Origin of the sequence: Kribbella sp. NPDC049174, from assembly GCF_043197365.1 — a bacterium.
Classification (GTDB): domain Bacteria; phylum Actinomycetota; class Actinomycetes; order Propionibacteriales; family Kribbellaceae; genus Kribbella.
Genome location: NZ_JBICSZ010000011.1, coordinates 1 through 55,434, shown reverse-complemented (window position 1 = coordinate 55,434; position 55,434 = coordinate 1). Strand labels below are relative to the sequence as shown.

The following is a 55,434-nucleotide window of genomic DNA, read 5'->3' as shown; positions in this document are numbered from 1 at the left end:
TGCGCCTCACAGCGGCGGGGCGCATCCCACAGTCGCGTGGCGACGATGCCGCAACTCTGCGCGCGGTGGGGATTGACGTCGGCCAGGTCGAACGGCAACTGAAGGCGGCGTTCGGCCCGGACGCGGTCGGCGAGGCGGTCTGGCGAGCAAGTCGACGGCCGTGGTGGCGTGGCGGTGGTCGACGCCGCAACCCGCTGTGCGGGAAGCCGTTCTTGGCCAAGCCGGCCTTGGCCCTCGCGGTCGAGTACGCAGACAGCCGAGGGCACGACGCAGGTCCGGAGCACCTGTTGTACGGGGTGTTGCAGGACGCGGCTGACCCGTTTGGCGCCGGATTGGGCCGACGCGGCCGCAAACACCTTGCCCAGCTGGGGTGGAGCATCGGGGCGAGCAAACCGGCTGCCGCGCTCCTGGCGGCGCATGGCCTCGACCCCGGCCGGCTGCGTGCCCAACTGTCCGCCGACCTGGGATCCGCCCCCTGACCCTGGCAGCGCATATCGCCACACCTGACGAGTTCAGACAACTAGCCTTTCCTGCACTGGTCGAGGGGTCGGCTCGTGTACCTCGGTCTGTCAGGCCCGGCGTCCGTGTCGCGGATGGTTGGAGCTCACCAGGTCAAGCGGCGGCAGCGCGCTTTCTTTGGAGGCGTTCCTGGTCTGGCCATTTGACGTCGTACGCCCAGCCAAGCCGTTCGAATCCCTTGATGAACCAGGCGTTGACGTCGACCTGTCCCTTGAGAACGCCGTGGCGTGCGCAAGTGGGGTCGGCGTGGTGCAGGTTGTGCCATGACTCGCCCTGACTTAGGACGGCAAGCCACCAGACGTTTCCTGACCGGTCGCGGGCGTCGAAGGGTTTCTCGCCGGTGACATGACAGATCGAGTTGATCGAGAATGTGACGTGGTGCATCAGGGCGATACGGACGAGAGTGCCCCAGAAGAATCCGGTTGCGGCACCGTGCCACGACCTGTCCCACAGTCCACCGATGAGCGCCGGTGCTAGCAGAGAGATCGCCGCCAATCCACGGAAGTGCCTCGTAATCGATGCCATGTCGCGGTCGTTCAGCAGGTCTGGGGCGTAGTGCCTCGGGTCAGCGCGATCTTCACCCCAGAGCACCCACCCGACATGGGCAAAAATGAACCCCTTGGTCACCGCCCAAGCGGTGGTGCCGTAGCGCCAGGGCGAGTGTGGATCTCCATCTCGGTCGGAGAACTTGTGGTGTTTGCGGTGGTCGGCTACCCAGCGGATGACGGGTCCTTCAAGCGCCATACTGCCGGCGATCGCGAGTCCGATCTTCAGGCCACGCTTGCTCTTGAAGGAGCCGTGGGTGAAGCCGCGGTGGTAACCGGCGCCGATGCCGGTGGCGGTGACCACGTAGAACACGACCAGGAGGACGACGTCGTGCCAGCCGATCCACCCGCCCCAGGCAAAGAAGATCCCTGGCAGTAGCGCGAGAGTAGGCACGACGATGAACACCCAGATGAGCCCACGCTCGAGCTTGCCACCAACGGGTTGGAATTCGCCCGGAGGAGAATCATCGGAGCCTGCTGCTGAAGTCATGGTTCACTCCTAGATACTTCTCCTCAGACCGACACCCGAGCACGGGTGGGGCTTCGTGAGCCGCCACTTGCGCGTCCAAGCACGTCGCTGCTGACCCCGAAAGCCTCGACGTCTCGATCGGCCCGGGCGGACCGACGACGAATCCAACAGATGCCCGACGCACGATCATCCGCTCGCGGCTCCACTCGTAACGATGACACCTGACCGCACCGCCTCCCACTCCACATCGCCGACCAAGGCCGACCCGCCGGTCAGCTGGCTCGTCGGAGATCCATCGGCGGCGCCGGGTGGTGTTCTGGTGGGAAGCCGGCGGGTGGTGACCAACTCGTCGGCCACGATGCGGAGCTTGACGTTGTTGTCTTGCGAATAGCGGCGGAGCACCGCGAACGCCTGGTCGGCGTCGATCGCGAAGCGTTCCATCAACAGGCCCTGGGCCTGGCCGATGAGCGTGCGGGCCTCCACCGCGTGTGCCAGCGTCGACGCTTCCCGGACGGTCGCGACGGCGACCGCGGCGTGCCGGGCCAGCAGACGCGCGGTGGCCTCATCGGCGGCGGTGAACTGGCCCGGACGTGTTCGATAGAGGTTGAGCGCGCCGAGGGTCGACCGGGTAGTGAATAGCCAGACGGTGAGGACGCTGCGCAGACCCAGCTCGGCCACCCGTGGACTCCACCGCGGCCACCGCGGGTCGACAGTGGTGTCGCAGACCAAGACGCTGTGGTGCTCCCTGCTCACCGGGACACAGGGCCCCTCGCCGTACTCCAGTTGCAGTCGGTCAGCCTGCTCGACCCGTTGGTCCGTGACACCGGCGGTCTGCAGACCCCTGCCGCGCTGCACCAGAACCACTCCGGCGCAGTCGCACCCGGTGGCGCGCCGCGCGCACTCCAGCACCCGGCCCACCGTCTCGGCCATGCTCGCCGCGCCGTACAGCTCCATCGCCAACTGCGCGAACCCGGCAGCTACCACCACGCCTGTCGCGGGCGAACGTGAACTGGGGCGGTAACTGCCAGCTGCAATGGGCTGATGATCCGCAGTGCGTGTGAGAGACATGGGCCCGACTCCCTGCAATAACACAGCATTGGAGGGCCGTCGAGGTCTAGGGCAGCCGAGCACGCCGTTCCGAAGTCAGAACCGGTGTGATGCTTCGAACGATACCGCCAATCCGCACCCGCAGCGCCACTGAAGTCCATGGCTGGACAGGCAGGTCGAACGCCCCGTTTCCCTGCGTCCTCAGGCCGAGCCCCACGGACGGGACTACCTCGCTGTCCAGGCAGCGTTCCTTGGGGGTTGGTGAGTGCGTCAGTCCTGCCCGGCGAAACGCCGCAGGAGGCGACGACCGGCGGTCCAGCCCCGCCCGAACGCCACCTCGAGGCTGTGTTGGCGCATGAGCCGGCGCACCATCTGGCGGTGCCTCGGGCGCTGTCGCTGCTGCTGTACTGGCTCACCCTGCCCGCCCGCCTGATGGGCCGGGTGATCGTCTTTTGCTTGCGGCATCGGATGTTGTCGATCCTGGCCAAGATCGTCATTGGGTTCTTGCTGCTGGGTGTACTCGGGGTTTGGTTCTTCCTCGGCTTCTCGCACTACGTGGTGTTCATGTTGTCGCCGTTCCTCGCGCCGTTTCGTGGTGCCGTGGGCCAGGAAGGTGCAGGAATTGGGAGACATGAAAGGCGAGCCTGAGGTTGCTCTCGCTCGGCAGATCGACAAGGCGTCGGCCGAGCTGGCCGGGTCGATGTCGGAGCTGGTGCGGCCGGAAGTCGCCTGGTGGTTCTTGCTGCGCTTGTCCTCCGCGGGCGCTGCTCAGATCCACGTGCTCCGCCTGGTTGCGGCCGGGTTGCACCGGATGACTCAGATGCCTCAAGACCGATTCGTCGACCCGAGCGAGGACCCGGACGACGTGATCGACCGGATGGCCGGCCACCTGACCCGGGCAGAAGACCTCATTCAACGTGCCGTCACTGCACTGCACGATGCGCGTACGGAGATCGAGGAACTGCAGACGCTGCCGTGACAGGGCGCGTGAACACGAGGCTCCGCTAGAAAGTGTCCGTGGCCGGTGGGATCGTGTTGTGGTATGGAGCTGATGGGCCGGGATTTCGACCGCATCCGACGGGAACACCTGCGCGGCGTGAAGGTGACGGACTTCGCTCATCTGTGGTGGCAGGCCGAGCAGCGCGGCGATGCGTTGCGTGCTGAAGATCAGGTCGATTGGTACCTGGTCGGGGTGCTCGCGGCGTGCCGGTGGATCGCTAACGCGTGGGTTCCGTACGACGGCCCGATCGACGGTCGCAACGGTGAGATGGCCAAGACGCCGCTGACCCTGAAAAGTGCGTGGGTCATCGAGGAGCTCATCGAGGAAGAGACCCTGTACGCTGAGCGGCTGGTCGGGCGGTGGCAGTGGCCGGGTCGCCCGGGTTACGTCGAGGGAGTCGCCACGACGTTCGCCTGGACGTGGCGACGCTCGGGTGTGCCGCCGATCCAGGTTGAGCAAGCGCACGCGAGCTGACCAAAGCGGGGTTGGCATCGAGAAGGGGCCTCAGGAGAGCCATTGGGTGGGCTTCCTGAGGCCCCTTCTGCGGCCTGAGGCAAGGGCTAGGCGTTGCGTTGGCGGGGGTGTCGTTCGCCGGCGTCGAGTCCTGAGGTGATGGTGCGGTCGGCTTCGTTGGGGGGTAGACCGATGCGGGCGGCGGCTGAGACGAGTTCGCCGCGGCTGCGCCGACAGCGGATGGGTCGGACCTGTGGTCCAACTGTTGCCGGACCAGGTCGGCGAGCCTGGGCGGCAACTGGAAGAACTTCTCACCGATTCTCAGGTGCACTCCGTCGGTTCGCTGGTCGACGTCATCGTCGGTCAGGCTGCGATCGATGGCATCGTCAGGCCGAACAGGAGTGCCAGTGCGCCGCTGAGCCGAACGTCGAGCGGCAGCTCGGTATCGTTGATCAACGGCACCGTCCGCGTCGCATCTCTTCGCGCCGACCTGCTCAACACCCGCGGGCACAACACGCGGCTGCAGCAACACATCCGGGCACTGGAGAACCGGCTGTCGGACAGCCTTGGTGAGGCTGTCTTTCGCGATAGTGGCCTCGGCGCGCCCGACGACATCCGAAGCCTCCAGCAGGCACTCACCGGCCTCGAACAACAACTCCTCGAGCTGGCGCCACCAGCTCGAAGTACGCAGTGATGAGCTGGCCGCGGGCCGAGCGGCCAAGGGCGAACTGATGACTCAGCTCAACACCCGACAGTGAACCGAGGTTCACGGCACCCGCTCGACGTCGCTTGGATCCATATCGACCTCGACTCGCACCATCCGAGACGCCGGCCGGGGAGCCCTCGTCAGCGGGGGTCGGGCGTGACGAGCCTGTTCTGGTAGGCGAGGACTACGAGCTGGGCTCGGTCTCGGGCACCGAGTTTGGTCATGGCGCGCTGGATATGGGTGCGGACGGTGAGGACGCTCAGGTGGAGGGCCGCGGCGATCTCGGCGTTTGCGTGACCTCGGGCTGCCAGTTTCATGACCTCGAGTTCGCGGTTGGTGAGGTCGCGAAGGGCGGGGCTGGCGGGTGTCGGCGGCGAGGTGGCGAGAAATTGGGTGATGAGGGCCTTGGTGGCGCCCGCGGACAGCAGGCTTTCGCCGGTGGCGATCAAGCGGATGGCGTCGAGGAGAGCGTCGGTGGTGACGTACTTGCCGAGGAAGCCGCTGGCGCCGGCGCGGAGTGCGCGGGCGACATGGTCATCGTTCTCGAAAGTGGTGAGGACCAGGACGCGGGTGTCGGCGAGGTCGGGGTCGGCGCAGATTGTTTCGGTGGCGGTGAGCCCGTCGGTTCCCGGCATGCGCAAGTCCATCAGTACGACGTCAGGATGGTGGAGCCGGGTGAGTTCGACGGCCTCGGCGCCGTCGGCTGCCTCGGCGACGACCTCAAGGTCCTGGCAGGAGTCGATGAGGATCCGGAAGGTCCCACGGAGGAGGGCCTGATCATCGGCGAGGAGCACTCGGATCGTCATGACGACGTCGGGATGGTCGGGAGGCGGAGCGGAGCTAGGTGGGTCTGAAGAGGGAGGGTGGTAACGACCTCGAAGGTTCCGGGGTTCACGTCGTTGACGGTCAGGTGGCCGCCAACGGCTTTGGCGCGCTCGTGCATGCCGGTGAGGCCGAAGCCCGGCGTATCCGACTGCGGCGGCACGGTCGGGCTGCTGTTGTTACCGACCGTGATCGTGAGGGCTCCGTTCCTGTAGTGGAGGCTGAGATGAGCGCTGCCGGTCGAGCTGTGCTTGGTGGCGTTTGTCAGAGCCTCTTGAATGATGCGGTAGGCGCTCAGATCGATGCCGGACGGCAGCTCCTGCGGCTCACCTTCCACTTCACAGGTGACCTGTAGCCCTGCCGATCTGCAAGAGGTCAGCAGGTCCGGGAGCTTGGCCAGGCCGGGCGCCGGCTCCAGTGATTCGTCGTCCGCGCCGCCTGTGCGCAAGACGCCGATGGTGTCCCGCAGGTCGAGCATGGCTGTGGTGGTGGTGGCTTGCAGGTCGGCGAGCATTGTCTTGGTGAGTTGGGGGTTGCTGTCGAGCAGGTGCGCTGCGGTGCCGGCCTGAGCGTGCGCGACGGCCATGTGGTGGGCCACGATGTCGTGAAGATCTCGAGCGATCCGCAGGCGTTCCTCACTCACCCGTAATCTGGCCTCCTCCTCGCGGGTCCGTTCGGCGTACTCCGCTCGCGCGTGTACGGCGTCGAGGTACGCGCGCCGCAGTCGCGAACTGCTGCCGAGGGCCAGCGGCAAGAGCAGCCAGAGCGCAGGCCCCAGCGCCCGCAGTGCCACCATCTCGTCGAAGTTGTCGAGGCCGACCGCAGTCGCGACGACAGCAGCGGTCGTGATGCCGCCGAACGTCCAGCTGGTCCGTGGCGTGGTTGTTGCCGCCAGCCAATACAGCGCCACCATCACCGGGGCCAGCAGGAGCGGGGTGAGCAGGTAGCCGAGGCTGCCGGTGACGACTGCGCACAAGGTCGTCACGACCACCGCTGTGCGGGCGTGGCCGCGCGCCTTCAGGAGGGTCAGGCAGGCAAGCCCGGTCAGCAGCGCAGCGCCCCATACGTTGTCCGGGCGGCCCTCGCCCGGACCCACCAGGGTCAGGCCGAGTACCGCGCCCCCGAAGAGCGCGGTCACGATCACGGCGTCGGTCAGCCAGGGGTTGCGTTCGGTGTACTGCTCAAGGTCGATCACGACCATCACCCCGTTCCGAGTCTGGTGCCCTCCACATCAACAGTAGGCAGGAGTTTGTCGAACCGGCGCGGAAGCCACCAGGCGCGCCGTCCGAGCAGCGCCAGGACGGCCGGAACGATCGCCATCCGTACGACGAACGCGTCGAACAGCACCGCAGCGGCCAGGCTGAAGCCGAGCATCTTGATAAAGGAGTCCTGCTCGGTGATGAACCCGCCGAAGACGGCCATCATGATCAGCGCAGCCGCGACCACGACCCGGGAACTCTGCGCCATCCCGGTCTCGATCGCTTGGTTGGCGTCCTGGCCTTGCAGATATGCCTCTCGCATCCGTGAGACCAGGAACACCTCGTAGTCCATCGCCAGCCCGAAGACGACCCCGATCATGAAGATCGGTACGGCGCTCATGATCGGCCCGGTCACCTCCACCCCCAGAAGATCGGCCGCGAACCCCTTCTGGAAGACGAGCACCACCGCTCCGAGCGCGGCGAGGACCGAGAGCAGGAAGCCCAGGGCCGCCTTGATGGGCACGAGGATCGACCTGAACATCACCAGGAGCAGCAACGCGGCCAGGCTCACCACGGTTGCAAGGTAGGGCACCAAAGCGCGTTGGAGCTTGTCGGACAAGTCGATGTTGATCGCCGTGGTACCGGTCACCTTGAACGTCGCCCCGGTCCCACCGGTGATCTGCGTCCGTGCAGCACGCAGCCGCTGCACCAGGTCCGTGGTGGCGGCATCAGTCGGGCTCGTCGTCGGCACGGCCTCGAAGAGCGCCGTGTCACCCGCCTGGTTGAACTGGGCCGGTGACACCGAGGCGATGCCGCGGGTGGCGGCCAGCTTGGTGGAGATCGAGGCTGCTGCGGCTTTTGGATCGGGTGAGCCCTTGCCGTCGACAACGATCATCAGCGGGCCGTTGAAGCCGGGACCGAACGCCCTGGCCAGTTCGTCGTACGCGCGGCGCTGTGTCGTCGAGGTCGGCTTCGCCTCGTCCCCGAGCATCCCCAGCCGTAGTGCCGTGGCCGGCACGGCGAGGGCACCAAGCAGGACCACACCGGCGGTGAGCACGGCGATGGGGTGCCGGAGTACGAACTGCGCCCACCGCCTGCCGCCCGTACGCTCGGACACCGGCTTCCCCTGGCGCTGAGCCCGGGAAAGCACCTTGGCTGGCACGAACCCGAGGATCGCCGGTACGAGCGTCAGCGCAACGAGGACCGCGATCACCACCGCCGCCGCGGCCGCCAAGCCCATTTTGGTCAGCATGGGCATCCCGACCACCGTGAGGCCGGCGAGCGCGATCACCACGGTCAGACCGGCGAACGCCACCGCCGAACCCGCCGTGCCGACCGCCAGGCCGACGGCCTCGATCGGCGACCGCCCGCGGCTGCGCTCCTCCCGGTACCGGGCGACGACGAAGAGGGCGTAGTCGATCCCCACGGCCAGGCCGAGCATCAGCGCCAGCGTGGTGGTCGTCGTCGAGAGGCCGAACACGTCGCCGAGCGCGAGCAGCGAGAGCAGGCTGACCGCAACCCCGAGCAGAGCTGTCAGCAACGGCAGCCCCGCTGCGACCAAGGACCCGAGGGTAATCACCAGGATGATCGCGGCCAGGGAGATGGCGACAATTTCGGCCACGCCTGCCGGACCACCCGACTCCAGCGCGTCGCCTCCCGCGTCGACCGTGAGTCCAGACCGCCTGGCTGTCTCGACCGCCGCCGTGAGCGCAGCGCGACTATCGGCCGTGACCTCGTTGGCGGGCACCTTGTACATGACACTGGCGTACGCCGCCGACCGATCTGCGCTCACCGCATCGGCCTGGAACGGATCGGCGACGTTCGCCACCTGTCCAGCCGTGCCGAGCTGCCGCACAGCCGAACCGATCGCGGACTTGAACGGCGCCGCGGTGACGTCCCCACCGTTGGGCGCCACGAACACGACCGTCGCCCCACCCGCATCCGCGGTCAGGCCGGGGAACCGCTCCTGCATCAGGTCGAACGTCTGCTGCGACTCCGTCCCCGGCATCGAGAAATCGTCGGCGGGCGCCGAGGGTGCCGTCACGCCGGCGAAGACCGCCCCGGCCAAGATTGCGAACCACACAATGAGAACCGGACCTCGGCGCCTGAAGGCGAATCTGCCCAGCCGAGCGAGAAGCGTTGCCACAAGAAGTCTCCCGAACGAAGGAATCGGACGCACCCACGATCCCGGGACCACCCTGGCCGAGTCGTCCTGCAGGAGACGGCAATCGCCTACTGAGTCCGCACCAGATTCGCGCCGTCGAATACTGCAACTGCAGTACTCGACTCGCTCCGAAGCTTCCCGATCCGCTACATCGTGCTCGCTACCAACTGCGGCATCCGTTAAGCCTCGGTGCCAGCGGTCGAGGTCCTCCGCCCAGCACCTCACCAGTTGACAAGGTTCAGTGAGCCGGAACGGGTCGGGTCCGGACCGTGGCGGCCGTGTCGGCCATCCGCTTGTGCAGCACGTCGAAATCCAGACGCTCCCCGGTCCACACGACCAGCTCGCCGTCGAGCACGCGGTCGACGCCCACCTGGCTGCTGAGCGCCTTGTGGATGTCGGGGAACTTGGCGGTGAAGTCTTTGCCGTTGCGCGACCACAGCCGCACCTGGCCATTGCGGCAGACCGCTCCCGCCCTAAAGCCATCCCATTTCAGCTCGAACCTCGAACCGCCCGGCATGCCCTTGGGCCCAGGCAGCTGCTCGTCTGCCCGGGGCAGCTTCAGCGCTACCGGCCCGAGAAGCTCGGGCGCCAGGTTGCCCACACCATCAGTGTTGCCCCAGGCAAGCGCCTGGCACCACAGCTTGCCGACGCCGGATCAGTTACCGGCTGACCTCAGCCGGGAGACCTCGGGCGGTCCTGGGCAGGCAGAGACGCCACCTCTGCTCGGTGGGGCGGCTCCGGGGCTGCTGGTCTGAACTCCCGGAACCTGGGTGCCCCTGACCTCGCGCGCGATCCGGGACCGGGCACCTGCTCCACCGGCTTCGCGAGCTCCAGCCCTACCGGGCCCAGCGGATCAGGCGCCAGTTTCCTAAGTCAAGGTCAGTGGCACGATGGCCTGTTAACAGTGAGCTCGGTGATGGAGGCTGGGTCGGGGTTAGAGCCAGCCAGCGCGAGTGAGTACGTCTGCCGCGATATCGGTCAACGTCCGTCCGTCTGTGACGACCTCGAAATCGTCGACCGCGGACTGGTCGAGGATCCGGTCGAGCTGTCCGGCCCGGTCAAGGTGCCAGCGCATCTCCGGGTCGGCGCCCGCATGTCGGATCCGAAGACGTCGATGCAACTCGGCGAGGTCCGCACGAAGGCGACACACGCACAGTTCGACGCCTAGTGCTGCGCGATAGCGTGCACGCTCTGCTGTGGTTTCGACCACGCCCGACACGACCAGCCGGCAGGCGCCGGCCGACAGATAGTTCCGAGCGAGTGACTCAAGGTTTCGGACCTCCATCGCGAGGTTGAAAGGGTCGTCGGGTGCGGTTGGCCAAGACTGGCTGAGGGCGTCAAGGTCGATCACGGCATGCGGAATACCCGCTTCGGCCAGGATCGATCCGGCGGCGGCCGCAACCGAAGTCTTGCCCGCTCCGACCGTGCCGGTGATCAACAGGGCAGTCGGGTGCTCATTGCTCTCCAGCCGCATCCGAGAAGGCTACGGCTCTGCCGCTAGACCCGTCCTCCCGCCCGGTGAGCCCGAGGACGGCTCCGGCGTCCATGACCAGGGCACATGCCTCCTGGGGGATGTGCCCTGATCTTGGTCTCGGACGGAGTGCGGGATTCGCAGGGATCAGGGTTTCCGCAGGGGGCGGAAGGCGGCGCGTACTTCGGTGGCGAACAGGTCGGGCTCCTCCCAGGCGGCGAAGTGGCCGCCCTTGTCGACCTCGTTGAAGTAGGCGAGGCCGGGGTAGACCGCCTCGGCCCAGCTGCGTGGGGCCGCCCAGAGTTCGCCGGGGAACGTCGTGAAGCCGACCGGAACCTTGACCGGCGGCGGAGCCTGGCCGGATGCCTGGGCCGCGGCCACGAACCGGCCGAATTCCCAGTACCAGCGGGCGGCCGAGGCGCCGGTGCCTGTGAGCCAGTACAGCGTGATGTTGTCGACGATGCTGTCCCGGGAGAGCCCGCCGGTCGGCTGCTTGTCGACGAACGCGTGGGACATCTTGTAATAGCTGTCGGTGTCGTGGTCGAGCATCCAGGCCGCCAGGCCGATGGGTGAATCCAGCAGCGAGTAGCCGATCGTCTGCGGCCGGGTGGTCTGCTCCAGGAAGTAGGCGAAGCCGTCGGTCATGAAGGTGTTGAGCGCGGCGTGCGCCGCGTGTTCCTCCTCGGTCTCCGCCGGCAGGAGGTCCTTGATACCGATCGCCCCGGCGAGCAGGTTGACGTGGATGCCGGCCAGCCCTTCGACTCCGATCCGGCCCATCGCGTCCGTGACGGCGGCGCCGACGTCGCCGCCCTGGGCGACGTACCGGGTGTAGCCGAGGCGCTTCATCAGTTCGCCCCACGCGCCGGCGATGCGGCCGTTCTCCCAGCCGAGCTCGGTCGGCTCACCGGAGAAGCCGTAGCCGGGCAAGGACGGCATCACCAGGTGGAAGGCGTCCTCGGCCTGTCCGCCGTGCGCGGTCGGGTCGGTGAGCGGGCCGACGACTCCGAGCAGTTCGACGACCGAGCCCGGCCAGCCGTGCGTCATGATCAGCGGCAGGGCGTTCTCGTGCTGCGACCGTACGTGGATGAAGTGGATCTCGACGCCGTCGATCTCGGTCGTGTACTGCGGCAGGGCGTTCAGCTTCGCCTCGAACGCGCGCCAGTCGTGATCGGTCGTCCAGTAGCGCGCCAGCTCCTGCACCGTCGCCAGCTGGACGCCCTGGGAGCGATCGGTGACCAGCTCCCGGGAGGGCCAGCGCGTGGCCGCGATCCGGCGATGCAGGTCGGCGATCGCTTCGTCCGGCGTGTCGAGCCGGAAAGGACGGATTTCGTTCTCGTTGGACATGTTCTCCACCTGCCGGGTAGGTCGACCGGCGCCGGGGCGCCGGCGGAGGGATCGGTTGACCCTCACGCTCGCGCGTCGGCCGCCGCTTCGCGCCCGTCAGACCCCCTGGCCCGTGCCCGTGCCCGTACCAGTGACCGCGCCCGTGCCCGCGCCGGCCCGCGGCGTGCGAGCATTCGAGGCGACCGGCAGCACCTGACCGGACGCCGGGTGAAGTGACAGCAGATCAGGAGACGGCATGCCCGAGCCCATCACGCAGCACGGCATCAAGATCGCCGGCGAGAATCCGATGATCATTCTGTATCGCCCCGGCAGCGACGACATCGTCGTCCTGGTGAGCATGTGGACAGCGCGGTACTCACCCGTCGGCTCGGGTCGCGCACTGCTGATCTGGGCCGATCCGACCGAGTCAGGGCTCGGTTCCGACGCGCCGGTCGGGATGTACACCGACAACCCGGAGCTGGCCGAGTACGTCTGGGAGCACTTCTATCGCGACTACGACACGATCCGTGGACGCGGTATCGAGACCGGCCCGCCGGTTCCGGCCCGGTTCGTCGAGGTCCCCGGGGGCGACCGGTTCCACCGGATCACCTGCGTCGCGGCCACCACCACGATCGAGCTCGAGTGGCGCGACGTACTCGACACCTTCCAGGTGATCACACACCTCACCGGCTTCGAGACCTCGGCCGTCGCCTGCCCGTGCGCCGCGGCCGAGGTGCGCGTGAACGGTGTCGCGGCGCGCGGCGAGATCCACCAGCCGGAGGGATGGTTCGGCAGTTCCGCGGCACTGGCGTTCGCCGAGACCTGGCGCGAGATCTGACCCAACGGCTCTCAGGGTTTTCCTACTGAGTTCTTAGCCTGCTTTGTGGGCGATGCGGGAACGTCGACCGTCTAAGTGGTTGTTGACACCACTAAGGACGAGTCGATGGGAGTTGCTGTGGCAGGTTTGGGGATCGCCGACGCGCCGGGGACCCTCCTGGCGGAGGACAAGGCTGAGTTGCGGTACCCCGCGGACTCAGTGGTGGTGCTGGCCGGGATTCCGGGAGCCGGGAAGAGTACGCTGCTTCGCCGCCTGTTCCCGGAGGGCGACGACCACCAGGGCGTGCGGGTATTCGACTCCGAGCGACTGCGGGCCGGCTGGATGCCGGTGCTCGGCTCCATCCCATACGCGTGGTGGCGGCCGCTGCTGCACCTTTCGTACTACGTGAAGATCCTCAGCGCGATGCGCACGGGCCCGATGATCCTCCACGACTGCGCCACTCGGCCGTGGGTACGGCGACTGATCGGCTGGCGCGCCAAGCGGTCCGGACTGGCGGTGCACCTGGTCCTTCTCGACGTACCCGGTGACGTCGCCCGCTCCGGCCAGTGGGCCCGCGGCCGCGTCGTACGGTCGGGCAGCATGGAGACCCACTGCCGTCGCTGGCCCGATCTGCTGGCCCAAGCCGCCGCCGACCCCAGCCAGGTCGTACCCGGTGCCGCCTCCGCAGTAGTCCTCAGCAGGGGCCAAGCAAGTCGACTGCAGCGAATCGCCTTCGACTAGCCAACTGTTGCCCGTACGGCGAGGCGGGCCAATACTCCAGAGTGTCAGCCGGTGGTGTCGCGGCTACGTGCTGCAGCCGGCCGACGCTTCGAGGGACCCCGCCCAGCAGGTCCCGTGCTCTCCCTCTGGAGGCCCAAGTGAGGATCGAACGCACGTCAGCCCGCCGCCGGATCGCCCAACTGGCAGCCGCCGTCAGTGCGGTCGCGGCTTGCCTGTACGCCGTACCGCCCGCAGCCGCCGTACCGTCGCCGGCCGCACAACTGTCCGCTGCCACTGCCACGGTCGACCAGTCAGGAGTGAAGGGCATCGCCTGGTACGCCGATGCCGCTTCCGGCAAGGTGGTTGTCACAGCAGACAGCTCCGTCTCGGCCAAAGACCTCGCGGCTCTGAAGCACGACGGTGTCCAGGTCAACCGGACGACCGGCGTGTTCCGGCCGCTGCTGTCGGCCGGCGACGCCATCTACGGAGGTCAGTACCGCTGCTCGCTCGGCTTCAACGTCGTGAAGGGTGGTACCTACTACTTCCTCACTGCGGGCCACTGCGGCAAGGTGGCGAAGACCTGGTACACCAACTCCGGTCACACCACCCTGATCGGCCCGACGGTCGGCTACAGCTTCCCTGGCAACGACTACGCGCTCGTGCAGTACAGCAACACGTCGCTCAGCCACCCGGGCGGCTTCACCGCGGCCAACGCGTCCGTCGGTGAGAGGGTGACCCGCAAAGGCTCGACGACAGGCACCCACAGCGGCACGGTCACCGCGCTCAACGTCACCGTCCGGTACTCCGGCGGCGGCCGCGTCAGCGGCATGATCCAGACCAACGTCTGCGCAGAGCCGGGTGACTCCGGTGGTCCGCTGTACGACGGCACGAAGGCCCTCGGCATCACCTCAGGCGGCAGCGGCAACTGCCAGACCGGCGGTACGACGTTCTACCAGCCGGTCACCGAGGCCGCGAGCACCTACGGCGTCACCGTCTACTGACCACCAGCACAGGCCTGGCCGCGAGAGAGCGGCCAGGCCGTCCCACCTGAGCTACTGGCTCTCGTCCGCGTCCAGCGGGCAGGTGTAGTCAGGTGGCTGGTTGGTCGAGGCGGATCTCGGGAGCGGTACGGCGTCGGTTGCGCAGCCAGTGGCCAAGGGTCACCAGCGCGAAGCCGACGGCGTAGATCATCGAGGTGAAGGCGAAGTAGCCCAGGGTGCCGTCGAGAAGCTCGCCCGACTGACTGGCCGGGAACGCGCGCGTCGAGCCGTTGACCCACTCCATCACCAGGTTCGCGGTCTGGAACGTGTACACGTGGCTGAACGCGATGGCGAAGACGAGGTACGCCGCGAGCCGGTTGCGCACCAGCAGGCCGAGCGGCAGGGCGGCGAGAACGGTCAGGATGGCGATCATGGTGGTCCTCCAGGACTCAGGTTGCTGACGAGACCACAGTCCTCGGGGAAGGCGGTCCGAGGCATCGAGGCCATCGCTGGACCTCGCCCCAGTGCTGGCACTGAGTCCCGCCGGCCGCGACTCGGTGGACAATCTGGCCATGAGGCGTGGGCTGATGCTGGGGGCGACGGCGGTCTGCGTCGTGTCCTGGGCCGTCCTCGCGGTGGCTGCCTTCGGTCCAGCCGACGCACGTGACGCCACTGCCGCTGTCGCGGACCTGCTGGTGCTGGTACCACTCGGGCTCGCCTGGCTGATCGCCGTACGCGTGCCAACCAGCCCAGTCGGACCGGCGCTGGCCTGGCTAGCGGCGTTCCTGGTGGGCACGCCGGCCGTCGAGACCTGGGGTCAGACCACGTGGTGGGGCTCCGACGTGGTCGCTGTGATCGGTGCGGGTGCCTGGCCGTGGCAGCTGGTCGGGTTCCTGATCCTGCTGCTGGTGTTTCCGACAGGCCCGCTCCCCGGTCGGCGGTGGACGGCCCTCTGCTGGCTGGTGCCCGGCTCGGCCGCGCTCGTGAACGTCGTGTTCGTCCTGACGATGAACTACCACGACGTACCTCCGGCGCACTCGCCGATCGCCGTACCGGAGCCGCTGTGGATGCCGCTGATGTTTGCAGCCCTGGGCGTCGTGCTCGCGGTGACGGTGGCATGTCTCGCGAGTGTCGTCGTCCGCTACCGGTCCGGCGATGAGCGGACACGGCAACAGTTGCGCTGGCTGATCCTTGCCGCCGGCGCGGTCGTGGTGCTGATGGTGGCGAGCTGGGTCGTGACCTCGCTCGGCTGGATGGGTCAGGGCGCGTACGCCGGCTTCCTGCTGGGCATCGTCGTACTCGTCCCGGCCGCGGTCACCATCGCGATCCTGCGCTACGACCTGTTCGAGATCGACCGCGTCCTCAGCGACTCGGTGGCGTGGGCCCTGACCACCGCTGTAGCCGCTGTGTTGACGGCCGCCCTCGTGATGGGCACCGGCTACCTGGTCGGACGCGACTCGGCGGTCGGACTGAGTGCGTCGGTGTTCCTGGTCGCCCTGGTCGTCCTCCCACTGCACCGGTGGTTCCACAACGCTGTCGGGCGAGTCATCGACCGGGACCGCGTCGTACTGCTGGAACGGATCAGGCGGTTCGTCGACCAGGTGCGTGAGGGCTCCGCCGAGCCGGAAGCCGTCGAGCAAGTACTCCGGGACGCTGTAGGCGATCCTGCTCTGTCCCTGCTGCTGACGAGCGTGGACGATGGCCGGTACGTCGATCTGTCCGGTGTACCGGTGGACGTGCCGCAGGACGCCGTACGCGTGCCGCTCCGGACGACCGACACCGAGATCGGGCTCCTGCTCGTCCGTGACGTGTCGGCCCGGCACCTGCGGCGAGTCCAGCTCGCCGCCTCAGCGGCACGCCTGCCGATCGAGGTCAGCCGGCTGAGGCTTGGGCTGCGCCGGGCACTGCAGGAAGTGGACGACAGCCGCAACCGGATCGTCGCCGCCACTGTGGCCGAACGGCGTCGTCTGGAGCGTGACCTGCACGATGGCGCGCAGCAACAGTTACTGGCGATCGGAATGCAACTGCAGGCCGCACAGCGCCAGCTGCCACCAGGCCATCCAGTGCTCGGTGAGCTCGACCAAGCAGTCGAGCGACTCGAGCTGACTGTCCGCGAGCTCCGCCGGCTCGCCCACGGAGTACGTCCGGCGAGTCTCGACGACGGTCTGGCCGCTGCCCTGCGGAGGCTGGCGCCTGACTGCCCGATCCCCATTCACTTCACCGTGCCCGAGGTGATGCCGCCCGAGATCATCGCCACGACGGCGTACTTCGTCGTCGCCGAGGCGGTCGCCAACGCGCTGAAGCACGCGCAGGCCACCCGGATCGAGGTCATCGTCCGTGAGGCGGATGAGCACCTGCATGTGTCGGTCACCGACGACGGTGTCGGCGGAGCACACGGCCTGGTGACGTAGCTGGACCGCGTCAACTCTGTCGGCGGCCGACTGACCATCTCCAGCCCGCCAGAGTCCGGTACGGCGATCGCGGTGGTGCTGCCATGCGCGTCCTGATCGCCGAGGACTCCGTGCTGTTTCGCGAGGGCCTGGTCCGCCTCCTGACCGAGTCAGGCCACGACGTGGTCGCCACGACGGCCACTGCGGACGGCCTGCCTGAGCGGGTCCAGGAACTCCGGCCCGACATCGCCGTGATCGACGTACGCATGCCACCGACGATGACCGACGACGGGGCGCGGGCCGCACACCTCATCCGCCAGGCCGAACCAGCTCAGCCCATGCTGCTGTTGTCCCAGCATGTCGAGACCAGGCACTCGGTCCATCTGGTGTCGACCGGCGCATTCGGCTACCTGCTGAAGGACCGCGTGCTCCGGGTCGGCGACTTCCTCGACGCCGTCGAGCGCGTGGCGGCCGGCGGCTCCGCGCTCGACCCTGACGTGGTGGCCGCGTTGCTCTCGTCGGGCGACTCCGGGCTCGGAAAGCTGTCCGCAAGGGAACGTGACGTCCTGGGACTGGCCGCTGAGGGTCACTCGAACGCGGCCATCGCCGCACGCCTGGTGATCACCGAGCGAACCGTCGAGACCCACATCCGGTCCGTCTTCCAGAAACTCGACATCCACGAGTCGCCGCTCAGCCACCGCCGCGTCCTCGCGGTCCTCGCCTACCTGCGCTCCGCCTAGCGCCGAGCGTCCACGGTGCCGACGAGAACTGTCGGTGGCAGGTGATTGGCTCGAACTTCTTGATGGGGAGGAGTCCGAGTGAAGGTTCGGGTTGCGCATGAGGTGCTGGCCGACGCGGTCGGGTGGGTGGCCAAGGGGCTGCCGAGCCGGCCGACTGTGCCGATCCTGGCCGGGATGCTGGTCGAGGCCGGGGACGGGCAGGTGACGTTGTCCGGGTTCGACTACGAGAGTTCGGCACAGGTGAGCGTGCCGGCCGAGGTGGCGGACGGAGGGCGGTATCTGGTGTCGGGCCGGTTGCTGGCCGACATCTGCCGCAGCCTGCCGGGCGACTCGGTGGACCTGAGTGGTGAGGCGGCTCGGGTGCGGGTGAGCAGCGGGAGTTCACGCTTCGTGCTGCAGACCTTGCCGCTCGACGAGTATCCGGCGCTGCCCGAGGTGCCCACGGCGACCGGTGTGGTGAGCGGTGAAGTGTTCGCGCGAGCCGTCAGTCAGGTGGTCAGTGCGTCCGGTCGGGACGACACTTTGCCGGTGTTCACCGGAATCAAGGTGGAGATCCGCGGGTCGACCGTTTCCTTGCTGGCCACGGATCGGTACCGGCTCGCGGTCCGGACCTTCGAGTGGGAGCCTATCGATCCCGCTGTCGAGGCGAATGCGCTGGTGCCGGCCCGGATGCTCGCCGACGTGGCCAAGGCGATGGCCGGCGGCGAGCTCACTCTCGCGCTCGGCTCAACCCGCACAGGGGACGGGTTGATCGGGTTCGAGGGAGCCGGCCGGCGGGCGACGAGCCGGCTGATCGACGGCGACTTCCCGAGGGTCCGCAGCCTGATCCCGGCGACGTCCGCGATCACCAGCACTGTGCGGGTCGACACGGCGGTCCTGGTCGAGGCGGTGAAGCGGGTCGGGCTGGTGGCGGAGCGAACGACACCGATCCGGCTGACCTTCGCGGACGGTACGGCGACCTTGGACGCCGGCAGCGGGGACGAGGCGCAGGCGTCCGAGTCGGTGGACGTCGTGCTGACCGGAGATCCGGTGGTGACCGGGTTCAACGCGGGCTACCTGCTGGACGCTCTGGCGTCGATCGGTGCCCCGGTCGCGCACTTCGCGTTCACCCAGCCGACCAAGCCGGCCAACCTCACCGGCCTCCGCTCCCCCGACGACAGTCCGACCGACGAGTCGGCGTACATCCTGATGCCCATGCGCCTGCCAAGCTGATGTCACGGCGCCCGGCTGGGGCCTGAGGCAACCACTTGTCATCCGCAGGTCGCAGGCCGGTCTGTTGCCGCACGCAACCGACCTGGTCCTGAACATCCAGTTCTCCCACTACTTCATCGCCGGTATGGTGCTCTACCTGATCCACGCGCACATCGGCTTCATCGTCTTCGAGCGCCTCGGCGACCAGGTGAACCACGTCCTCCTGGTCGCCGCCACGATGATCGCGATGGTCGCCGCGGCCGCCGCGCTGCACCGCTGGGTCGAGCGACCACTCGCCCCACTCCTCAAGCAGGTCCTGTCCGGTAAGCGTCAGCTCGCCCCGACGAAGTGAGCGGTCAGGACCGCAGCCAGTGTCTCGGGCGGGAGCGTGTGGAACGTCCCGTCATGCCCCTCCACCTTTCCGTGCGGCAGCGCGGCCGCGGTCTCTCTCACGGCCCGCTGCATCCACTCCGGACTGGCGTTGCTGTACAGCGCCAACACCGGAGCCGAGACAGACGACAGCAACTCCACGGGTACGGCGCTGTCCCGCATCTGCAGGCCGTCGTACACGAGGGTGGGAGCCATCGCCTCCAGTCCGGCCCACATCGGCGTCTCCCGGATCTGGTCGACCATCTCCTTGGGCTGCCCGACCGCCTCCACCATGAACAACTCGGCCGCACCGCCCGGGTTGCCGGCGTCGACGTACTCCTGCAGCCGCTCGAGGTAGCGCTCCGGCGCCGGCGGCGAGCCCTCGACCCGGAACGGCGGCTCCATGATCGCCAGCTTCTCGAGCGGCAGCCCGGCCTGCAGCAGCACCATCACCCCGGACGAGAACGCACAGGCGAACCGCGCACCGGTCGCCGAACGCACCGCGTCCAGGTCCTCCCACTCACGCTCGACCGCGTACAGCGTGGTGTCGCCGGAGTCGCCGCGGCCGCGCCGGTCGTAGTTGACCACGGTGAACGTGGCGGACAACGCCTCGGCGTACGACGCGTAGAACGACCGATCGGTGAATGCCCCGGCGATCAGCACCAGCCCCGGCCCGCTGCCGTAGGTGTCGTACGCGATCTCGGTGCCGTCCTTCGAGACAACCTTCTCCATCACGAGCTCCTTTACTCGACGGGTTCCCTGCCCAACCGTCGAACAGGAGGAGCGTAGATAGACCACTTGCAGATGTGATCCACGTCACACGACACGACCAGGGCGCACGAAACCTACCCGCACCCGGCGCCGGTCACTACAGTTGGATTATGTATACAGACGACTGGTATGCGGTCCACAGCAGAGCCGGGTTCTGATGCTGCTCCGCCAGCTGGAGTACCTCGTCGCCCTGGCCCGGGAGAAGCACTTCGCCCGGGCCGCCGACGCGTGCTACGTGTCCCAGCCGTCGCTGTCCGCCGCGATCCGCAAGCTCGAGCAGGAGCTGGACGTACCGATCGTCCGTCGCGGCCGCCGGTTCGAGGGGCTCACCCCCGAGGGCGAGCGGGTGCTGCTCTGGGCCCAGCGGATCCTGGCCGAGCAGGATGCGCTGCGGCACGAGCTGTCGGTGATGCGCGGCGGTCTGACCGGCACGCTCCGGCTCGGCGCGATCCCGACCGCGATGCCCGTCGTCTCACTGCTCACCACCCCGTTCTGCGAACGGCACACGAGCGCGAAGGTGACGATCGAGTCGCTGTCGTCGCGCGACATCACCCAGAAGCTCGCCGAGTTCGATCTGGACGTCGCGATGACCTACCTCGACGACGACACCCTCGGCCAGGTCCGCAAGACCCCGCTCTACGAGGAGCGCTATCTGCTGCTCACCCCGCAACACAGCGAGCTCGCCGAGTTGCCGGTGGCAACGTGGGCGCAGGTCGCCGAGCTGCCGCTCTGCCTCCTCTCCCCCGATATGCGCAACCGCCGGATCATGAACGGCTACTTCACCGACGACGGCGTCACCGCCTCACCGGCGATCGAGAGCGACACGGTCTCCGGCCTCTACAGCCACCTGCACGGCAACCACTGGTCGACGGTGATCTCGCATGCTTGGCTGCACATGTTCGGAGTGCCCGAGGGGATGCGCGTCGTACCGCTGAAGAGTCCGGCCCACGGCCCGCGGGTCGGCCTGGTGATCGCGGCGCGCAGCCCCGAACCGGTGCTCGCTCGCGCCCTGCTCGACGTGGCCCGGCAGGCCGGCGTCCACAACGCGCTGGACGCACTGCTCGACGTCCACTTGATGGGTTCGGGCTATCTCGACATAGCGAGCAAGTCTTTGACCGTCGGACCGTGACGCCGCGACTGTGGAAGTCCCTTCACTTCAAGGAGATTCCACACCATGGCCAAGATCCTGTGCGTCCTGTACGACGACCCCACCGACGGCTACCCGACGTCGTACGCGCGGGACGCGTCGACCGCGACGCCATCGACCGGGCGCACATCTCCGGGTCGTCGCTGTCCGCTCAGGCCCGGTACGCGGCCGGCACCCGGGAGATCCTGGAGTCGTGGTTCGCGGGCACGCCGATCCGCGACGAGTACCTGATCGTCGACGGCGGGCGGCTGGCAGGCGCCGGCGCCCATTCGTACTCAACCTAGACACCCGTGTAACCGGGATCACGCCCGGGGTAACCGGGATCACGTGAGACAAGGGCATAACCGGTGAGTACAGCTGGTTGAATGTATACAGAAGCCAGTATTTCCCGGATCGACCGATCTGGGAACGGAGAGTCTCCGGACGGTTCCGGAGCGGAAAGGCAATGATGATCTTCACCCGTAGGTTCGGTGCTCTGGCGGCTCGCCCGCAGTTCCCGGATGCCCCGGAGCTGCAGCAGGAACTCGCCATCGACCTGGACGTCGAGCTGGCCAGGCTCACCGACGATGCCCAGCTGACCGACAACAAGGATCGCCGGGCCGACGAGACTGCCGCCTGACCGACCATCTCCGGTCATGGGGCCTCCCGGCCTGGACTGAGGAGCGCAGGGAGCCCGGTCATGGGGCCTCCCGGCCTGGACTGAGGAGCGCAGGGAGCGAAGCGACTGGAGCGACGAGGGAAGGCCAGGAGCCAAGGCCCCATGACCACGCCGGCGCCGAAGGCCCGGCCAAGAGCACAGCACTTGGTAGACTGTCTACCAAGTGCCACTTGATCTCTTCAGCGCTTGTTCTGGGAAGGACCTCATGACGACCATCAGCGCGGGTACCACCGACCCCGTCTCCCCTGGCGTCCGGCACGTCAAGCGGCCGACGCCACTGCGGGAATCCGTCTACGAGGCCCTGACCGAGATGATCATCGACGGCACCCTCGAGCGCGGCCGGCACCTGGTCGAGGTCGAGCTGGCCGGCATGCTGGGCGTGTCCCGGCAGCCGGTCCGCGAGGCCCTCCAGCGGCTCAACAACGAGGGCTGGGTGGATCTCCGGCCGGGCTTCGGCGCGATGGTGCACGTGCCCGCCGAGGACGAGGTCGACCAGTTGCTGGCGGCCCGTGCGGCACTTGAATCGGAGTCCGCGCGGCTCGCGGCCCGGCACGCGACCAAGGAAGACGTGGCCCGGCTCAAAGAGCTGTGCAAGGTCGGTACGACGTACCACGAGGCCGGAGACATCGACGGCGCGGTCCGCACGAACGGCGAGCTGCACAGCCTGATCACGCAGATGTCCGGCAACAGGTTCCTGGTTGACTTCGCCGCCCAGGTGGATCGCCGGGTCCGCTGGTACTACACGCCGGTCGCGCCGGTCCGTGGTGCCGCCTCCTGGCGGGAGCACAATCGGCTGGTCAAGGCGATCGAGGTGGGCGACGAGGACAAGGCCGCGCAGACCATGCGCGAGCACACCGAGCACACCCGCAAGGCCTACCACGACCTCCAGGCCGGCACCACGCCGGAGCCGGCCGCCGACGCTGAACCGGCCCCGCGCACCCGTCGCCGCCGTACGACGAACTGACACCAAGCGGTCGCCCGCAACCAGAAGGCTGCGGGCGACCGGCAGGGAATCAGGCAACACGTTTCTTGCGGCCGCGGCCGGTGGCGGCCTTGCGGGCCTCCAGGGCGGCGGCGAGGTGGACGTACTGCTGGACCGTCCGTTGTGCGTACTCGTTGCGATCCAGGATGCGCGGCCACCAGTGGCGGCCGACCTGCTCGTGCATCCAGAGGAAGCCGATCGCGAATCCCATGCTGACCAGCGCACGGAAGGCGAGGAACTTCCACGGCTCGGCCGGCAGCCCCAGGCTCCCGGTGACGGCCCACTCGGTCGCCACCGCGTGCACCAGGAGTGCCAGCGGGAAGCCGATCACCCAGTAGACCGCGGCCGGTGCGAACACCCCGGCCGGGATCTTGCCCAGTGCCAGCAGGATCGCGTACCCGGCGCCGAACAGCACCAGTGGTACGCCGAGCGCCAGACCGCTGACGATCGCCCAGCCGGCCGGCTGACCGACCGCCGCACCCAGGGCACCGGCGACCAGGCCGCCGGCCACCCCGACCGAGGCGGCCGGGACCGAGAACTCCGCGAGCTGCTTCAGATCGGTCATGTCAACCCACGACCACACCGAAGCGAACCAGGCTGTAGAACAGCAGGCCGAGGTAGAACACCGCACCGAACCCGATGATCGCGTTGCGCACCGGCCCGGGCCTGATCGGCTTGGGCAGGAGCTTGTTGTTCACCAGGAGCAACACGACGCAGTACGCGCCCATCGCGAACGTGGACAGGAAGGCGAGGATGTCCAGGATGCCGGCCGGACCGTCAGCCGGCCCGAACAGCAGGATCAGGATGCCGAAGGTGATCACACCCCAGAGGAATCCGGCGTACAGCCTCGACATCGAGAACCGCTTGGCTCCCGGCACGAAGTAGTACGTCATGTCCGCCTGACCGCGGGAGAACGAGTCGAACAGACCGAGGGTCGCGTTCAGCCCGATCAGTGCGATGAAGCCGAAGAACAGCGAGCCGAGGATCGGACCGCCGGCCGAGGCGAAGGCATCCGACATGGCGCTCAGCGCGGCCTCCCGGTCACCACCCTCGATCAGCCCGGCCACGTCCGGGTTCGTCCGGGCCGCCGACATGGCCAGCACCGTGAACGAGACCGTGACCAGCATGGTGATACCCCAGAAGAGCAGCAGCGCGTCGAACGTCACCCACTTGCGCCAGCCCTTCCACTTCGCCATCTCGGCCGGGTCGTCGGTGTCGAACATGAAGCCCCGCGACGGCATCGACTCGGCCTCGTTGGCCGCCCGGAGACCGCGGACCTTCGGGATGTGCGCACCCATGCCGGCTCCGCTGTCGCGCAACTGCAGGGTGTACCACATCTGCTGCATCCCGGACGGCCCGGCGAACGCGATCGAGCCGACCACGATCGGGAACCAGGCCTCGGACAGTGCCTTGTCCGGGAAGTACCCGAACGCGAACATGCCCGACAGGGTGTTGGCCAGGTCGTCCCAGCTGCCCACGATCGCGGCGATCACCGACGTACCGACGACCAGCAGGCCGATCAGCAGGCCGAGGAGTTTCTCGAGGAAGTTGTAGATCACCGAGAGCATGCTGAACAGCACACCCACGAAGATCAGCGCGACACAGGCAGACACCTGCCACGGTATGCCGCTGACCTCCTCGAACGCGGCGGCCCCGGCCGACAGGTGGCCGGGCCACATATAGATCAGGATCGCCGCGACGTAGAAGAACCACATCAGCGGTTTGAAGATCCGGGCCGCACCGAAGAAGATGCTCTCTCCGGTCGCCATCGCATACCGGGCCATCTCCAGCAGCACGAACGCCTGCAGGGTGACACCGACCATGAACAGCCAGCGGATGTCCGGCCCGAACACCAGGACGAGCCGGGGCCACATGTAGGACTCACCCATACCGACGCCCAGCGCGACCAGGAAGACGGTCGGACCGAGGATGTGGATCGAGGGCGGTGCGTCCGGAAGCTTCCGGATCGGCATCGGTTCGAGCCGGCCCGCGCGCCAGACCCGCTCGGTCACTGCCGCGGCGGTGGGCTCTTCGGGTACTTCTGAGGTCTTGCTTGTGACGTCCAAGGCGGACTCCTTAGATCGACGCCAGCTGACTTAACGCTCCCCCGTGCACTCCCCCCTGACCAACAGCATCACCGGCTTCCTCCGAACAGATGGGCGGACTTCATGAACCGAGCGGCCCGGCGTTCCGGGCCCAGCGGTACTTGGCACCGAGCACCTGGACCGGCGTCTCGGTGGTGTACGGGTACGCGACCACACCGTGGTCGAACAGGTACTGACTGGCTTCCTCGACCTCGACGTCACCGGACAGCGAGGCGACCACCGGCTTGTCGATGCCCTTGGCCCGGTACTCCTCGACCACCTCGGCGACCAGCTTCGCGAACACCATCGGCGGTGTCACGATCGTGTGCCAGTAGCCCAGGATCAAGGCGTGGATCCGGTCGTCGGACAGGCCGAGCGCGATGGTGTTGCGGTACGTCGACGGCGGCTCGCCACCGGTGATGTCGACCGGGTTGCCGGAGGCACCGAACGGCGGGATGAACTTCTTGAACGCCTCGTCCAGGTCGGCCGGCATCGACATCAGCTGCAGGCCGTTGTCCACACACGCGTCCGACAGCAGCACGCCGGAACCGCCGGCGCCGGTGATGATGACGACGTTCTCGCCCTTCGGCGTCGGCAGCAGCGGGATGCCGCGGGCGTACTGGAGCATCTCGTTCAGCCCCGGTGCCCGGACCACACCGCTCTGCCGGAGGATGTCGTCGTACACCTTGTCGTTGCCGGCCAGGGCGCCGGTGTGCGAGCTGGCCGCCCGCGCACCCATGTCGGTACGGCCGGCCTTCAGGACGACGACCGGCTTCTTCTTCGACACCCGGGACGCCGTCTCGGCGAACGCCCGGCCGTCCTTCAAGTCCTCCAGGTGCATGGCGATCAGGTTGGTGTTGTCGTCGCTCTCGAAGAACGTCAGGAGGTCATCCTCGTCGATGTCAGCCTTGTTGCCTACCCCAACGATCGCGGAGACGCCCATCCGGCTGGACCGGCTGAAGCCGAGGATCGCCATCCCGATGCCTCCGCTCTGTGACGACAGCGCGACACTGCCGCGGACGTCGTACGGCGTGCAGAACGTCGCGCACAGGCTCTCCGGCAGGTAGTAGTAGCCGTAGATGTTCGGCCCGAGAATCCTCACGTTGTGTTTCTTCGCGATCGCGACGACCTCGTCCTGCAGTTCCTGCTCACCGGTCTCGGCGAACCCGGACGGGATCAGGATCGCCCCGGCCACGCCCTTCTCACCGCACTGCTCGAGCGCACCGCCGACGAACTTGGCCGGCACGGCGAACACCGCGACGTCCACGTCACCCGGTACCTCGGTGATACTCGGGAACGCCTTCAGCCCGAGGACCTCACCGCCCTTGGGGTTGATCGGGTAGATGTCACCCTGGTAACCGCCGTTGACCAGGTTCTTCATCACCGAGTTGCCGATCTTGCCGGTCTCGTTCGAGGCCCCGATCACCGCGACCGCGCGCGGTTTCATGATCCGGGTCATCGCGGTCAGGATCTCTTCCTGGCTGTACCGGTCGACCGGCTTGCCGGCCTCGGCGTCGACGATGATCCGGAAGTCCACCGCGGTGGCGCCGTCCGGCCCGGCCAGCACCGGGTTCAGGTCGACCTCGGCGAACTGCGGGAAGTCGGTGACCAGGTCGGACAGCCGCATGACCAGGTCGGCCACGGCGTCCTTGTCCACCGGCTTGGCACCACGGACGCCGTTCAGCATCTCGCGCGCGCCGATCCCGTCGATCATCGAGCGGGCCTCGTCGGCCGCCAGCGGAGCGAGCCGGAAGGTGACGTCCTTGAGCACCTCGACCAGGACGCCACCCAGCCCGAACGCGACCACCTTGCCGAACGTCTGGTCGGTGACCGCGCCGACGATGACCTCCTGCACGTCACCGCCGGTGACCAGCATCTTCTGCACCTGGACGCCGGTGATGTCCGCGTCAGCTTTGTACGCCGTGGCGTTGGCGACGACCTGCTCGAACGCCTGCACCGCCGCCTCGGCGGAGTCGACACCGACGACCACGCCGCCGGCGTCGGTCTTGTGCAGGATGTCCGGCGAGACGATCTTCAGCACGACGGGGAAGCCGATCTCGGCCGCGAGACCGGCCGCTCCCTCGGCAGTCGTGGCCAGCCCCTCACCCGGCGTCGGGATGCCGTACGCGTCCGCGACCTGCTTGGCCTCGGGTGCGCTCAGTGAGGTGCGGCCGTCCGCCAGAGCCTGGTCGAGGATGGTCTGGACTGCTGCCTTGTCATAGGTCATGCCATGAGCTCCGTTTCAGGTGTGGAGGATGGTGTCAGACGACACCGGCGGCCTTGAGTTCCTCGAGTTCGGCCGTGTCGATGCCGAGCGAGCCGTAGATGACGGAGTTGTGCTCGCCGAGACCGGGTGAGGTCTCGACCTGGACCGGGGAGTCGGACAGCTTGATCGGGCAGCCGACGGTCTTGAAGCTGCCGCGCTGCGGGTGCTTCACCTCGACCACGGCGCCGAGCTCGGCCAGCGTCTCGTCCTCGATCAGCTCACGCGTGGACATGATCGGCCCGCAGGGCACGTTCAGCGCGTTGAGTTTGTCCATCACCTCGAACTTGGTGTGCTGCTCGGTCCACTGCTCGATCAGCGCGAACATCTTGTCCAGCTTGTCGAGCCGGGCGGCCGGCGTGGACCAGTCCGGGTCGTCGGCCAGCTCGGGCTTGCCGATCAGGTTCGCGATCGGGGCCCAGCCGGGCGGCTGGACGATCACGTAGATGTAGTCGTTCGGACCGCCCGGTGCGCAGCGCAGCGCCCAGCCGGGCTGGCCGCCGCCGGAGGCGTTCCCGGACCGCGGCACCTCGTCGCCGAAGTGCTCGTTCGGGTACTCGGGCAGCGGGCCGTGGGTGAGGCGCTGCTGGTCGCGCAGCTTGACCCGGCTCAGGTTGAGGACGGCCTCCTGCATCGCCACCGTGACCCGCTGGCCCTTGCCGGTGTTGGTCCGCTGGTAGAGCGCGGCCAGGATGCCGGCGACCAGGTGGATCCCGGTGCCGGAGTCACCGATCTGGGCGCCGGTGGCGGTCGGCGGACCGTCCTCGAATCCCGTCGTACTCATCGCGCCGCCCATCGCCTGGGCGACCACCTCGTAGGCCTTGAAGTCCTCGTACCGGCCGGGGCCGAAGCCCTTGATCGAGGCAAAGATCAGCTTCGGGTTGATCAGCTGCAGCCGATCCCAGGTGAAACCCATCCGGTCGATCGCACCGGGGGCGAAGTTCTCCACCAGGATGTCGGCGTCCTTGACCAGGTCGGTGAAGATCTCCTTGCCCCGGTCGGACTTCATGTTCAGGGTGATGCTGCGCTTGTTGCAGTTCAGCATGGTGAAGTAGAGGCTGTCGACGTCCGGTACGTCGCGCAGCTGCTGGCGGGTGATGTCACCGGCGGGCGCTTCGAGCTTCACCACGTCGGCGCCGAGCCAGGCGAGGATCTGGGTGCAGGACGGTCCGGACTGCACGTGGGTCATGTCGAGAACGCGGACACCTTCGAGGGCCTTGGTCATGCGGGTCCTCCAGCTACTTGTACATGGTCTGGTTCATGGTTCCGGGGGCGTACGCGTCCGGGTCGACCCAGACGTTGATCAGCGACGGCAGCCCGGACTCGCGGGCGCGCTGCATGGCCGGCCCGATGTCCTTGGGGTCGCGGACCTCTTCGCCGTACCCACCGAGCATCTTGGCGAACTCGTCGTACTTGACGTCACCGAGCGTGTTGCCGACGCGGCCGCGGGCCTGGCCGTACTTGACCTCCTGGCCGTAGCGGATCTGGTTCATCGAGGAGTTGTTGCCGACCACTCCGACGAACGGGAGGTTGAAGCGGACCAGCGTCTCGAAGTCCCAGCCGGTGAGCGAGAAGGCGCCGTCACCGAACAGCGCGACCACTTCCTTGTCCGGCCGGGCGTACTTGGCCGCCATCACGAACGGGATCCCGACGCCGATGGTGCCGAGCGGGCCCGGGTCCATCCAGTGGCCGGGCGACTTCGGCTGGACCACACCGCCGGAGAAGGTGACGATGTCGCCGCCGTCGCCGATGTAGATCGAGTCCTCGGTGAGGAACTCGTTGATCTCGTGCGCCAGCCGCAGCGGGTGGATCGGGTTCGCGTCGGACAGCTGCTTCGGCAGCCGCTTCTGGTACGCCGCGTCCTCCTCGGCGCGCAGCTCGGCGAACCAGGCCTTCCGGTCACCCGCCTTCTGGACCCGGCCCGACGAGGCCTGGGTGACCGCGGCCAGGATCGCGCCCGGGTCGCCGACCAGGCCGAGGTCGACGTCGCGGTTCTTGCCGACGGTGCGGTAGTCCATGTCGATCTGGACCACGGTCGCGCCCTGCGGCAGCCGGCGGCCGTAGCCCATCCGGAAGTCGAACGGGGTGCCGACGATCAGGATCAGGTCGGCGTTGTTGAACCCGTACCGCCGGGACAGGTGGAAGTGGTGCGGGTCGCCGGGCGGCAGGGTGCCACGGGCCGAGCCGTTCATGTAGGCCGGCACATTCAGCTTGCGGACGAAGTCGATCGCCGCGTCGCTGCCGCGCGAGGTCCACACCTGCGTGCCGAGCAGGACGACGGGCTTCTCGGCCCGGGCCAGCAGATCGGCCAGCGCCTCGACATTGGCCGGGTCGCCGATGCTCTTGGTGGACGCGCGGTAGCGACCCGGCTCGGGGACCGTGGCCTGCTCGACCGGGACCGAGTTGTCCAGGATGTCGCGCGGGATCTCCAGGAAGGACGGGCCGGGGGCGCCGTTGTAGCACTCGCGGAAGGCCATCGACACCATGTCGGCGACCCGGGCGGTGTGCGGCACGGTCGCGGCGAACTTGGTGATCGGCGTCATCATGTCGACGTGCGGCAGGTCCTGCAGGGACCCCATCTTGTGCTGGTTCAGCGCGCCCTGGCCGCCGATCAGCAACATCGGGCTCTCGGCCCGGAACGCGTTCGCGACCCCGGTGACGGCATCCGTCGTACCAGGGCCGGCGGTGACGACGGCACAACCGGGCTTGCCGGTCATCCGGGCGTAGCCGTCGGCCGCGTGCGCGGCGACCTGCTCGTGCCGGACGTCGACCACCGCGATGCCTTCGTCCACACAGCCGTCGTAGATGTCGATGATGTGACCGCCACAGAGGGTGAAGATCACGTCGATCCCCTCAGCCTTCAGAGCCTTGGCGACCAGGTGACCACCTGAGATCGTCGCCGGCTGTGAACCCTCGGACTCCTTCACCTCTGCGACTGGTTGGGTCTCCGACACTGTCTGCGCCATCTGCAGTCATCTCCTCGGAAGGGCTGGGGTGCGCCCCTGTCGTGTCAACACAGAATGTAGATTGCATACCGTATGGTGTAGTCGTAGTCTTATCGCACGCTGTGGTGGTTGTCCAGAGTTCGACGCCAGGGAGCTGCGATGACGATTCACGACGATCTCGACCGGACCCGCCAGGCCGTGCAGGCGCTGGAGAAATCCCTGCTGGCATTGAGGAATCAGCTCGGTCCGCATCTCGACGTACTGCGGCTGCTGGACGATCTCGAGCGGTGCGCGACGGACCTGCGCCGCCTCGAGCAGCAGGTCCGTGCACCGCGCCGGCACGAACTGGTAGCGATCCCGGAGGACGACTACGACCACGGTTTCTGGGCCGATGCCGAGCATGAGGGCCTGGGAGCACCCGGCCGCCGGGCACCATGACGGTCATGGGGCCTCCCGGCCTGGACTGAGGAGCGCAGGGAGCGCAGCGACTGGAGTGACGAGGGAAGGCCGGGAGTCAAGGCCCCATGACCCGCTGCGCCGGAGGCGCAGCATTGAGCACCGCGAGGCATTGTTTGAGCAATTGCCGGAGGCGTACGTCGCGGTCACCGTTCGAACATCGGGCGGTGACCGCGACTGCTTCCGAGGCGTGTTCGGTCGCGACGAAGGTCCGGTAGAACGGCTCACTCCAGCCGAACCGGTCGAGCATCGGCAACCACCAGCGTGCCGCTCCGCCAGGCTCCTCGCGACCGGTCATCAAGTGGATCGCGGTCTGATGAGCTTTCGCCAGACGGGTGCGCTCGTCCTTCGTCATCTCGCCGCCGGCCAGCGCGGTCGAGACACACAGCGCGACCACGCGGGCGGACGGTTCGAAGCCCGGCTGGGCGGTGCCGAGGAAGCTCGATGCCAACGGCAGCAGGGCCCGGCGGCCGGCCGAGCCGCTGTGGTCGTGCACCGCCCTGGCCACCGCACTCAACGTCGGATGCACGCTGGTCGGCCGATCCGTCCATGGTTCACGGGCCAGCTTCGACACCAGCTCCATCACACAGGGATCGGCCCGGACGGCCCGGCCGTAGCCGCTCATTCGCCTGACCCTGCGACCGGCGTACCCAGTTGCGGCCGGACGGGCAGGGCAGGCCTACCAGGCTGTTTCAGGAACCGCACGGTCAAAGCAGTCAGTACGCCGAGCAACCCTGCACCGAGGAACAACGGCCGATAGCCGACAACGGCCACCAGCGATGCCGCGACGCCAATGCCAATGAGTCCGCCGGCAGCCTTGGCGGAGTACAGGATCGCCTGGTTCTGCAACAGGCTGTTCTCACCGAAGAACTCCAGCACGAGGTTCGCCATGATCGCGTAGAACGCGCCACCGCCGAGCCCGGCGAACATCGCGCACAACACGAACGCCCAGCCCGCTCCGGCCTCGCCGGCGATGACCAGCCCGACGTGCGTGAACCCCTCGACCATCAGTACGGCGGCCAGCACCCGACGCCGGCCGAAGCGATCCGACAGATGCCCGGCCAGTGACCGGCCAAGACCGTTGACCGCGGCAAGCATTCCGGCCGCGAACCCGGCCACCGCGACACCCAGCTCCGCAGTCACCGCGTAGCTCACGACGAACGCGATACCGAACAAGGACAACGCCGTACTCAACGCCAACGTCAGCCACATCAACGGAAGTGCGCCGGTCCGCATCGCCTCGGCTGGGCGGTAGTGCCGAACCGCGGGTGCGTTGTGCGGGATGCTCCGGTTCAGCTTCCGGTCGATCGCCCACGCCTGTGCATCGATGTCGGCCGGCCACCAGTGCCGCGGTGGATCCTTCAGCAGTCCGCCTGCTGTCAGTACGACGAGGACGGCGACGAGCGCGGTCAGGTCGAACACCAGCCGACGCCCACCAGGCGAGTCGACGATGGTCAGCATCGCGATACTCGGTACGGCGCCGACCGCGAAGCCACCGGTGACGAACCCGATCGTCGCGGTCCGCCGATCCGGGAACCACCGGGCCGACGTGGTGATGCACGCGGCGTACACGAGCCCGGCACCGGTCCCGCCGATCAGGGCGTAGCCAAGAACAACAGCGAAGTAGCTGTCCGCGTGCGCGAGGGTGGTGAGACCGATGGCGGCCAGCACACCACCGAGGACGACGAGCTGCGTCGGGGTTGCACGTCGTACCCGATGGACCCAGGCGGCCGGGATCGCCACCAGGGCTTGGCAAGCGACGAAGATGGCCAGCAGCCACATCGTCTGAGCCGCACCCCAACCGCGATCCGCATCGAGGCCGAGCGCGGCTGTGCCGAAGGAGTACTGCAGTGGGCTGATGGCGACCATGCAGGCCCAGGCGGCCCACAGTTGCCAGCGTCGGGGGTGCCCGGTCAGCTCCCGGGCATCTTCGCCGATCCGGTAGTGGCGACCGTAGACATCGCGCACGTCCCGGGGCGTTGGAGTCGCGTGGTTCATCGTCGCCTCCTGACTACTGCATACCGTATGGAACCTTGGTACTCCTCCGGCGTACCGCTGTCCAGACCCGGCGTGTTGCGGTTGGGGCCTTGTGACGTGATGTGCATACAGCATACAGTCGCCGATAACCCCGAAACAGGAGGCTGCTGCCGTGGATCTGATGGAGTACCAAGCCAAAGAGTTGTTCGCCCGGCACGGCGTCCCGGTGACACTCGGCCGGGTGATCGAGGACCCGGCCGACGCCGCCGCGGCCGCCGCGGAACTGGGTGGCCGAGTGGTGGTGAAGGCGCAGGTGAAGACCGGCGGCCGGGGGAAGGCCGGCGGCGTGAAGCTGGCCGCCTCCCCCGAGGACGCGGTGGTCAAGGCGGGCGAGATCCTCGGCATGGACATCAAGGGCCACACGGTCCGCCGGGTGCTGCTCACGCCGGCCGCCGACATCGCCGAGGAGTACTACTTCTCCTTCCTGGTCGACCGGGCCAACCGCGACTACCTCTGTATCGCCAGCACCGAGGGCGGTGTCGAGATCGAGGAGGTCGCGCACACCAACCCGGACGCGATCGCCAAGATCGCGATCGATCCGGCCGTCGGCGTGGACGAGGCCAAGGCCGCCGAGATCGTCGCGGCCGCGGGCTTCCCGGCCGGCGCGGAGGAGGTCGTCCGGAAACTGTGGGACGTGTTCATCGCCGAGGACGCGTCACTGGTAGAGGTGAACCCGCTGGTCAAGCTGGGCGACGGATCGCTCGAGGCCCTCGACGGCAAGGTCACGCTCGACGAGAACGCGGCGTACCGGCACTCCGACCACGCCGGCTTCGAGGACAAGGCGGCCGCGGATCCGCTCGAGGCCGCGGCCCAGGACAAGGGCCTGAACTACGTGAAGCTGGACGGCTCGGTCGGCATCATCGGCAACGGCGCCGGCCTGGTCATGTCCACCCTCGACGTCGTCGCGTACGCCGGCGCGTCGTACGGCGTGAAGCCGGCCAACTTCCTCGACATCGGCGGCGGTGCATCGGCCGAGGTGATGGCCAACGGACTGGGCATCATCCTGAGCGACGCCCAGGTGCGCAGTGTCTTCGTGAACGTGTTCGGCGGCATCACCGCCTGTGACGCGGTGTCGAACGGGATCGTCCAGGCACTCGCCGTCCTCGGCGACAAGGCCGACAAGCCGCTGGTGGTCCGGCTGGACGGCAACAACGTCGACGAGGGCCGCCGGATCCTTGCCCAGGCCAACCATCCGCTGGTGACCGTGGTGGACACGATGGACGGCGCCGCCGCCCGGGCCGCCGAACTGGCCGCACAGAACTGAACTGAGAGGCGTGACATGGCGATCTTCCTGACCGAGCAGAGCCGGGTCATCGTGCAAGGGATGACCGGGTCCGAAGGACAGAAGCACACCAGCCGGATGCTTGCCGCAGGCACCAATATCGTCGGCGGCGTGACGCCGGGCAAAGGCGGCCAGTCGGTCGACTTCGCCAAGCGGTCGATCCCGGTCTACGGCTCGTGCGCCGACGCGGTGAAGTCGGCCGGCGCCGATGTGTCGGTGGTGTTCGTGCCGCCGCGCTTCACCAAGGGCGCGGTGATCGAGGCCGTCGACGCGGGCGTTCCGCTGGTGGTGGTGATCACCGAGGGTGTGCCGGTCCACGACACAGCCGCGTTCTTCGCGCACGCACAGGCCGCCGGCACGACCCGGATCATCGGCCCGAACTGCCCCGGCATCATCAGCCCGGGTCGCGCCAATGCCGGCATCATTCCCGCCGACATCGCCGGCCAGGGCCGGATCGGGCTGGTGTCGAAGTCGGGCACGCTGACCTACCAGATGATGTACGAGCTGCGTGACTTCGGGTTCTCCACCGCGATCGGTATCGGCGGCGACCCGATCATCGGCACCACCCACATCGACGCGCTGCGGGCGTTCCAGGACGACCCGGACACCGACGCGATCGTGATGATCGGTGAGATCGGTGGTGACGCCGAGGAGCGGGCGGCCGCGTTCATCAAGGAGAACGTGACCAAGCCGGTCGTCGGGTACGTGGCCGGGTTCACCGCGCCGGAGGGCAAGACGATGGGTCACGCCGGCGCGATCGTGTCCGGCTCGTCCGGTACGGCGGCCGCGAAGCAGGAGGCCCTCGAGGCCGTCGGTGTCAAGGTCGGCAAGACGCCGTCCGAGACCGCGCAGCTGATGCGGGCCGTGATGGCGGTCGAGGAGGTGGCCGTATGACGAGCATCGGGTTCATCGGGCTCGGCATCATGGGGTCGCACATGGCGGCCAACCTGATCCGCGCCGGACACACGGTGACCGGGTACGACGTCGTACCGGCGGCCGTCGATCGGTTGGCGCAAGCCGGTGGCAAGCCTGCCGCCGACATCGCGGGTGCCGTGAACGGTACCGAGGTGGTGATCACGATGTTGCCGGACTCGCCGCAGGTCGCGGAGGTCGTGCTCGGACCGGGTGGTGTGCTGGCCGCTGTTCAGCCCGGCGTACTGCTGATCGACATGAGCTCGATCGCACCGGAGACGTCGCGGGAGGTCGCCTCGGCCGGTGCAGACCGCGGTGTGCGCGTGCTGGATGCGCCGGTGAGCGGTGGCGAGCAGGGCGCGATCAAGGCATCGCTGTCGATCATGGTGGGTGGTGACGCGGAGGACTTCGAGACGGCCCGGCCGATCTTCGAGGATCTCGGGCGGACCATCGTCCACGTCGGCGGCCACGGCGCCGGCCAGACCGTGAAGGCGGCGAACCAGTTGATGGTCGCCGGCATCATCAGCCTGGTCAGCGAGGCCATCGTCCTGCTCGAGGCCTCCGGTGTCGACGGCGAACGCGGCCTCGAGGTCCTGGCCGGTGGGCTGGCCGGGAACCGCATCCTCGACCTCAAGGCGGCCACGATGCTGGCCCGCCAGTTCGAGCCGGGTTTCCGGATCGACCTGCACCACAAGGACATGGGCATCGCCCTCGCCTCCGCCCGCTCGGCAGGCGTCGCGCTCCCGGTCACCGGTGTAGTCGCCCAACTCGTTGCCGCGGCCCGCGCCCAGGGCCACGGCTCCCTCGACCACTCCGCCTTGCTGAAGGTCGTCGATCAGCTCTCAGCTCGATGACGTGCGCGGCGGCGCCGTACTGCTCCTGACCACCAGTCGGGTCGGTACGGCGACCGGGTCGTGGTGGTGTTCGCCGGCCTGGATCTCGTTGATGAGGGCGTCGACACTGCGCCGGCCGACCTCGGCGAAGGACTGGTGGATCGTGGTCAGCGGCGGCCAGAAATGCGCTGCCTCCTCGGTGTTGTCGAAGCCGACCACGCTGACGTCGCCCGGCACCGGCCGGCCCGCCTCGTGCAGCGCTCGCAGCAGCCCGAGCGCCATCTGGTCGTTGGCGGCAAAGACCGCGGTGACGTCAGGGTTCGCGGCCAACTGCTTGCCCGCCTCGTACCCGGAGCCGGCCGACCAGTCGCCGTCCAGCACCGGCGGCACGTCGCAACCGCGTTTGGTCAGCGTCGACTCCCAGGAACGCCGGCGCCGGTCCGCGGCGAACGAGGTCGGTGGACCACCGAGATGCCAGACGGTCGAATGCCCGAGATCCAGCAGATGCTCGGTCGCCAACCGGGCTCCCTGCGCCTGGTCGGTGTCGACGATCGGGTAGTCGTAGTGCGCGCTGGAGTCGACCACCACGACCGGTAGGCCATCGGGCAGCAGCACTCCGGCCTCGTCGAGCGTGTGTGCCTCGATCAGGATGATCACGCCGTCCACCGCCTGCTCCCCCAGCCGGCTGAAGGCGTTCGTGACGGCGCTCTGATTGACGTCGAGCACGGGCAGCAGGTTGACGCCGTAGCCACTGCTGGTGGCCGCCGCGGCGACCGCGTCGAGCGTCCGCGTCGTACCGAAGCTGGACAGCTCGAAGACGATCACGCCAATGCTCCGGAACTGCCCGTTGCGCAGCGCCCGGGCGGCGCTGTTCGGCCGGTAGCCGAGCTCGCGCATGGCGGCCTGCACCCGGTCCCGGGTGACCGAGTCGACGTTGTGCCGTTCGTTCGCGACGCGTGACACCGTCTGCCCGGACACCCCGGCCAGCCTGGCCACGTCCGCCATCGACGGGCCGCGCCGCCGCCGTACCGGAGACTCCTCCGCTGACATCGGCACCCTCCTCGCTTGTGCCCGCAGTGTAGACATGTTGACGTAAACACGCTACCGTCTCGGCGACCGATGTTGACGTCAACATCGCGTGTCGGCGACGAGTTTCGAAGGAGGCCGGCGGAGGGATGAGCCAGTCCGTAGCACTGCGCCGAAGGCGCCGGAGGTTCAGCCAGGACGGGAAGGGATGGGTCTTCGTCGGTCCGTTCCTGGCCGTGTTCGCGCTCACCTTCCTGGCGCCGATCGGGTACGCGATCTACCTCAGCCTGTTCCGGGACCAGGCGTTCTTCGGCGGGACTGTGTTCGTCGGCCTCGACAACTACACCGAGGCGCTGCAGGACCCGAAGTTCTGGGAGGCGTTCGGCCGGGTCGCGGTGTTCCTGGTCGTCCAGGTGCCGATCATGCTGATCCTGGCCCTGCTGGCCGCGCTGGCCATCGACAGCGCCCGGTTGCACGCGGCCGGGTTCTTCCGGATCGTGATCTTCTTGCCGTACGCCGTACCGGGTGTGGTCGCGGTGCTGATGTGGGGCTACATCTACGGCAACAACTTCGGCCTGGCCGCCGACCTGAACGAGCTGTTCGGGACGACCGCGATCCAGCCGCTGAGCGGCAGCTGGATGCTGCCGTCGATCGCCAACATCGTCACCTGGGAGTTCGTCGGCTACAACATGCTGATCTTCTACTCGGCGCTGCGCACGGTCCCCGGTGAGCTGTACGAGGCGGCCGCGATCGACGGGGCCGGGACGTTCCGGACCATCCGCGCGGTGAAGCTGCCGGCGCTGCGCGGCGCGATCGTGATCGCCACCATCTTCTCGATCATCGGCAGTTTCCAGCTGTTCAACGAGCCGAACATCCTGCGCACGCTGGCGCCGAACGTGATCACCACGTACTACACGCCGAACATGTACGCCTACAACCTGTCCTTCGCCGGCCAGCAGTTCAACTACTCCGCCACCGTCGCGATCGTGATGGGCGTCATCACCGCGATCATCGCGTACGTCGTCCAACTGCGCGGATCCCGGGAGGCACTGTGACTGTGCTTTTGGCCGGGCCTCCGGCGCCGGCAGGGTCATGGGGCCTTGGCTCCCGGCCTTCCCTCGTCACTCCAGTCGCTGTGCATATTGGCACGCCTCCGGCGCGCCGGGTCATGGGGCTTCAACTCCCGGCCTTCCCTCGTCGCTCCAGTCGCTTCGCTCCCTGCGCTCCTCAGTCCAGGCCGGGAGGCCCCATGACCGGGCTCCCTCCGCTCCTCAGTCCAGGCCGGGAGGCCCCATGACCACGACTGTGCGGGTACCTCGCATCACCAGTACGACACGGACCGCGAAGAAGAGGGCGACGTCGCCGTTGCGGCCGAAGCGGTCGCCGTTGCTGACCGGCCTGATGGTGCTCTACCTGATCTACACGCTGGTCCCGCTGGTCTGGTTGTTCATCAGCTCGACCAAGACGCAGAACGATCTGCTGTCCAGCCCGGGGCTGTGGTTCGGCAAGAGCTTCGCGTTCTTCACCAACATCAGGGACACGCTGACCTACAACGACGGCATCTTCCTGCGCTGGCTCGGCAACACCGTGCTCTACGTGGTCGTCGGTGCGGGCGGAGCGACTCTTCTTGCCACGGCGGCCGGCTACGGCCTGGCGAAGTACAAGTTCGCCGGCCGCCGCGCGGTCTTCGCGATCCTGCTGGGTGCGGTCGCCGTACCGGGGACGGCGCTGGCGGTGCCGACGTTCCTGATGTTCTCGAACCTCGGTCTGACCAACACCGTCTGGGCGATCATCATCCCGTCGCTGGTCAGCCCGTTCGGCCTGTATCTGATGTGGGTCTACTCGACCGACGCCGTACCGGTGGAACTGCTCGAGGCGGCCCGGATCGACGGGGCCGGCGAGGTCCGGATCTTCTTCACCGTCGCGTTGCGACTGCTTGCCCCCGGCATCGTCACCACCCTGCTGTTCGCGGTGGTGTCGACCTGGAACAACTACTTCCTCCCGCTGATCATGCTCAGCAAACCCAACCTCTACCCACTCACGGTCGGGCTCACCCAGTGGAGCAACCAGGCGACCGGCGTGGGTGCCCGCCCCATCTACAACCTGGTGATCACCGGATCGTTGCTGACGATCGTCCCCTTGGTGGTCGCCTTCCTCCTGCTCCAGCGGTTCTGGCAGTCGGGCCTGAGCGCAGGCTCCGTCAAATAGCTCTGGGTCAAATGAAAGGGAACACCATGAAGGTACATCGGCGCATCCGGCAACTGGTGGTTGCCGGAGCCGCTCTCACGGCCCTCGCGGTCGTGGCCGCATGCGGCGGCGGCTCGGACAACTCCGGCAGCAGCGGCAGCCAGACCACGGGCTCGGCCGAAGCGGTCGACGCCGCACTCAAGGCGGGCGGCACCATCACGTACTGGACCTGGACACCATCGGCCGAGGCTCAGGTCGCGGCGTTCCAGAAGCAGTACCCGAACGTCAAGGTGAACCTGGTCAACGCCGGCACCGGCAACGACCACTACACCAAGCTGCAGAACGCGATCAAGGCCGGCTCGGGTGCGCCGGACGTGGCGCAGATCGAGTACCAGGCGCTGCCGCAGTTCGCGCTGCCCGGCTCGCTGGTCGACCTGAACCAGTACGGCTTCAACCAGTACGAGTCCGCCTACACGGCCTCGACCTGGGCCGCCGTCCACGCCGGTGACGGTCTCTACGGTCTGCCGCAGGACTCCGGTCCGATGGCGCTGTTCTACAACAAGGAGGTCTTCGACAAGTACGGGATCGCCGTACCGAAGAGCTGGGACGAGTACGTCGCCGCGGCGAAGAAGCTGCACGCGGCCAACCCGAAGTCCTACATCACCAACGACTCCGGTGACGCCGGCTTCACCACCAGCATGATCTGGCAGGCCGGCGGTCAGCCGTTCAAGACCGACGGCAAGAACATCACCATCAATCTGCAGGACGACGGCTCCAAGAAGTGGACCTCGACCTGGAACCAGCTGGTCGAGGGCGGTCTGGTCTCGCAGATCCCCGGCTGGACCGACGAGTGGTTCAAGGCCCTCGGCGACGGCACCATCGCCACCCTGCCGACCGGCGCCTGGATGCCGGGTGTGATGGAGGCGTCGGTCAAGGCCGGCGCGGGCAAGTGGCGGGTCGCCCCGATGCCGACGTACGACGGCCAGCCGGCGACCGCCGAGAACGGCGGCAGCACCGAGTCCGTGCTGAAGCAGAGCGCCAACCCGGCGCTGGCCGCGGCCTTCGTGCGGTGGCTGAACCACGACGAGGGCGTCAAGCCGTTCCTGGCCAGTGGCGGCTTCCCGGCCACCACGGCGGACCTGAAGGACCCGGCGTTCGTCGACAAGCCGAGCGCGTACTTCGGCGGCCAGCAGATCAACCAGGTGCTCACCGGCGCGGCCGGCTCGGTCGTCAAGGGCTGGAGCTACCTGCCGTACGAGCTGTACGCCAACAGCATCTACGGCGACACTGTCGGCAAGTCGTACCAGTCCAAGTCCGACCTGAACACCGGCCTGCAGTCCTGGCAGGACGCTCTGGTTGCGTACGGCAATCAGCAGGGTTTCCAGGTCAACGGCTGACACCCCAACCGCCCGCCCAGAAAGACAACGATGACCGACTTCGCGATCGGTGAGTCCGACTTCCTCCTCGACGGCAAGCCCTTCCGGATCCTGTCCGGTGCGCTGCACTACTTCCGCGTGCACCCGCAGCACTGGGCCGACCGGATCGAGAAGGCTCGGCTGATGGGACTCAACACCATCGAGACCTACGTGCCGTGGAACCTGCACAGCCCGGCCCGTGGCGTCTTCGGCACCGAGGGAATGCTCGATCTCGAGCGCTTCCTCCGCCAGGTCGCGGAGGCCGGTCTGTACGCGATCGTCCGTCCCGGTCCGTACATCTGTGCGGAGTGGGACAACGGCGGACTCCCGGCCTGGCTCTTCCGCGAGCCAGGTATGGGCGTCCGCCGGAACGAGCCACAGTTCATGGCGGCGGTCCGCGAGTACCTGGAGCAGGTACTGCGGATCGTCCGGCCGCTGCAGGTGGACCAGGGCGGACCGGTCCTGCTGGTCCAGGTCGAGAACGAGTACGGCGCGTTCGGCGACGACCAGACCTACCTGAAGTCGGTGGCCGAGATCATCCGGACCGCCGGGATCACGGTGCCGCTGGTGACGGTCGACCAGCCGGTCGACGCGATGCTGGCGGCCGGCGGCCTGGACGGCGTACTGCGGACCGGATCGTTCGGGTCGCGGGCCGACGAACGGCTGGCGACGCTGCGGAAGCACCAGCCGACCGGGCCGTTGATGTGTATGGAGTTCTGGGACGGGTGGTTCGACTACTGGGGCGGACAACACCACACGACCAGTGTCGAGGAGGCGGCCGGCGAACTGGACGCACTGCTCGCGGCGGGTGCATCGGTGAACATCTACATGGTCCACGGCGGCACGAACTTCGGGTTGACCAGCGGGGCCAACGACAAGGGCGTCTACCGGCCGACCATCACGTCGTACGACTATGACGCCCCCTTGGACGAGGCGGGGAACCCGACGGCGAAGTTCCACGCCTTCCGGGAGGTCATCTCCCGGTACGCGCCGGTCCCCGACGTTGTCCCGGCGTCGGGGGCGGCGGCGCCGGAAACCTCCGCGGCGCTGGGTGCGCCGATCCGGCTGCTCGCTGACCCCACGGCCTGGGGTCAGTGGAGTGAGCACCCGGTCATGCCGACGCTCGACGCCTTGGACGCGCGGCTGGTCCTCTTCCGGACCGACATCGACGTGGACCGGCCGGCACTGCTGAGTTTCGACGAAGTGCGGGACCGGGCGTACGTGTTCCTGGACGGCGTCCCGATCGGCGTACTCGATCGGGAACGACACGACCGGGCGCTGATGGTGCCGCAGGGACGCGGCCGGCTCGAGATCGTGGTCGAGGACCAGGGCCGGGTGAACTACGGACAGCGGATCGGGGAGCCCAAGGGCTTGATCGGTCCGGTCCAGCTCGGCTCATCGGAGCTGACCGACTGGTCTGCCTGCGTGATCGACCTCGACGGCGTGCCGCAGTTGTGGGACTCCGTGGGCCTGACGCCGGATGCCCCCGGTGTCGGTCCCACGGCGTGGCGGGCCGGCTTCGACGTCGCCGAGCCGGTCGACCACTTCCTGTCTACTGTTGCCTGGGGCAAGGGGATTGCCTGGGTCAACGGCTTCTGCCTCGGCCGCTACTGGCGCCGGGGTCCGCAGGAGACGCTGTATGTTCCGGGTCCGGTACTGCGGCCGGGGCGCAACGAACTCGTCGTACTGGAGCTCGAGGTGATCGCCGAGCCCGTTGCACACTTCGTCTCCGGAATGTCGCTGGGACCTACCGAGCTGTAAGTGGAACAGGTGGGTCCGACGTCGCTGTAGCCGGACCCACCTGGCTCTACTATTGGCCGGGCCTTCGGCGCCGGCGTGGTCATGGGGCCTCCCGGCCTTCCCTCGTCGCTCCAGTCGCTTCGCTCCCTGCGCTCCTCAGTCCAGGCCGGGAGGCCCCATGACCTTCAGGTGACGCCGACCTTGGTGGCCAGCAGGTCGGCAACGGCGTGGACAGCACGCAGGGTCGGGGCCTGGGTGCCGGTGAGGTCGGCCAGCTCGACGACGGCGGCGAGGATGACGTCGAGCTCGAGCGGCTTGTCCTTCTCCAGATCCTGGAGCATGGACGTCTTGTGCTCGCCGACGCGCTCGGCGCCGTTGATCCGCTTGTCCACCGAGATGTCCGGATGGCAGCCGACCGCGGCCGCGATTTCCAGCGACTCCTCCATCATCAATCGGACCATCGCCCGGGTGCCCTCGTGGGTGGCGATCTCCACCATCGTCGCCCGGGCCAGCGCGCTGATCGGGTTGAACGCCGCGTTGCCGAGCAGCTTGATCCAGATGTCCTTGCGGATGTCCTCCTCCACCGGGCACTTCAGCCCGCCGGCGATCATCGCCTCACTGAAGGCGACACACCGGTCGGAGATGCCACCGGCCGGTTCCCCGATCGAGAACCGGGTGCCTTCCAGATGGCGTACGACGCCCGGTCCCTCGAGCTCGGTCGAGCAGTACACGACACAGCCGACGGCCCGGTCCAGCGCCAGCACGTCGGTCACCGACCCGCCGGGGTCGACCGACTCGATCCGGCGACCTTCGTACGGGCCTTTGAGACCGTGGAAGTACCACCACGGGATGCCGTTCTGCGCGGCGACGACGACGGTCTTGTCGTGCAGCAACGGCTCGATCAACGGGCCCGCGGTGGCGTAGGAGTTGGCCTTCAGTCCCAGGAAGACGTAGTCGACCGGGCCGACCTCGGCCGGGTCGTCGGTGGCCGGCGTACGGGCCTCGAAGTCGCCGCGTGGGCTGAGTACCTTCACGCCGCCGGACCGGATCGCCTCCAGGTGGGCGCCGCGAGCGATCAGGTGCACCTCGGTCCCGCCGCGGTGCAGGGCCGCGCCGACATAGGCACCGATCGCTCCGGCGCCGAGAACAGCTACCTTCATCAGTCCCTCCTCGGTCCGGACGGCGTAGGAACCGGGTGCTCGATGCCGGCCAGTTCCTCGAACTCCACGACGTTGTCGATCTCGGTGCCCATCGACACGTTGGTGATCCGTTCCAGGATCACCTCGACGACGACCGGTACCCGGTGCTCGACGAGCAGCTTCTTGGCGTCGTCGAGAGCAGGCAGGATGTCGTCGGGTTCGAACACCCGCAACGCCTTGCAGCCAAGGCCTTCCGCGACCTTCACATGGTCGACGCCGTACCCGGCCAGCTCCGGAGTGTTGATGTTGTCGAAGGCAAGCTGGACGCAGTAGTCCATGTCCAGGCTGCGCTGCGCCTGCCGGATCAGACCGAGGTAGGCGTTGTTCACCACCACGTGGATGTAGGGGATGTTGAACTGCGCCCCGACCGCGAGCTCCTCGATCAGGAACTGGAAGTCGTAGTCACCCGACAGGGCCACGACGGTTGCGTCCGGGTCCGCGACCGCGACACCGAGCGCTGCCGGTCCGGTCCAGCCGAGCGGTCCGGCCTGGCCGGCGTTGATCCAGTGCCGGGGCCGGTAGACGTGCAGCATCTGGGCGGCCTGTATCTGCGACAACCCGATCGTGGAGACGTACCGGGTCTCGGGTCCGAAGGCATTGTTCATCTCCTGGTAGACCCGCTGCGGCTTCACCGGCACGTTGTCGAAGTCCGTACGGCGATGCAGCGTCTCCTTCCGGTCGCGGCATGCCGCCGTCCACTCGGACCGATCGGCAAGCGGAGCCTGCTGCCGGGCGACCTGGAGCAGGACTTCGAGGGCCGCGCGAGCGTCCGAGACGATCCCGAGGTCCGGTGCGAACACGCGGCCGATCTGGGTCGGCTCGATGTCGATGTGCACGAACTTCCGGTCCTTGGTGTACGTCGACACCGACCCGGTGTGCCGGTTGGCCCAGCGGTTGCCGATGCCGATCACCAGGTCCGATGCGAGCAGGGTCTCGTTGCCGTAGCGGTGTGACGTCTGCAGCCCGACCATGCCGGCCATCAACCGGTGGTCGTCCGGGATGCTCCCCCAGCCCATCAGGGTCGGGACGACCGGGACTCCGGTCAGCTCGGCGAACTCGACCAGCAGGTCGGAGGCATCCGAGTTGATGATGCCGCCGCCGGCCACGATCAACGGGCGTTCCGATGCGGCGAGCATCCGCAGTACCGATTCGGCCTGGGCGACGGTGGCCCGCGGGGTGGCGATCGGGAGCGGCGCGTAGAGGTCGGGATCGAAGTCGATCTCGGCGAACTGGACGTCCAGCGGCAGGTCGATCAGCACCGGGCCCGGCCGGCCTTCGCGCATCAGCTTGAACGCCTTCTGGAACGTGCCGGGGACCTGGGCCGGCTCCATCACCGTGACGGCCCACTTGGCGACCGGCTTGGCGATCTCGGCGATGTCGACCGCCTGGAAGTCCTCCTTGTGCAGCTTGGCGACCGGGGCCTGGCCGGTGATGCACAGGATCGGGATCGAGTCGGCGCTCGCGGAGTACAGGCCGGTGATCATGTCGGTTCCGGCCGGTCCCGACGTACCGACGCAGACGCCGATGTTGCCGGGTGCGGCCCGGGTGTAGCCCTCGGCCATGTGCGAGGCGCCCTCGACGTGCCGGGCCAGCACGTGCTGGAGCTCGCCTTGGGCACGCACGGCGGAGTAGAACGGGTTGATGGCCGCTCCGGGCAGGCCGAACAAATGGGTGATGCCTTCGCGGCGAAGGATCTCCACGGCGGCGCGGGCGGCGGTCATTCGGGGCATGCCAGCTGCCTTTCAGTCGGTGTGCGCGATCCAGTCGAAGCTCTCGGCCGTCGTACTGGACGGCCTGTACTCCAGCCCGATCCAGCCGTCGTACCCGGCGGTTCGCAGCTCGGCGAGATGCTGGTCGATCGGGATCTTCCCGGTGCCGGGTTCGTTCCGGCCGGGTGCGTCGGCGAGCTGGACGTGCGCGATCCGGTCCGCGTACGTCGAGATCGCCGTCGTCACGTCGTCCCCGTTGACGGTCAGGTGGTAGAGGTCGGCGAGCAGTCCGATGCCGGTGACGCCGGCCTCGTCCTGGACCCGGTCGATGACTGCGACGGCGTCGGCCGCCGTACGGAGTGGATAGCGGTCTGCACCACTGACCGGTTCGACCAGTACGACGCCGCCGAAGGAGCCGGCCGCGGTGGCGGCGAGGGCCAGGTTCTCGGCGGCCAGGTCGTCCTGGACCTCGGGCCGGACGCCGTCGACGCGGTTGCCGTACAACGCGTTGAAGGCGCGGCAACCGAGTCGCTCGCCGATGCCGAGGGTGACCGCGATGTTGTCGCGGAACTCCAGTGATCGCTGCGGCCAGGAGACCAGACCGCGGTCGCCGCCGGGCATGTCGCCGGCCGCGAAGTTCAGTCCGACGAGCCGCACACCGGCGTCGCGGATGGCGCGTTCGAACGCGTCCACCTCGGCGTCACCGGGCAGCGGGGTGTCGAAGGGCCACCAGAACTCGACCGCGCCGAAGCCGGCCTGCCGCGCGGCCGCGGGTCTCTCCAGCAGCCGGAGTTCGGTGAACAGGATCGAGCAGTTGACCGCATAACGCGCAGAGTGCATGAGTGTCCCACCTTCCGGAGGGGCTTGGTATACGGGATACAGTAGGCGGGAGCCCGAATGCGGTCAAGATCACACTCCCGGCAAGCGCTCGCCAGTTTCCCGAGCGCCCTGGCCGTCTTTTGAGAGGATGGCTGGATGACGTGGCCGCGGATGTGGTTGCTGCCGGATGCTGAGCAAGACCTGACGGGCGCGCGGGTGCGGTCACTCAGAGTGTGCGTCTTGGCGGGCACACCGGACGAGTACGACGTACTGCGGGCTGACGGATGGTTGGCGGTCTGCTAGGGTTTCTGATGGTTGCAGTTTTTGCAGTTCCACGTTCGTTGCGAAGCGCCCGCGGATTGTGATCCGCCGGGCGTTTTCTCATTCCAGACCCAGGTCTGTTGTGGGAGGGCTCGTTGCGGCAACCCGGGCGCCGGCACCCGTCGGGCCCGACCCGTGCCCATCATGGGCCCACAAAGGAGTACAGCATGGCCAGCGGAACAGTGAAGTGGTTCAACGGTGAGAAGGGCTTCGGCTTCATCACCCAGGACAGCGGCGGCGCCGACGTCTTCGTGCACTACTCGGCGATCGCGACCGACGGTTTCCGGTCGCTCGAGGAGAACCAGAAGGTCGAGTTCGACGTAGCCCAGGGCCCGAAGGGCCTGCAGGCGGAGAACGTCCGCCCGGTCTGAGCCTCACTTCGACAGACCCGGTCCCCTCAGGGGGCCGGGTCTGTTGTCATGTGGTCCAGAGATACTCGCCGTCGTCCAACTGGTCGGTACGGATGAGACCAGCGGCCGCGGTGATCGCCGCTGAGGCGGCGTGGTCGGGGTGGACGTGGGCGATGATCCGCTCGACACCCTGCTCGTCCAGCCAGGCGACCAGCCCCTGGGCGGCCTCCTTCGCGTAGCCGCGTCCCTGCCAATCGGTGCCGACGACCCAGGCGATCTCCGCCGTACTGCCGGTGACTGTCGTCTGCACGTAGCCGACGAGTTGGTCGTCGTACTGGATCACCCAGTTGAGCCAGTGCTCGTCGTCACGACCCGGTCCGGCGAGCTGACGGCGGTAGCGGTTCTCCAAGCTCTCCACGGAGGGCGGCTCGCCACCGGTGAACGTGTAGAGGGCCGGGTCAGCGAGGACTTTGGCCATCTCCGGCGCGTACTCGACCTGCAACGGGAGCATGGCGAGCCGGGCGGTGCGGAATGTGGTGGCGATCACGCCTCAACGGTAGCGCCGGACGGCTCGGTCGCTCCCTCCTCGACCGACCCGCCCTGCGCCACCATCCGCATCTGGGCATTCGTCCGCAGATCGAACTGCGGACTCCGCTGGTCCCCCACCCCGTACGGCGCCACCCGCTCCTCGTAGTGCAGTTGCGGACCGGCAGCGACCCCCAGCTGATCTCCCGTCTCCACGGTCTCCCCCTGGTTGACCGTGAGTTCGGACAAATGGTCGTAGACGTGCCAGATCGCGTTCGACTCGATCACGACCCGGTCGACCACGACCTGGACCACCACACCGGCCAGGGTCGCCCTGACCGGAGTGCCTGGTTCGGTGCCGTAGTCGCGACCGGGGTGACCCGCCCCGTCGTACTCGCGGACCACCACTGGGTTGTGTACCGGCGCTGCCATGGTCAGATGGTGCGGTCGGACCTTCAGAAAGTCTTAAAGCCGGGCCGGCACCGCCGGATAGGGCGCTGGCTCGACCTCGAGCTCGGCCATCCGCTGCACGTAGGTGCGGTACGCCCGACGTGCTTCACCATGCGCACCACTCGCCTGGAACGCCGATACCAGGCCCAGATGAGCGCGTTCGTCGTACTGATCCCGCTGCAGGATCCGGAGCAGGTACCCAGCCGCCGCGTCGGGGTCACGCCGGCCCCGCTCGGCCAGCACCCGCGCCACCCGGACGTACAGGGCCCGGGCCTCCTCACGCATTCCGGCAGCCCAGTCGGCGTACACGTCCTCCTCCAGGAAGTCCCCGCTGTACGCCGCCTCTGCCGCTCGGAGCAACCGCAAATCGCTCGTGTTGAGGCCCTCCCGCGCGTCATGCAGGAAGAGCTCCACGTCCACGCCCGTCTGCTCGCCGTCGAGCCAGATGGTGGCCCGGTCCGCGCCGACGAAGTGGTCCGCGGAGTACCTCTTCTCGGGGTCGAGTACGGACCGCACGGTCGACAGAGCCACGGACAGCCTGGGTGAGGCGACCGACTCGTCCTGCTCCGGCCAGAGCAGGTCCAGCAGTTGCACGCGGGCAACCGGGCGGCAGCGACGTGCCACCAGGATCTTCAGCAGGTCACGGGCCTTCTTCGACGGCCACTCCCCCAGCTGGACCGCCTTGCCGTGCCGGAGCACGCGGAAGCCGCCTAGGCACTCGACCCGGACGGGAACGGGGCCGGTCTCGTCGCTGGCTGCCAGCGCTGCTGCCGCGTACCTAGTCGCTCCCGCGGCCAGGAACTGCTGGTGGGCGCGCAGTGCGAGCTCACGGCTTTCCGGACCGTTGGTGCGCTTGGCAAGCATCAGCTCCGCCCGTGCCTGACCTAACTGGTCGCCCAACTCGCTGCGGATGTTCAGGACCTCGTGCAGCACCTCGCCACCGCCTGCAGCGGCGAGCAACTCCAGGGCGTCGGCCAGGCCGGCGCGGTCGCGTCGCTTGCGGCACAGCGCGGCTGCTTCCTCTGCAGTGGCCGCAGCCTCGGTCTGGTTGCCGGCGTGCAGGGTGACCCAGCCCAGTGCGACCAGTGCACCGGAGAGGCCGAGGACAGGGCCATAGGCAACTGCCTGGCGAGCCAGTGCGGCCAGCTCGGCGGCGCGCTGCGGCTCCTCGACGGCGAGCACCCGGGCGAGACCGGCCAGCGAAGGCACCAGAGCCTGCATGTCCTTGGTCTCTTCGGCGATCGCGTTGGCCTCCTCGAAGCAGGCTCTGGCCATCGCACGGTCACCGCGCTCGCGGTAGACCTCGCCGAGGACGGACAGCGGCTGAGCGACCCGCTTGGAGTCCAGCTTCTGGTAGAGCGCTCGCGACGCCTCCAGCTCGCCGATGGCCTCGTCCAACCGGCCCAGCCTGAGCAGAGCCTCGCCACGGTTGTTCAGCGCCAGTGCCCGGAACACCGCGAAGCCTGCACGGTCCGCTAGCTCCAGGGCGATCTCCAACTCCTTCAGACCGAGTGCGTAGTCGCCCTCCGCGATGTGGTGCGAAGAACGGTTCACCCGGATCCGGATCGACTGCAGGAGGTCGCCGGCCCGCTCGGCGTGCTCCAGCGCTCGTACGTAGTGGATGAAGTTGCTGTGCGGGTCGCTGTCGACCGCTGCCAGCATGGCGAGGACGGTGTGGGCGATGGCCAGGGCCCCGTCGTCTCCGGAGATCTTGGCCGTCTTATGTGCGGCGGTGATCAGCGCCCGGCACTCCTCGAACTCGCCGCGCAGCCAGTGCGCACCCGCCCACCACGCCTGCAGCAGAGCCTCGTCCGTCGGGTGCTGCCCGTCGATGCGGCCGCGCTGGTACGTCGCGATCGCCACATCCGTCTGACCGCGCAGGTGGTGGATCAGTCCGAGACGCCAGGCGATGCCGACCGGGATCTCCCCCTCGGGCTCGATGATCCGGTCGAAGCACTCCACCGCGCCCTGCCAGTCACCGAGCACCTGCCGGGCTTCACCTTCCAACTGGTCCAAGGCGGCGTCACGCAGCTCGGCGGGCAGTGCGGCGACGGCAGCGACCACGATCTCGGCCAGACCACCGCTGACCATCACATGGCCCCGCTCCGCCAGCATGCGGGCGGCCGCTGCCGGGGCAACGGCTTGGTAGCAGGCCAGCGCGTCCCGGTACTCTCCTGTCGACTCGAACCACTTGCCGGCTTCCAGCGAGAGCTCAGTCAGCTCCTGCTCGTCCACGGCGAGCCTGTCCTTGGCGAAGTTCCTCACCAGTGGGTTGAGCTCGTAGCCGTCCGCCTCACCGGCCGAGACGAGTAGCCCCCTGGTGCGGAGCTGTTGGAGGGTCTCTGCGCTGTCCGTGAGGCCTATCGCCTTACACAGCTCGGATCCGAACCGGGGCAATACAGCCACGCCCGCGACCAAGCGTCGTACCGCTGGAGGCTCCGCTGCGAAGACCTCCTCGGCCAGGTAGTCGTACAGCGGGCCGTCCGACCGCAGGGCCCGTCGCAACCGGCTGGCACGCTCCTCGGCCGGCGCAGTCCGGAGCGCTTCCACAGCCAGGCGTACGGCGGCCGGCCAGCCCTGAACTGCGGTCTGCAACGACTCGGCGAGGTCGTCGGTGCCTTCGCCGAGCACCTTCTGCAGTACGGCGAGGGTCTCGGGGACTGTGAACGCGAGGGCGGTGGCGTCGATCTCCAGCACCTGACCACGACCCCGGAGGCGGTCGATGCCGAAGGGCATCTGGGTGCGCGAGGCAACGACCAGATGGAGGTACGCCGGTGCGGTGCGAACCAGGCCGTCGATCAGTCGGGCGGCGGGAGCCGCCGGATCGATCTCGTGCAGGTCGTCGAGGACGAGGACGAGGTCACCGCTGAGGTTCTGCTCCAGGGCGTCGGCGAGGAGAGTGGCGTACGCGAGCGCACGGGTCTCCTGCTCGGCATCGGCATCCGGACCGCGAGGACTCTGCAACTCGGCCGGGATGGCTTCCAGAGCAGGCACCTGGCGACGCAGGGCTGCGACCAGACCGGACACCATCGCGGCGAGCGATGCGTCCTCCGTACGGACCGTGTGCCAGGCGCACGGACGCCCGGCCGCCCAGGAGCTCAGCAAGGTCGACTTACCGAACCCGGCATCCGCCACCACGGTCAGCAGCCGCCGCTGTGCGCCCTCGTCCAGCAACGTCGCCAACCGGGGCCGCCCCACCGTCCCCGCCACGGATTCCACCGGCCGCCCACCTCCTCCCCAGACCCGAACAGGACAGCACCCCAGCCGACCCACCGCAACCGTGCCAGCCCTGATCTCCCGGTTGAACGTCACAATCTCCCGGCCGGCCCGGGCAACCTCCCGGATGCCTGGGACAACAACCCGTTTTCGGAACGGCCTGTTGCCGGAATGGCAACGAGATATGGGGTTGGCGCCGGCTCGGCGGAGACTGGACCCATGGTGGAGATCGAGTGGAGTGAAGAGGCCGGGCGGCTGCGGGCGTCCGCGGCGAACGAGGCCGAGTGGAACGCGACCGTTGCCACGAGCCTGGTCCGGGACAGCGACAAGGTGGCCGTGGACGTCGGCTGCGGTGGCGGTGGGATGGCGAAAGCGCTGGCCGAGGCCATGCCGGCGGGTACGACGGTGGTCGCGATCGACGCGGATCCCGACGTACTGGAGCAGGCGCGCGAGCACACGGCCGGAGCGGTCCGGTGTGAGCTGGCCTCGATGGACGACGGTGCCGAATCGTTGCGCAAGGCAATCGACGCGCCGGCCGACCTGATCTGGGCGTCGGCCTCGGTCCACCATGCGGCGGACCAGCAGGCGGCCGTCGACGCGCTGGCGTCGTTGCTGGCGCCGGGTGGGCGGCTGGCGCTCGCGGAGGGCGGTCTGCCGACGCGGAGCCTGCCGTGGGACCTGGGAGTGGGCGAGCCCGGACTGGAGCTGCGGCTGGACCTGGCGCAGGACAAGTGGTTCGCGGCGATGCGGGACGCGCTGCCGGGCACTGTGCCGATGCCGTACGGCTGGACCGATGCGCTGACCCGGGCCGGACTCACCGACGTGACCACTCGAAGCATCCTGAGCGAGTCACCGGCGCCGCTGTCCGATGAGCAGCGTGATCGGCTCATCGCCCAGTTCCAGCACCGGGTGGACTGGCTGGACCCGGACGCCTCGTCGCGGCACGGCCATGGGCATGGCCACGGTCATGGTCATGGTCATGGTCATGGTCATGGTCATGATGATGGGCATGGGGAGACCCAGGAGTGGCTGTCGCCGGAGGATCTGGCGCTGTGGAAGCAGTTGCTGGATCCGGAGAGCGAGCACTACCTGGGGCGGCGGACCGACCTCGCCGTACTGTCCGTGCGGAGCATCCATATCGGCCACGCACCACGCTGACGGCGTACGGGAGAGAAACGCCACGCGCCGCTCGGGGCCGGTCGGCGCGACGCTGTCGGCCCGTCACCGTAAGGTGGGTGCCCATGAACGACCGGCTGGTGTGGATCGACTGCGAGATGACCGGCCTCGATCTGGCGGCAGATGCCCTGATCGAGGTCGCGGTGCTCGTCACCGATTACGAACTGAACGTGCTCGGTGACGGGATCGACCTGGTGATCGCGCCACCCCCGGCCGCGCTCGAGCAGATGGGCGACTTCGTCCGCGACATGCACACCGAATCCGGTCTGCTCGCCGAGCTCCCGCACGGGATCCCGCTCGCCGACGCCGAACAGCAGGTGCTCGACTTCATCTCCGGGTACGTCAAGGAGCCGCGCAAGGCCGCGCTGGCCGGCAACTCCGTCGGCACCGACCGGACCTTCCTGGTCCGCGACATGCCCCGGGTCGAGGCCCACCTGCACTACCGCAACGTCGACGTCAGCTCGATCAAGGAACTCGTCCGGCGCTGGTACCCGCGGGTCTACTACGCGACCCCGGCCAAGACCGGCAACCACCGCGCCCTGGCCGACATCACCGAGAGCATCGCCGAGCTCAGGTACTACCGCCAGACCGTCTTCGTCCCCCAGCCCGGCCCCGACTCCGACACCGCCCGCGCCGCCGCCAGCCTGGTGTCCGACACCGGCAACGGGGCGACCCCAGACCCGATTTCTGGTAATCGGCCATCATCGCTATGATTGCTCAGCCGTCGCAGTAAGGCGGCAATGGTGGGTGTAGCTCAGCTGGTAGAGCACCTGGTTGTGGTCCAGGTGGTCGCGGGTTCAAGTCCCGTCACTCACCCGAAGGCGATGGGCGATCTGTGTCCGCGGAGAGCGCGGACCGGGTCGCCTTCGGCATTTTGTGCGCGGTCGCTTCGCTCCGCGCGAGCGGGGGCTCCGCCACCCGCACCCCCTGCGCCTTCGCTTCGCTCGGCGGCTACGGTTGCTCGCCGCCGTCGGGCTTGAGCCTTCGCTTCGCTCGGCTGCGGTGGCTGCTCACCGTTGTCGGGGTTGGCCTTCGCTTCGCTCGGCGGCTGTGGGTACTCGCGCGGTCGGGGTTGGCCTTCGCTTCGCTCGGCGGCTGTGGGTACTCACCGACGTCGGGTTGGCCTTCGCTTCGCTCGGCTGCTGGCAGGATGGCACGGTGAAGTCTTCTGGGAGTTTGTGGTTGGGGTACGGGGCTGTGCTGGTGGTCACGTTTGTGGTGGGGTTTCTGGCGTTTGCGGTGTGGGTGTTGTCGAAGGTCTTCTGAGCTGGGTGTGATCTGCCGGGCCGGTCGATGCGTCTTGTAGGCAGGAGCGTCGATCGAAGGGCTGCGATGAGGGCTACGGCGGAGGATTTCGAGGAGTTCGCGCGGGCGCGGATTCCGCAGTTGTACCGGACTGCCTGGTTGCTGACGGGGGATCGGCATCATGCCGAGGATCTGGTGCAGGACACGCTCGCGAACATGTTGAAGACCTGGCAGCGGATTGACAACCCGACCGCGTATGCGCGGGCCGCGTTGGCCCGGACGTTCATCTCGCAGCGTCGGCGGCGGAGTTGGTCGGAGCGGCCGACGGCGGAGGTGCCGGAGCGGGCCGAGCGGGTTGGTGACCCTGAGTTGCGGTTGTCACTGCAGAGTGCGTTGGCGGAGCTGGCGCCACTGGATCGGGCGGTGCTGGTGCTGCGGTTCTTCGAAGATCGCAGCGTTGAGCAGGTCGCGCTCGATCTCGGCAAGAACGCCAGCGCGATCACCACCCGGACGTCCCGCGCCCTCGACCGCCTGCGTGCGGTCCTCGGCGACGGCGCCGCCCAGCTGATCGCCCACTGACCTCACCGGGAGAACTCATGAACAACCTGAACGACACCCTGCCCGGTCTGATGCACCGGGCCACCGAGAACCTCGAGCCGGCCTCCACCGACCTGCTCGAACGCACCGTCCAGCAGGGCCTGCGCCTACGCCGCCGCCGTACGACGCTCCTCACGGTCACCGGGGCAGGCGCCGTACTGGCGACCGCAGGCCTCGTGGTCGGCGCGACCCAGGTGCTCGGCCGCCCATCCGACGCCGCGGTCGCGGGTACGACGCCGACACCGTCAGCCAGCGCGCACACGACACCCAGCGCGAAGCCGGCCACCTCGAAGGAGGCGCTGACCACGTTGAAGGCGCTCCTCCAGGCACCGGGCCTCACACTGTCGAAGCCGCAGACCTGGGGTGACAAGAGCGCACTCGGAGCGGCGTACCTGGTCGACGACGGCAAGGGAGTGTCGCGCGTCGAGGTCCTGCTGACCGGTGGCGGTGAGGAGAACCGCTGTGCCACCCCGAGTGCCGCGTGTACGACGCTCCCGGACGGCTCAACGCTGTTCAGCCTGGCCACCCAGCCGGAGTACCCGGGTAACCGCAACAAGGACGGCGTACTGAGCAACTACGTCGTGCGACGCCTACCCGACGGCCGCATCATCAGCCTGACCAGCTACAACGCCCCAGCCGAGAAGGGCTCCCCCCACACCCGCCCCAAGCCCCTCTTCACCGTCGCCCAGCTCTCCACACTCGCCCAAAGCAAGTCCTGGAAGCTCCCCGCGACAAGCACCGTAGTGAAGCCGACGAAGGGTGCCACTCCCCCCACCAAGACCAAGTAACCCCAGAGGCCCGGCTGCACCCACAGCCGGGCCCCTGGCTTGCCTGTGCCGACCCGGGTGGGGCGGCCGACCGGCGTGCTCAGGGCATACAGGTGAGCGTGTCGCTCAAGGTGTCATCCGAGAACAACAGATAGTGCTGCCAGGTCGACCGCGTGGTCGACGCGATCCAGTCATCCCCGGCCATCTTCGCCGTACGGCAGCGCCACGACCCTCTCCGAGGTCGTTGCAAGGATTCAACGGAGAGTTTGACTCGAGCAAACCAGTAATCCTTGGGCCGATCGGTCGTGAAATCCAGGCCCGGCGACGACGGCCAGGATTAGGCCGACCTTGTCCGGGTCGATTGCCAGATTGTTTGACATAAACGATTGTTTTCGATGGAGCTTGCGCGACCCTCCCCTTCCCGAACTCTTGCGCTGAATCAAAACAAGGAGTATGAGGGGAAGTGGGGCAGCGCCGCACAGTCCATCTCGGCGACGGCGGCCAGGTTGCAGGGGGCAACATCATGAACAGGAACATCATCACGCGCGCCGACGCCAGCGTGCTTGCTGGCGAGCCGCAAGAAGTTCAGTGACAATTACCAGTCGGCTGCGGACGCAATCGGCGACGACCAGGCTTGGTTCGTCGTATTTTTTGGCGTCCGCCACAACTGGTGGAAACGAATAACTCTCAACGGGGTTTTGCTCGACCCATCCAGGAAATTCTCAGCGGCAACAACATCAAGAGCATGGGCGCAAGGGGGGCAACATGAACGTGCAAGTGGGAGGTCGCATTGCCGGCTCGGCCGGCACGCGGAACGGAGGTGGCAACACATGACACCGCCACGCTCCAAGAAGACGGCGAAGAAGGATGCGTCGTCGAAGAAGGATGCGTCGAAGAAGACTGCCTCGCGGAAGCAATCCGAGCCGGCCGAATCGCCAGATGTCCAGGCGGCGCTCGAGCTCAGTGGAGATGGTCAGGTCGGGACCGCACTGATCAGTGGCACCACGTTTGACGCTCGCGCCGTCGAGTACACGGACCTCGACGGCGTCGCCTACTTCGAGGGCGACATCATCCTGGGCACGGTCGAGGCACTCACGGCTGCCGCCGAGGCGCTGCGCGAAGGCGCCCGTGACGCCAGTGTCGGCCTCCATCGTGGAGTCCGGCCCGGTTCGATCGTCTCTGATGTCGACGTGCCACCGGAACTCCCTGAGGGGGCGGTGATCATTCCGGGCGCCGGTTTTCGATGGCCAGGTGGGCGTGTCCCGTTCGAGATCGACGCTTCTCTGACCCAGACCGCACGGATGAAGCGCCCCAGGTTTGATGCCGCATCTTTCTGAGTTTGGAAGGATGCAGGACGTGCGCAAGAGGATCGATCCCGAGGTCAAGGCTCGCGCGGT

General features: G+C 67.9%; 56 protein-coding genes and 1 tRNA gene (1 of these 57 only partly in view). 33 read left to right on the top strand and 24 right to left on the bottom strand.

Features of this window, described 5'->3' with window-relative positions:
* Positions 1 to 479 carry the 3' portion of a Clp protease N-terminal domain-containing protein gene (locus tag ACGFIF_RS38120; protein ID WP_393161551.1) on the top strand. Its footprint begins 190 nt before the window's first position, so the window shows 479 of its 669 coding nt (coding positions 191-669); its start codon lies beyond the left edge, outside the window; it ends in the stop codon at positions 477 to 479.
* Between the two features lie 133 nt (positions 480 to 612).
* On the opposite strand, the gene ACGFIF_RS38115 is transcribed toward ACGFIF_RS38120, so the two are convergent.
* Positions 613 to 1,554 carry an acyl-CoA desaturase gene (locus tag ACGFIF_RS38115; RefSeq protein WP_393161549.1) on the bottom strand — a complete coding sequence of 314 codons (942 nt, stop codon included), beginning with the start codon at positions 1,552 to 1,554 and terminating at the stop codon, positions 613 to 615.
* A 165-nt stretch (positions 1,555 to 1,719) separates the two neighbouring features.
* Positions 1,720 to 2,520: a GAF and ANTAR domain-containing protein gene (locus ACGFIF_RS38110; protein WP_393161547.1), complete on the bottom strand. Its 801-nt coding sequence runs from the start codon at positions 2,518 to 2,520 to the stop codon at positions 1,720 to 1,722.
* 321 nt (positions 2,521 to 2,841) lie between these two features.
* Here ACGFIF_RS38110 and ACGFIF_RS38105 point away from each other — a divergent pair, with 321 nt between their 5' ends.
* The 4 genes from ACGFIF_RS38105 (at position 2,842) to ACGFIF_RS38090 (ending at position 4,727) form a co-directional block, all read left to right on the top strand.
* Positions 2,842 to 3,228 carry a hypothetical protein gene (locus ACGFIF_RS38105; protein ID WP_393161545.1) on the top strand — a complete coding sequence of 129 codons (387 nt, stop codon included), beginning with the start codon at positions 2,842 to 2,844 and terminating at the stop codon, positions 3,226 to 3,228.
* The gene (locus ACGFIF_RS38100; protein WP_393161543.1) at positions 3,212 to 3,559 is read left to right on the top strand and encodes a hypothetical protein; all 348 of its coding nucleotides are present in this window, start codon (positions 3,212 to 3,214) and stop codon (positions 3,557 to 3,559) included. The genes ACGFIF_RS38105 and ACGFIF_RS38100 overlap by 17 nt, the downstream gene beginning before the upstream one ends.
* 63 nt (positions 3,560 to 3,622) lie before the next feature.
* Entirely contained in the window at positions 3,623 to 4,054 is a 432-nt protein-coding gene (locus ACGFIF_RS38095) for a hypothetical protein (RefSeq protein ID WP_393161541.1), read from the top strand.
* 244 nt (positions 4,055 to 4,298) lie between these two features.
* Positions 4,299 to 4,727 (top strand): hypothetical protein, encoded by a 429-nt coding sequence (locus ACGFIF_RS38090; protein ID WP_393161539.1) that lies wholly within the window; start codon positions 4,299 to 4,301, stop codon positions 4,725 to 4,727.
* A gap of 152 nt (positions 4,728 to 4,879) precedes the next feature.
* Here the strand turns inward: ACGFIF_RS38090 and ACGFIF_RS38085 are convergent, their stop codons facing one another.
* The 6 genes from ACGFIF_RS38085 to ACGFIF_RS38060 all read right to left on the bottom strand — a co-directional run bounded on the left by ACGFIF_RS38085 (position 4,880) and on the right by ACGFIF_RS38060 (position 11,739).
* Positions 4,880 to 5,545 (bottom strand): response regulator, encoded by a 666-nt coding sequence (locus ACGFIF_RS38085; protein WP_393161537.1) that lies wholly within the window; start codon positions 5,543 to 5,545, stop codon positions 4,880 to 4,882.
* Positions 5,542 to 6,756, bottom strand: coding sequence for a sensor histidine kinase (locus tag ACGFIF_RS38080; protein ID WP_393161535.1), 1,215 nt, complete (start codon positions 6,754 to 6,756; stop codon positions 5,542 to 5,544). Before ACGFIF_RS38080 ends, ACGFIF_RS38085 begins: the two co-directional genes overlap by 4 nt.
* Before the next feature lie 5 nt (positions 6,757 to 6,761).
* On the bottom strand, positions 6,762 to 8,843 hold the full coding sequence (locus tag ACGFIF_RS38075; RefSeq protein ID WP_393161533.1) for an MMPL family transporter: 2,082 nt from the start codon (positions 8,841 to 8,843) through the stop codon (positions 6,762 to 6,764).
* Positions 8,844 to 9,162: 319 nt separating this feature from the next.
* Complete coding sequence (locus ACGFIF_RS38070; RefSeq protein WP_393161531.1) at positions 9,163 to 9,525, bottom strand: hypothetical protein; 363 nt, start codon at positions 9,523 to 9,525, stop codon at positions 9,163 to 9,165.
* A gap of 333 nt (positions 9,526 to 9,858) precedes the next feature.
* A complete protein-coding gene (locus ACGFIF_RS38065) occupies positions 9,859 to 10,398 on the bottom strand; it encodes a hypothetical protein (RefSeq protein WP_393161529.1) in 540 nt (179 codons plus the stop codon).
* Between the two features lie 144 nt (positions 10,399 to 10,542).
* Positions 10,543 to 11,739, bottom strand: a complete 1,197-nt coding sequence (locus tag ACGFIF_RS38060; protein ID WP_393161527.1) for an epoxide hydrolase family protein — start codon at positions 11,737 to 11,739, stop codon at positions 10,543 to 10,545.
* Positions 11,740 to 11,974: 235 nt separating this feature from the next.
* Here ACGFIF_RS38060 and ACGFIF_RS38055 point away from each other — a divergent pair, with 235 nt between their 5' ends.
* From ACGFIF_RS38055 to ACGFIF_RS38045, 3 genes are all read left to right on the top strand, one after another.
* Positions 11,975 to 12,556, top strand: a complete 582-nt coding sequence (locus tag ACGFIF_RS38055; protein ID WP_393161525.1) for a hypothetical protein — start codon at positions 11,975 to 11,977, stop codon at positions 12,554 to 12,556.
* A gap of 105 nt (positions 12,557 to 12,661) precedes the next feature.
* Complete coding sequence (locus tag ACGFIF_RS38050) at positions 12,662 to 13,276, top strand: AAA family ATPase (protein WP_393161523.1); 615 nt, start codon at positions 12,662 to 12,664, stop codon at positions 13,274 to 13,276.
* Positions 13,277 to 13,413: 137 nt separating this feature from the next.
* Positions 13,414 to 14,256 (top strand): S1 family peptidase, encoded by an 843-nt coding sequence (locus ACGFIF_RS38045; RefSeq protein WP_393161521.1) that lies wholly within the window; start codon positions 13,414 to 13,416, stop codon positions 14,254 to 14,256.
* 88 nt (positions 14,257 to 14,344) lie between these two features.
* Here ACGFIF_RS38045 and ACGFIF_RS38040 read toward each other — a convergent pair whose 3' ends face one another.
* A complete protein-coding gene (locus tag ACGFIF_RS38040; RefSeq protein WP_393161519.1) occupies positions 14,345 to 14,668 on the bottom strand; it encodes a hypothetical protein in 324 nt (107 codons plus the stop codon).
* 139 nt (positions 14,669 to 14,807) lie between these two features.
* Here ACGFIF_RS38040 and ACGFIF_RS38035 point away from each other — a divergent pair, with 139 nt between their 5' ends.
* The 4 genes from ACGFIF_RS38035 (at position 14,808) to ACGFIF_RS38020 (ending at position 18,908) form a co-directional block, all read left to right on the top strand.
* Positions 14,808 to 16,646: a histidine kinase gene (locus ACGFIF_RS38035; RefSeq protein WP_393161517.1), complete on the top strand. Its 1,839-nt coding sequence runs from the start codon at positions 14,808 to 14,810 to the stop codon at positions 16,644 to 16,646.
* An 83-nt stretch (positions 16,647 to 16,729) separates the two neighbouring features.
* Positions 16,730 to 17,365, top strand: coding sequence for a response regulator transcription factor (locus tag ACGFIF_RS38030; protein ID WP_393161515.1), 636 nt, complete (start codon positions 16,730 to 16,732; stop codon positions 17,363 to 17,365).
* Positions 17,366 to 17,443: 78 nt separating this feature from the next.
* Positions 17,444 to 18,577 (top strand): DNA polymerase III subunit beta, encoded by a 1,134-nt coding sequence (dnaN, locus tag ACGFIF_RS38025; protein WP_393161513.1) that lies wholly within the window; start codon positions 17,444 to 17,446, stop codon positions 18,575 to 18,577.
* A 64-nt stretch (positions 18,578 to 18,641) separates the two neighbouring features.
* Positions 18,642 to 18,908: a hypothetical protein gene (locus ACGFIF_RS38020; protein ID WP_393161511.1), complete on the top strand. Its 267-nt coding sequence runs from the start codon at positions 18,642 to 18,644 to the stop codon at positions 18,906 to 18,908.
* Here ACGFIF_RS38020 and ACGFIF_RS38015 read toward each other — a convergent pair.
* Positions 18,887 to 19,657 carry an alpha/beta fold hydrolase gene (locus ACGFIF_RS38015; protein ID WP_393161509.1) on the bottom strand — a complete coding sequence of 257 codons (771 nt, stop codon included), beginning with the start codon at positions 19,655 to 19,657 and terminating at the stop codon, positions 18,887 to 18,889. The two genes, ACGFIF_RS38020 and ACGFIF_RS38015, sit on opposite strands and share 22 nt — an antisense overlap.
* 196 nt (positions 19,658 to 19,853) lie before the next feature.
* Here ACGFIF_RS38015 and ACGFIF_RS38010 point away from each other — a divergent pair, with 196 nt between their 5' ends.
* The 4 genes from ACGFIF_RS38010 to ACGFIF_RS37995 all read left to right on the top strand — a co-directional run bounded on the left by ACGFIF_RS38010 (position 19,854) and on the right by ACGFIF_RS37995 (position 22,465).
* Positions 19,854 to 20,825, top strand: a complete 972-nt coding sequence (locus ACGFIF_RS38010) for a LysR substrate-binding domain-containing protein (protein ID WP_393161507.1) — start codon at positions 19,854 to 19,856, stop codon at positions 20,823 to 20,825.
* A 59-nt stretch (positions 20,826 to 20,884) separates the two neighbouring features.
* Positions 20,885 to 21,127: a hypothetical protein gene (locus ACGFIF_RS38005; RefSeq protein ID WP_393161505.1), complete on the top strand. Its 243-nt coding sequence runs from the start codon at positions 20,885 to 20,887 to the stop codon at positions 21,125 to 21,127.
* Between the two features lie 161 nt (positions 21,128 to 21,288).
* The gene (locus ACGFIF_RS38000; protein ID WP_393161503.1) at positions 21,289 to 21,462 is read left to right on the top strand and encodes a hypothetical protein; all 174 of its coding nucleotides are present in this window, start codon (positions 21,289 to 21,291) and stop codon (positions 21,460 to 21,462) included.
* Between the two features lie 244 nt (positions 21,463 to 21,706).
* Positions 21,707 to 22,465, top strand: coding sequence for a GntR family transcriptional regulator (locus ACGFIF_RS37995; RefSeq protein ID WP_393161501.1), 759 nt, complete (start codon positions 21,707 to 21,709; stop codon positions 22,463 to 22,465).
* 49 nt (positions 22,466 to 22,514) lie between these two features.
* Here ACGFIF_RS37995 and ACGFIF_RS37990 read toward each other — a convergent pair whose 3' ends face one another.
* The 5 genes from ACGFIF_RS37990 to ACGFIF_RS37970 form a co-directional block, all read right to left on the bottom strand.
* Positions 22,515 to 23,048, bottom strand: a complete 534-nt coding sequence (locus ACGFIF_RS37990) for a hypothetical protein (RefSeq protein ID WP_393161499.1) — start codon at positions 23,046 to 23,048, stop codon at positions 22,515 to 22,517.
* A gap of 1 nt (position 23,049) precedes the next feature.
* On the bottom strand, positions 23,050 to 24,549 hold the full coding sequence (locus ACGFIF_RS37985) for an Nramp family divalent metal transporter (RefSeq protein WP_393161497.1): 1,500 nt from the start codon (positions 24,547 to 24,549) through the stop codon (positions 23,050 to 23,052).
* A 100-nt stretch (positions 24,550 to 24,649) separates the two neighbouring features.
* Positions 24,650 to 26,794 (bottom strand): acetate--CoA ligase family protein, encoded by a 2,145-nt coding sequence (locus tag ACGFIF_RS37980; RefSeq protein WP_393161495.1) that lies wholly within the window; start codon positions 26,792 to 26,794, stop codon positions 24,650 to 24,652.
* A 34-nt stretch (positions 26,795 to 26,828) separates the two neighbouring features.
* A complete protein-coding gene (frc, locus tag ACGFIF_RS37975) occupies positions 26,829 to 28,055 on the bottom strand; it encodes a formyl-CoA transferase (RefSeq protein ID WP_393161493.1) in 1,227 nt (408 codons plus the stop codon).
* 13 nt (positions 28,056 to 28,068) lie between these two features.
* The gene (locus ACGFIF_RS37970; protein ID WP_393161491.1) at positions 28,069 to 29,796 is read right to left on the bottom strand and encodes a thiamine pyrophosphate-binding protein; all 1,728 of its coding nucleotides are present in this window, start codon (positions 29,794 to 29,796) and stop codon (positions 28,069 to 28,071) included.
* Between the two features lie 138 nt (positions 29,797 to 29,934).
* On the opposite strand from ACGFIF_RS37970, the gene ACGFIF_RS37965 reads away from it, so the two are divergent.
* Complete coding sequence (locus ACGFIF_RS37965; RefSeq protein WP_393161489.1) at positions 29,935 to 30,213, top strand: hypothetical protein; 279 nt, start codon at positions 29,935 to 29,937, stop codon at positions 30,211 to 30,213.
* 76 nt (positions 30,214 to 30,289) lie between these two features.
* Here the strand turns inward: ACGFIF_RS37965 and ACGFIF_RS37960 are convergent, their stop codons facing one another.
* Complete coding sequence (locus tag ACGFIF_RS37960; protein WP_393161487.1) at positions 30,290 to 30,856, bottom strand: hypothetical protein; 567 nt, start codon at positions 30,854 to 30,856, stop codon at positions 30,290 to 30,292.
* Positions 30,853 to 32,229, bottom strand: a complete 1,377-nt coding sequence (locus ACGFIF_RS37955; protein WP_393161484.1) for an OFA family MFS transporter — start codon at positions 32,227 to 32,229, stop codon at positions 30,853 to 30,855. The genes ACGFIF_RS37960 and ACGFIF_RS37955 overlap by 4 nt, the downstream gene beginning before the upstream one ends.
* Before the next feature lie 151 nt (positions 32,230 to 32,380).
* Here ACGFIF_RS37955 and sucC point away from each other — a divergent pair, with 151 nt between their 5' ends.
* The 3 genes from sucC to ACGFIF_RS37940 are packed head-to-tail and all read left to right on the top strand — an operon-like array spanning position 32,381 to position 35,316.
* Complete coding sequence (gene sucC / locus ACGFIF_RS37950) at positions 32,381 to 33,532, top strand: ADP-forming succinate--CoA ligase subunit beta (RefSeq protein WP_393161482.1); 1,152 nt, start codon at positions 32,381 to 32,383, stop codon at positions 33,530 to 33,532.
* 15 nt (positions 33,533 to 33,547) lie between these two features.
* Positions 33,548 to 34,444 (top strand): succinate--CoA ligase subunit alpha, encoded by an 897-nt coding sequence (gene sucD, locus ACGFIF_RS37945; RefSeq protein ID WP_393161480.1) that lies wholly within the window; start codon positions 33,548 to 33,550, stop codon positions 34,442 to 34,444.
* Complete coding sequence (locus ACGFIF_RS37940; protein ID WP_393161478.1) at positions 34,441 to 35,316, top strand: 2-hydroxy-3-oxopropionate reductase; 876 nt, start codon at positions 34,441 to 34,443, stop codon at positions 35,314 to 35,316. Before sucD ends, ACGFIF_RS37940 begins: the two co-directional genes overlap by 4 nt.
* On the opposite strand, the gene ACGFIF_RS37935 is transcribed toward ACGFIF_RS37940, so the two are convergent.
* On the bottom strand, positions 35,305 to 36,345 hold the full coding sequence (locus tag ACGFIF_RS37935) for a LacI family DNA-binding transcriptional regulator (RefSeq protein ID WP_393161476.1): 1,041 nt from the start codon (positions 36,343 to 36,345) through the stop codon (positions 35,305 to 35,307). The two genes, ACGFIF_RS37940 and ACGFIF_RS37935, sit on opposite strands and share 12 nt — an antisense overlap.
* A 125-nt stretch (positions 36,346 to 36,470) precedes the next feature.
* Here ACGFIF_RS37935 and ACGFIF_RS37930 point away from each other — a divergent pair, with 125 nt between their 5' ends.
* From ACGFIF_RS37930 to ACGFIF_RS37915, 4 genes are all read left to right on the top strand, one after another.
* The gene (locus ACGFIF_RS37930; RefSeq protein ID WP_393161474.1) at positions 36,471 to 37,376 is read left to right on the top strand and encodes a carbohydrate ABC transporter permease; all 906 of its coding nucleotides are present in this window, start codon (positions 36,471 to 36,473) and stop codon (positions 37,374 to 37,376) included.
* Between the two features lie 238 nt (positions 37,377 to 37,614).
* Complete coding sequence (locus ACGFIF_RS37925) at positions 37,615 to 38,529, top strand: carbohydrate ABC transporter permease (protein ID WP_393161472.1); 915 nt, start codon at positions 37,615 to 37,617, stop codon at positions 38,527 to 38,529.
* Between the two features lie 26 nt (positions 38,530 to 38,555).
* Positions 38,556 to 39,905, top strand: a complete 1,350-nt coding sequence (locus ACGFIF_RS37920) for an ABC transporter substrate-binding protein (protein ID WP_393161470.1) — start codon at positions 38,556 to 38,558, stop codon at positions 39,903 to 39,905.
* 30 nt (positions 39,906 to 39,935) lie between these two features.
* Entirely contained in the window at positions 39,936 to 41,684 is a 1,749-nt protein-coding gene (locus ACGFIF_RS37915; RefSeq protein WP_393161468.1) for a beta-galactosidase family protein, read from the top strand.
* Positions 41,685 to 41,848: 164 nt separating this feature from the next.
* Here ACGFIF_RS37915 and ACGFIF_RS37910 read toward each other — a convergent pair whose 3' ends face one another.
* The 3 genes from ACGFIF_RS37910 to ACGFIF_RS37900 are packed head-to-tail and all read right to left on the bottom strand — an operon-like array spanning position 41,849 to position 45,411.
* Positions 41,849 to 42,823, bottom strand: coding sequence for a 2-dehydropantoate 2-reductase (locus tag ACGFIF_RS37910; RefSeq protein ID WP_393161466.1), 975 nt, complete (start codon positions 42,821 to 42,823; stop codon positions 41,849 to 41,851).
* The gene (gene gcl / locus ACGFIF_RS37905) at positions 42,823 to 44,592 is read right to left on the bottom strand and encodes a glyoxylate carboligase (protein WP_393161464.1); all 1,770 of its coding nucleotides are present in this window, start codon (positions 44,590 to 44,592) and stop codon (positions 42,823 to 42,825) included. The genes ACGFIF_RS37910 and gcl overlap by 1 nt, the downstream gene beginning before the upstream one ends.
* A 12-nt stretch (positions 44,593 to 44,604) precedes the next feature.
* Positions 44,605 to 45,411, bottom strand: a complete 807-nt coding sequence (locus tag ACGFIF_RS37900; RefSeq protein ID WP_393161462.1) for a hydroxypyruvate isomerase family protein — start codon at positions 45,409 to 45,411, stop codon at positions 44,605 to 44,607.
* A 135-nt stretch (positions 45,412 to 45,546) separates the two neighbouring features.
* Here ACGFIF_RS37900 and ACGFIF_RS37895 point away from each other — a divergent pair, with 135 nt between their 5' ends.
* Both ACGFIF_RS37895 and ACGFIF_RS37890 read left to right on the top strand, forming a co-directional pair.
* A complete protein-coding gene (locus ACGFIF_RS37895) occupies positions 45,547 to 45,693 on the top strand; it encodes a hypothetical protein (protein ID WP_393161460.1) in 147 nt (48 codons plus the stop codon).
* Between the two features lie 185 nt (positions 45,694 to 45,878).
* Positions 45,879 to 46,082, top strand: a complete 204-nt coding sequence (locus tag ACGFIF_RS37890; RefSeq protein ID WP_132207650.1) for a cold-shock protein — start codon at positions 45,879 to 45,881, stop codon at positions 46,080 to 46,082.
* 46 nt (positions 46,083 to 46,128) lie between these two features.
* On the opposite strand, the gene ACGFIF_RS37885 is transcribed toward ACGFIF_RS37890, so the two are convergent.
* Genes ACGFIF_RS37885 through ACGFIF_RS37875 form a run of 3 tightly spaced genes read right to left on the bottom strand, consistent with a single transcriptional unit; the run spans position 46,129 to position 50,255 of the window.
* A complete protein-coding gene (locus tag ACGFIF_RS37885; protein WP_393161457.1) occupies positions 46,129 to 46,608 on the bottom strand; it encodes a GNAT family N-acetyltransferase in 480 nt (159 codons plus the stop codon).
* Complete coding sequence (locus ACGFIF_RS37880) at positions 46,605 to 47,018, bottom strand: M23 family metallopeptidase (protein ID WP_393161455.1); 414 nt, start codon at positions 47,016 to 47,018, stop codon at positions 46,605 to 46,607. Before ACGFIF_RS37880 ends, ACGFIF_RS37885 begins: the two co-directional genes overlap by 4 nt.
* Before the next feature lie 33 nt (positions 47,019 to 47,051).
* Positions 47,052 to 50,255: a tetratricopeptide repeat protein gene (locus tag ACGFIF_RS37875; protein WP_393161453.1), complete on the bottom strand. Its 3,204-nt coding sequence runs from the start codon at positions 50,253 to 50,255 to the stop codon at positions 47,052 to 47,054.
* A gap of 216 nt (positions 50,256 to 50,471) precedes the next feature.
* On the opposite strand from ACGFIF_RS37875, the gene ACGFIF_RS37870 reads away from it, so the two are divergent.
* The 7 genes from ACGFIF_RS37870 to ACGFIF_RS37840 all read left to right on the top strand — a co-directional run bounded on the left by ACGFIF_RS37870 (position 50,472) and on the right by ACGFIF_RS37840 (position 55,374).
* On the top strand, positions 50,472 to 51,410 hold the full coding sequence (locus ACGFIF_RS37870) for a class I SAM-dependent methyltransferase (RefSeq protein ID WP_393161451.1): 939 nt from the start codon (positions 50,472 to 50,474) through the stop codon (positions 51,408 to 51,410).
* Positions 51,411 to 51,493: 83 nt separating this feature from the next.
* Positions 51,494 to 52,141 (top strand): oligoribonuclease, encoded by a 648-nt coding sequence (orn, locus tag ACGFIF_RS37865; protein WP_393161449.1) that lies wholly within the window; start codon positions 51,494 to 51,496, stop codon positions 52,139 to 52,141.
* A 30-nt stretch (positions 52,142 to 52,171) separates the two neighbouring features.
* Positions 52,172 to 52,244 (top strand) — tRNA-His (locus ACGFIF_RS37860).
* 516 nt (positions 52,245 to 52,760) lie between these two features.
* Entirely contained in the window at positions 52,761 to 53,252 is a 492-nt protein-coding gene (locus ACGFIF_RS37855; protein WP_393161447.1) for a SigE family RNA polymerase sigma factor, read from the top strand.
* Between the two features lie 17 nt (positions 53,253 to 53,269).
* Entirely contained in the window at positions 53,270 to 54,058 is a 789-nt protein-coding gene (locus tag ACGFIF_RS37850) for a hypothetical protein (RefSeq protein ID WP_393161445.1), read from the top strand.
* Positions 54,059 to 54,500: 442 nt separating this feature from the next.
* The gene (locus tag ACGFIF_RS37845) at positions 54,501 to 54,629 is read left to right on the top strand and encodes a hypothetical protein (protein ID WP_393161443.1); all 129 of its coding nucleotides are present in this window, start codon (positions 54,501 to 54,503) and stop codon (positions 54,627 to 54,629) included.
* Positions 54,630 to 54,867: 238 nt separating this feature from the next.
* Entirely contained in the window at positions 54,868 to 55,374 is a 507-nt protein-coding gene (locus ACGFIF_RS37840; RefSeq protein ID WP_393161441.1) for a hypothetical protein, read from the top strand.
* The last annotated feature ends 60 nt before the right edge of the window (positions 55,375 to 55,434 follow it).

Bases quoted from the DNA above. Each gene is read 5' to 3' on its own strand.
- ACGFIF_RS37925 (WP_393161472.1), top strand. From the start codon at position 37,615: ATGACCACGACTGTGCGGGTACCTCGCATCACCAGTACGACACGGACC.
- frc (WP_393161493.1), bottom strand. From the start codon at position 28,055: ATGACCAAGGCCCTCGAAGGTGTCCGCGTTCTCGACATGACCCACGTG.
- ACGFIF_RS37955 (WP_393161484.1), bottom strand. From the start codon at position 32,229: ATGAACCACGCGACTCCAACGCCCCGGGACGTGCGCGATGTCTACGGT.
- sucD (WP_393161480.1), top strand. From the start codon at position 33,548: ATGGCGATCTTCCTGACCGAGCAGAGCCGGGTCATCGTGCAAGGGATG.
- ACGFIF_RS37840 (WP_393161441.1), top strand. From the start codon at position 54,868: ATGACACCGCCACGCTCCAAGAAGACGGCGAAGAAGGATGCGTCGTCG.
- ACGFIF_RS38050 (WP_393161523.1), top strand. From the start codon at position 12,662: ATGGGAGTTGCTGTGGCAGGTTTGGGGATCGCCGACGCGCCGGGGACC.
- ACGFIF_RS37970 (WP_393161491.1), bottom strand. From the start codon at position 29,796: ATGGCGCAGACAGTGTCGGAGACCCAACCAGTCGCAGAGGTGAAGGAG.
- ACGFIF_RS37850 (WP_393161445.1), top strand. From the start codon at position 53,270: ATGAACAACCTGAACGACACCCTGCCCGGTCTGATGCACCGGGCCACC.
- ACGFIF_RS37980 (WP_393161495.1), bottom strand. From the start codon at position 26,794: ATGACCTATGACAAGGCAGCAGTCCAGACCATCCTCGACCAGGCTCTG.
- ACGFIF_RS37880 (WP_393161455.1), bottom strand. From the start codon at position 47,018: ATGGCAGCGCCGGTACACAACCCAGTGGTGGTCCGCGAGTACGACGGG.
- ACGFIF_RS38065 (WP_393161529.1), bottom strand. From the start codon at position 10,398: ATGCGGCTGGAGAGCAATGAGCACCCGACTGCCCTGTTGATCACCGGC.
- ACGFIF_RS38055 (WP_393161525.1), top strand. From the start codon at position 11,975: ATGCCCGAGCCCATCACGCAGCACGGCATCAAGATCGCCGGCGAGAAT.
- ACGFIF_RS38040 (WP_393161519.1), bottom strand. From the start codon at position 14,668: ATGATCGCCATCCTGACCGTTCTCGCCGCCCTGCCGCTCGGCCTGCTG.
- ACGFIF_RS37940 (WP_393161478.1), top strand. From the start codon at position 34,441: ATGACGAGCATCGGGTTCATCGGGCTCGGCATCATGGGGTCGCACATG.
- ACGFIF_RS38030 (WP_393161515.1), top strand. From the start codon at position 16,730: ATGCGCGTCCTGATCGCCGAGGACTCCGTGCTGTTTCGCGAGGGCCTG.
- ACGFIF_RS38010 (WP_393161507.1), top strand. From the start codon at position 19,854: ATGCTGCTCCGCCAGCTGGAGTACCTCGTCGCCCTGGCCCGGGAGAAG.
- ACGFIF_RS37965 (WP_393161489.1), top strand. From the start codon at position 29,935: ATGACGATTCACGACGATCTCGACCGGACCCGCCAGGCCGTGCAGGCG.
- ACGFIF_RS37930 (WP_393161474.1), top strand. From the start codon at position 36,471: ATGAGCCAGTCCGTAGCACTGCGCCGAAGGCGCCGGAGGTTCAGCCAG.
- ACGFIF_RS38100 (WP_393161543.1), top strand. From the start codon at position 3,212: ATGAAAGGCGAGCCTGAGGTTGCTCTCGCTCGGCAGATCGACAAGGCG.
- ACGFIF_RS38085 (WP_393161537.1), bottom strand. From the start codon at position 5,545: ATGACGATCCGAGTGCTCCTCGCCGATGATCAGGCCCTCCTCCGTGGG.
- ACGFIF_RS37855 (WP_393161447.1), top strand. From the start codon at position 52,761: ATGAGGGCTACGGCGGAGGATTTCGAGGAGTTCGCGCGGGCGCGGATT.
- ACGFIF_RS37995 (WP_393161501.1), top strand. From the start codon at position 21,707: ATGACGACCATCAGCGCGGGTACCACCGACCCCGTCTCCCCTGGCGTC.
- ACGFIF_RS38015 (WP_393161509.1), bottom strand. From the start codon at position 19,657: ATGGAGAAGGTTGTCTCGAAGGACGGCACCGAGATCGCGTACGACACC.
- ACGFIF_RS37920 (WP_393161470.1), top strand. From the start codon at position 38,556: ATGAAGGTACATCGGCGCATCCGGCAACTGGTGGTTGCCGGAGCCGCT.
- ACGFIF_RS37890 (WP_132207650.1), top strand. From the start codon at position 45,879: ATGGCCAGCGGAACAGTGAAGTGGTTCAACGGTGAGAAGGGCTTCGGC.
- ACGFIF_RS38035 (WP_393161517.1), top strand. From the start codon at position 14,808: ATGAGGCGTGGGCTGATGCTGGGGGCGACGGCGGTCTGCGTCGTGTCC.
- ACGFIF_RS37895 (WP_393161460.1), top strand. From the start codon at position 45,547: ATGACGTGGCCGCGGATGTGGTTGCTGCCGGATGCTGAGCAAGACCTG.
- ACGFIF_RS38095 (WP_393161541.1), top strand. From the start codon at position 3,623: ATGGAGCTGATGGGCCGGGATTTCGACCGCATCCGACGGGAACACCTG.
- ACGFIF_RS37900 (WP_393161462.1), bottom strand. From the start codon at position 45,411: ATGCACTCTGCGCGTTATGCGGTCAACTGCTCGATCCTGTTCACCGAA.
- ACGFIF_RS37990 (WP_393161499.1), bottom strand. From the start codon at position 23,048: ATGACCGATCTGAAGCAGCTCGCGGAGTTCTCGGTCCCGGCCGCCTCG.
- ACGFIF_RS38000 (WP_393161503.1), top strand. From the start codon at position 21,289: ATGATGATCTTCACCCGTAGGTTCGGTGCTCTGGCGGCTCGCCCGCAG.
- ACGFIF_RS38115 (WP_393161549.1), bottom strand. From the start codon at position 1,554: ATGACTTCAGCAGCAGGCTCCGATGATTCTCCTCCGGGCGAATTCCAA.
- ACGFIF_RS37910 (WP_393161466.1), bottom strand. From the start codon at position 42,823: ATGAAGGTAGCTGTTCTCGGCGCCGGAGCGATCGGTGCCTATGTCGGC.
- ACGFIF_RS38060 (WP_393161527.1), bottom strand. From the start codon at position 11,739: ATGTCCAACGAGAACGAAATCCGTCCTTTCCGGCTCGACACGCCGGAC.
- ACGFIF_RS37960 (WP_393161487.1), bottom strand. From the start codon at position 30,856: ATGAGCGGCTACGGCCGGGCCGTCCGGGCCGATCCCTGTGTGATGGAG.
- orn (WP_393161449.1), top strand. From the start codon at position 51,494: ATGAACGACCGGCTGGTGTGGATCGACTGCGAGATGACCGGCCTCGAT.
- ACGFIF_RS37915 (WP_393161468.1), top strand. From the start codon at position 39,936: ATGACCGACTTCGCGATCGGTGAGTCCGACTTCCTCCTCGACGGCAAG.
- gcl (WP_393161464.1), bottom strand. From the start codon at position 44,592: ATGCCCCGAATGACCGCCGCCCGCGCCGCCGTGGAGATCCTTCGCCGC.
- ACGFIF_RS37935 (WP_393161476.1), bottom strand. From the start codon at position 36,345: ATGTCAGCGGAGGAGTCTCCGGTACGGCGGCGGCGCGGCCCGTCGATG.
- ACGFIF_RS37870 (WP_393161451.1), top strand. From the start codon at position 50,472: ATGGTGGAGATCGAGTGGAGTGAAGAGGCCGGGCGGCTGCGGGCGTCC.